Origin of the sequence: Mycobacterium simiae (assembly GCF_010727605.1) — a bacterium.
In the GTDB taxonomy this organism is placed as follows: Bacteria; Actinomycetota; Actinomycetes; order Mycobacteriales; family Mycobacteriaceae; genus Mycobacterium; species Mycobacterium simiae.
This window is the reverse complement of sequence record NZ_AP022568.1, coordinates 5,741,167-5,788,994: the sequence shown is the minus strand read 5'-3', so window position 1 is coordinate 5,788,994 and position 47,828 is coordinate 5,741,167. Positions and strand designations below refer to the sequence as shown.

At 66.9% G+C, this 47,828-nt stretch carries 48 protein-coding genes, 1 tRNA gene and 4 pseudogenes (1 of these 53 running past the window's edge); 36 read left to right on the top strand and 17 right to left on the bottom strand.

Annotated features, from left to right (window positions below):
- The first annotated feature begins 134 nt into the window (after positions 1-134).
- The 8 genes and pseudogenes from G6N33_RS28085 (at position 135) to G6N33_RS27000 (ending at position 5,908) form a co-directional block, all read left to right on the top strand.
- Positions 135-311 carry a hypothetical protein gene (locus G6N33_RS28085; protein WP_408632752.1) on the top strand — a complete coding sequence of 59 codons (177 nt, stop codon included), beginning with the start codon at positions 135-137 and terminating at the stop codon, positions 309-311.
- Between the two features lie 60 nt (positions 312-371).
- The gene (locus G6N33_RS28080; RefSeq protein WP_408632751.1) at positions 372-626 is read left to right on the top strand and encodes a KR domain-containing protein; all 255 of its coding nucleotides are present in this window, start codon (positions 372-374) and stop codon (positions 624-626) included.
- Positions 598-836 (top strand): annotated as a pseudogene (locus G6N33_RS28075) (ketoreductase domain-containing protein). Before G6N33_RS28080 ends, G6N33_RS28075 begins: the two are co-directional and overlap by 29 nt.
- The gene (locus tag G6N33_RS28070) at positions 833-1,621 is read left to right on the top strand and encodes a phosphopantetheine-binding protein (RefSeq protein ID WP_408632750.1); all 789 of its coding nucleotides are present in this window, start codon (positions 833-835) and stop codon (positions 1,619-1,621) included. Before G6N33_RS28075 ends, G6N33_RS28070 begins: the two are co-directional and overlap by 4 nt.
- Complete coding sequence (locus G6N33_RS27680) at positions 1,621-2,685, top strand: beta-ketoacyl [acyl carrier protein] synthase domain-containing protein (protein ID WP_170310416.1); 1,065 nt, start codon at positions 1,621-1,623, stop codon at positions 2,683-2,685. The genes G6N33_RS28070 and G6N33_RS27680 overlap by 1 nt, the downstream gene beginning before the upstream one ends.
- 84 nt (positions 2,686-2,769) lie before the next feature.
- Entirely contained in the window at positions 2,770-3,921 is a 1,152-nt protein-coding gene (locus tag G6N33_RS27675; RefSeq protein WP_170310415.1) for an acyltransferase domain-containing protein, read from the top strand.
- 20 nt (positions 3,922-3,941) lie between these two features.
- Positions 3,942-4,694 carry an acyl carrier protein gene (locus G6N33_RS27670; protein ID WP_163771745.1) on the top strand — a complete coding sequence of 251 codons (753 nt, stop codon included), beginning with the start codon at positions 3,942-3,944 and terminating at the stop codon, positions 4,692-4,694.
- A gap of 143 nt (positions 4,695-4,837) precedes the next feature.
- On the top strand, positions 4,838-5,908 hold the full coding sequence (locus tag G6N33_RS27000; protein ID WP_044505592.1) for a type III polyketide synthase: 1,071 nt from the start codon (positions 4,838-4,840) through the stop codon (positions 5,906-5,908).
- Here the strand turns inward: G6N33_RS27000 and G6N33_RS26995 are convergent.
- From G6N33_RS26995 to G6N33_RS26960, 8 genes and pseudogenes are all read right to left on the bottom strand, one after another.
- Positions 5,891-7,204 (bottom strand): cytochrome P450, encoded by a 1,314-nt coding sequence (locus tag G6N33_RS26995; RefSeq protein WP_044505593.1) that lies wholly within the window; start codon positions 7,202-7,204, stop codon positions 5,891-5,893. The two genes, G6N33_RS27000 and G6N33_RS26995, sit on opposite strands and share 18 nt — an antisense overlap.
- Positions 7,205-7,208: 4 nt before the next feature.
- Positions 7,209-8,994 (bottom strand): annotated as a pseudogene (locus tag G6N33_RS26990) (ABC-F family ATP-binding cassette domain-containing protein).
- A gap of 7 nt (positions 8,995-9,001) precedes the next feature.
- Positions 9,002-9,646 carry a PAS and ANTAR domain-containing protein gene (locus tag G6N33_RS26985; RefSeq protein WP_044505595.1) on the bottom strand — a complete coding sequence of 215 codons (645 nt, stop codon included), beginning with the start codon at positions 9,644-9,646 and terminating at the stop codon, positions 9,002-9,004.
- 98 nt (positions 9,647-9,744) lie between these two features.
- Positions 9,745-10,866, bottom strand: coding sequence for an enolase C-terminal domain-like protein (locus G6N33_RS26980; protein WP_044505596.1), 1,122 nt, complete (start codon positions 10,864-10,866; stop codon positions 9,745-9,747).
- 105 nt (positions 10,867-10,971) lie between these two features.
- A pseudogene (locus G6N33_RS26975) lies at positions 10,972-11,981 on the bottom strand (SDR family oxidoreductase).
- Between the two features lie 40 nt (positions 11,982-12,021).
- Complete coding sequence (locus G6N33_RS26970; protein WP_044505598.1) at positions 12,022-13,719, bottom strand: GMC family oxidoreductase; 1,698 nt, start codon at positions 13,717-13,719, stop codon at positions 12,022-12,024.
- Positions 13,719-14,465 (bottom strand): gluconate 2-dehydrogenase subunit 3 family protein, encoded by a 747-nt coding sequence (locus G6N33_RS26965; protein WP_101528583.1) that lies wholly within the window; start codon positions 14,463-14,465, stop codon positions 13,719-13,721. Before G6N33_RS26965 ends, G6N33_RS26970 begins: the two co-directional genes overlap by 1 nt.
- 12 nt (positions 14,466-14,477) lie before the next feature.
- The gene (locus G6N33_RS26960; protein ID WP_044505600.1) at positions 14,478-14,966 is read right to left on the bottom strand and encodes a hypothetical protein; all 489 of its coding nucleotides are present in this window, start codon (positions 14,964-14,966) and stop codon (positions 14,478-14,480) included.
- A gap of 441 nt (positions 14,967-15,407) precedes the next feature.
- Between G6N33_RS26960 and G6N33_RS26955 the strand changes: the two genes are divergently transcribed.
- Positions 15,408-18,374, top strand: a complete 2,967-nt coding sequence (locus G6N33_RS26955; protein WP_231382637.1) for an acyl-CoA synthetase — start codon at positions 15,408-15,410, stop codon at positions 18,372-18,374.
- Positions 18,367-18,582, top strand: coding sequence for a Trm112 family protein (locus G6N33_RS26950; RefSeq protein ID WP_044505603.1), 216 nt, complete (start codon positions 18,367-18,369; stop codon positions 18,580-18,582). The genes G6N33_RS26955 and G6N33_RS26950 overlap by 8 nt, the downstream gene beginning before the upstream one ends.
- Here the strand turns inward: G6N33_RS26950 and G6N33_RS26945 are convergent.
- The 4 genes from G6N33_RS26945 to G6N33_RS26930 all read right to left on the bottom strand — a co-directional run bounded on the left by G6N33_RS26945 (position 18,548) and on the right by G6N33_RS26930 (position 22,054).
- On the bottom strand, positions 18,548-19,171 hold the full coding sequence (locus tag G6N33_RS26945) for a TetR/AcrR family transcriptional regulator (protein WP_044505604.1): 624 nt from the start codon (positions 19,169-19,171) through the stop codon (positions 18,548-18,550). The genes G6N33_RS26950 and G6N33_RS26945 overlap by 35 nt on opposite strands.
- A gap of 1 nt (position 19,172) precedes the next feature.
- Positions 19,173-19,928, bottom strand: coding sequence for an ABC transporter permease (locus tag G6N33_RS26940; RefSeq protein ID WP_179962650.1), 756 nt, complete (start codon positions 19,926-19,928; stop codon positions 19,173-19,175).
- On the bottom strand, positions 19,925-20,701 hold the full coding sequence (locus G6N33_RS26935; RefSeq protein WP_044505606.1) for an ABC transporter ATP-binding protein: 777 nt from the start codon (positions 20,699-20,701) through the stop codon (positions 19,925-19,927). Before G6N33_RS26935 ends, G6N33_RS26940 begins: the two co-directional genes overlap by 4 nt.
- A gap of 111 nt (positions 20,702-20,812) precedes the next feature.
- Positions 20,813-22,054 (bottom strand): ammonium transporter, encoded by a 1,242-nt coding sequence (locus tag G6N33_RS26930; protein WP_044505607.1) that lies wholly within the window; start codon positions 22,052-22,054, stop codon positions 20,813-20,815.
- A gap of 78 nt (positions 22,055-22,132) precedes the next feature.
- Here G6N33_RS26930 and G6N33_RS26925 point away from each other — a divergent pair, with 78 nt between their 5' ends.
- The 14 genes from G6N33_RS26925 to xerD all read left to right on the top strand — a co-directional run bounded on the left by G6N33_RS26925 (position 22,133) and on the right by xerD (position 36,217).
- Positions 22,133-22,744, top strand: a complete 612-nt coding sequence (locus tag G6N33_RS26925) for a DNA-3-methyladenine glycosylase (protein ID WP_044505608.1) — start codon at positions 22,133-22,135, stop codon at positions 22,742-22,744.
- A gap of 11 nt (positions 22,745-22,755) precedes the next feature.
- Complete coding sequence (tyrS, locus tag G6N33_RS26920; RefSeq protein ID WP_044505609.1) at positions 22,756-24,027, top strand: tyrosine--tRNA ligase; 1,272 nt, start codon at positions 22,756-22,758, stop codon at positions 24,025-24,027.
- 346 nt (positions 24,028-24,373) lie between these two features.
- On the top strand, positions 24,374-24,730 hold the full coding sequence (locus G6N33_RS26915; protein WP_044505617.1) for a DUF732 domain-containing protein: 357 nt from the start codon (positions 24,374-24,376) through the stop codon (positions 24,728-24,730).
- A 68-nt stretch (positions 24,731-24,798) separates the two neighbouring features.
- Positions 24,799-25,650 (top strand): tetratricopeptide repeat protein, encoded by an 852-nt coding sequence (locus G6N33_RS26910; RefSeq protein ID WP_081661930.1) that lies wholly within the window; start codon positions 24,799-24,801, stop codon positions 25,648-25,650.
- On the top strand, positions 25,647-26,651 hold the full coding sequence (locus tag G6N33_RS26905; protein ID WP_044505621.1) for an HAD-IIA family hydrolase: 1,005 nt from the start codon (positions 25,647-25,649) through the stop codon (positions 26,649-26,651). Before G6N33_RS26910 ends, G6N33_RS26905 begins: the two co-directional genes overlap by 4 nt.
- A gap of 23 nt (positions 26,652-26,674) precedes the next feature.
- Entirely contained in the window at positions 26,675-26,860 is a 186-nt protein-coding gene (locus G6N33_RS26900; protein WP_044505622.1) for a hypothetical protein, read from the top strand.
- A gap of 8 nt (positions 26,861-26,868) precedes the next feature.
- The gene (locus tag G6N33_RS26895) at positions 26,869-27,678 is read left to right on the top strand and encodes a TlyA family RNA methyltransferase (RefSeq protein ID WP_044505624.1); all 810 of its coding nucleotides are present in this window, start codon (positions 26,869-26,871) and stop codon (positions 27,676-27,678) included.
- Entirely contained in the window at positions 27,675-28,610 is a 936-nt protein-coding gene (locus G6N33_RS26890) for an NAD kinase (protein WP_044505625.1), read from the top strand. The genes G6N33_RS26895 and G6N33_RS26890 overlap by 4 nt, the downstream gene beginning before the upstream one ends.
- A gap of 24 nt (positions 28,611-28,634) precedes the next feature.
- Positions 28,635-30,422, top strand: coding sequence for a DNA repair protein RecN (gene recN, locus G6N33_RS26885; RefSeq protein WP_101528581.1), 1,788 nt, complete (start codon positions 28,635-28,637; stop codon positions 30,420-30,422).
- Positions 30,423-30,603: 181 nt separating this feature from the next.
- A complete protein-coding gene (steA, locus tag G6N33_RS26880; RefSeq protein WP_044505628.1) occupies positions 30,604-31,785 on the top strand; it encodes a putative cytokinetic ring protein SteA in 1,182 nt (393 codons plus the stop codon).
- Positions 31,786-31,806: 21 nt separating this feature from the next.
- The gene (locus G6N33_RS26875) at positions 31,807-32,751 is read left to right on the top strand and encodes a copper transporter (RefSeq protein ID WP_044505631.1); all 945 of its coding nucleotides are present in this window, start codon (positions 31,807-31,809) and stop codon (positions 32,749-32,751) included.
- A 157-nt stretch (positions 32,752-32,908) separates the two neighbouring features.
- Complete coding sequence (locus G6N33_RS26870; protein WP_044505633.1) at positions 32,909-34,660, top strand: CTP synthase; 1,752 nt, start codon at positions 32,909-32,911, stop codon at positions 34,658-34,660.
- Complete coding sequence (locus tag G6N33_RS26865) at positions 34,653-35,276, top strand: NUDIX domain-containing protein (RefSeq protein WP_044505634.1); 624 nt, start codon at positions 34,653-34,655, stop codon at positions 35,274-35,276. Before G6N33_RS26870 ends, G6N33_RS26865 begins: the two co-directional genes overlap by 8 nt.
- Entirely contained in the window at positions 35,273-36,217 is a 945-nt protein-coding gene (gene xerD / locus G6N33_RS26860; RefSeq protein ID WP_044505635.1) for a site-specific tyrosine recombinase XerD, read from the top strand. Before G6N33_RS26865 ends, xerD begins: the two co-directional genes overlap by 4 nt.
- A 26-nt stretch (positions 36,218-36,243) precedes the next feature.
- On the opposite strand, the gene G6N33_RS26855 is transcribed toward xerD, so the two are convergent.
- Positions 36,244-36,996, bottom strand: coding sequence for an O-methyltransferase (locus tag G6N33_RS26855; protein ID WP_044511698.1), 753 nt, complete (start codon positions 36,994-36,996; stop codon positions 36,244-36,246).
- Between the two features lie 183 nt (positions 36,997-37,179).
- On the opposite strand from G6N33_RS26855, the gene G6N33_RS26850 reads away from it, so the two are divergent.
- From G6N33_RS26850 to G6N33_RS26795, 12 genes and pseudogenes are all read left to right on the top strand, one after another.
- A complete protein-coding gene (locus G6N33_RS26850; RefSeq protein ID WP_044505636.1) occupies positions 37,180-38,043 on the top strand; it encodes a ParA family protein in 864 nt (287 codons plus the stop codon).
- On the top strand, positions 38,040-38,855 hold the full coding sequence (locus G6N33_RS26845; protein WP_061555494.1) for a segregation/condensation protein A: 816 nt from the start codon (positions 38,040-38,042) through the stop codon (positions 38,853-38,855). The genes G6N33_RS26850 and G6N33_RS26845 overlap by 4 nt, the downstream gene beginning before the upstream one ends.
- An 18-nt stretch (positions 38,856-38,873) precedes the next feature.
- Positions 38,874-38,945, top strand: a pseudogene (locus tag G6N33_RS28065) (hypothetical protein); the annotation flags it as partial.
- Positions 38,946-39,160: 215 nt separating this feature from the next.
- A complete protein-coding gene (gene scpB / locus G6N33_RS26835; protein WP_082811627.1) occupies positions 39,161-39,790 on the top strand; it encodes an SMC-Scp complex subunit ScpB in 630 nt (209 codons plus the stop codon).
- Complete coding sequence (locus tag G6N33_RS26830; protein WP_044505640.1) at positions 39,790-40,533, top strand: pseudouridine synthase; 744 nt, start codon at positions 39,790-39,792, stop codon at positions 40,531-40,533. The genes scpB and G6N33_RS26830 overlap by 1 nt, the downstream gene beginning before the upstream one ends.
- Positions 40,530-41,216 carry a (d)CMP kinase gene (gene cmk, locus G6N33_RS26825; RefSeq protein ID WP_044505641.1) on the top strand — a complete coding sequence of 229 codons (687 nt, stop codon included), beginning with the start codon at positions 40,530-40,532 and terminating at the stop codon, positions 41,214-41,216. Before G6N33_RS26830 ends, cmk begins: the two co-directional genes overlap by 4 nt.
- A complete protein-coding gene (der, locus tag G6N33_RS26820) occupies positions 41,213-42,613 on the top strand; it encodes a ribosome biogenesis GTPase Der (protein WP_044505642.1) in 1,401 nt (466 codons plus the stop codon). The genes cmk and der overlap by 4 nt, the downstream gene beginning before the upstream one ends.
- A 300-nt stretch (positions 42,614-42,913) precedes the next feature.
- The gene (locus tag G6N33_RS26815; protein WP_044505644.1) at positions 42,914-43,708 is read left to right on the top strand and encodes an SDR family NAD(P)-dependent oxidoreductase; all 795 of its coding nucleotides are present in this window, start codon (positions 42,914-42,916) and stop codon (positions 43,706-43,708) included.
- Between the two features lie 19 nt (positions 43,709-43,727).
- Positions 43,728-44,555 (top strand): cyclase family protein, encoded by an 828-nt coding sequence (locus G6N33_RS26810; protein ID WP_044505645.1) that lies wholly within the window; start codon positions 43,728-43,730, stop codon positions 44,553-44,555.
- Positions 44,555-45,340 carry an IclR family transcriptional regulator gene (locus G6N33_RS26805; protein ID WP_044505646.1) on the top strand — a complete coding sequence of 262 codons (786 nt, stop codon included), beginning with the start codon at positions 44,555-44,557 and terminating at the stop codon, positions 45,338-45,340. The genes G6N33_RS26810 and G6N33_RS26805 overlap by 1 nt, the downstream gene beginning before the upstream one ends.
- Before the next feature lie 60 nt (positions 45,341-45,400).
- Positions 45,401-45,477: transfer RNA gene (locus G6N33_RS26800), tRNA-Pro, on the top strand.
- Positions 45,478-45,629: 152 nt separating this feature from the next.
- Complete coding sequence (locus G6N33_RS26795) at positions 45,630-46,574, top strand: IS481 family transposase (protein ID WP_163771743.1); 945 nt, start codon at positions 45,630-45,632, stop codon at positions 46,572-46,574.
- 163 nt (positions 46,575-46,737) lie between these two features.
- Here the strand turns inward: G6N33_RS26795 and G6N33_RS26790 are convergent, their stop codons facing one another.
- The 4 genes from G6N33_RS26790 to G6N33_RS26775 all read right to left on the bottom strand — a co-directional run.
- Positions 46,738-46,956, bottom strand: a complete 219-nt coding sequence (locus G6N33_RS26790) for a hypothetical protein (RefSeq protein ID WP_044505649.1) — start codon at positions 46,954-46,956, stop codon at positions 46,738-46,740.
- A 128-nt stretch (positions 46,957-47,084) separates the two neighbouring features.
- A complete protein-coding gene (locus tag G6N33_RS26785) occupies positions 47,085-47,564 on the bottom strand; it encodes a hypothetical protein (RefSeq protein WP_044505650.1) in 480 nt (159 codons plus the stop codon).
- Between the two features lie 8 nt (positions 47,565-47,572).
- A complete protein-coding gene (locus tag G6N33_RS26780) occupies positions 47,573-47,731 on the bottom strand; it encodes a hypothetical protein (RefSeq protein WP_155945842.1) in 159 nt (52 codons plus the stop codon).
- Between the two features lie 26 nt (positions 47,732-47,757).
- Positions 47,758-47,828, bottom strand: the 3' portion of a protein-coding gene (locus G6N33_RS26775) for a hypothetical protein (protein ID WP_044505651.1). The gene runs 511 nt beyond the window's last position; only the last 71 of its 582 coding nucleotides appear in the window; the start codon falls outside the window, past its right edge — the gene reads right to left on this strand; its stop codon occupies positions 47,758-47,760.

The window sequence follows — 47,828 nt, the reverse complement described above, 5'->3', positions numbered from 1 at the left end:
TTCATCGAGATGGGCAAGACGACCTGCGTGACCCCGCCACCGTCCCCGAGGGCGCAGCTACCGCGCCTTCGACCTGATGGAAGCCGGTCCGGACCATATCGCGTCGATGCTCTCGGATCTGGTCGGACTCTTCGATGCCGGTGTTAACGCCGTTGCCCGTCAAGGTGTTTGACGTGCGGTCGGCGTCGGCGGCGTATCGGTTTGTTAGTCAGGCCCGCCAGATCGGCAAGGTGGTGCTGACGTTGCCGGATGGTCCCGACGATCGCTTGTTTGCGACGTCGGGGGTGGCTTGGCTGGTGGCAGTGTGGTGATTACTGGGGTACCGGGATGGCTGGTGCGGCGGTGGCTGAGCATCTGGTGACCCGGTATGGGTGGGCCATGTGGTGTTGGTGAGTCGTCGGGGCCGAGGCGCAGGGGCCGCTGAGGTGGTGGACCGGCTGACGGTGGCGGGGGCTGAGGTGTCGGTGGTGGCCTGTGATGTGGCTGATCGCGGGCGGTGGGTGAGTTGGTTGGGGTTGTCGCCGCGGTATCCGTTGGGGTGTGTTCCATGCCGCTGGTGTGCTCTGATGATTGATTGGTTCGTTGACGCCGGAGCGGATGGATGTGGTGTTGCGGGCCAAGGTTGATGGTGCGTGGAATTTGCATGAGTTGACCCGGGATCACGATGTGTCGGCGTTTGTGTTGTTTTCGTCGATGGCTGGCATCGTTGGTTCGCCGGGGCAGGGTAACTATGCGGCGGCTAACAGTTCCTCGACGCGTTGGCGACTGCGCGGCGGGCGCAGGGTCTGCCGGGGTTGTCGGTGGCCTGGGGCTGTGGGAACAGGCCAGCGGCATGACCGGACACCTCGACGAGCGCGACAAAGCCCGCATGAGCCGAAGCGGACTGGCACCGCTATCCACCCCGCACGCGCTGCAACTGTTCGACGAAGCCATGCTGGCCGACCGCCCACTGCTGGTTGCCGCACGCATCGACCCCTCCGGGCTGGGTACACGCGGCGCCGTCCCACCCGTGCTCCGTGATCTGGTCGCCCGGCCGGGCCGTCGACTCATCACCGACGCCGGAGCCGCCGTCCCGACGTCGGGCCTGGCCACCCGGCTGCACGGGCTCAGTCCCGAGCAGCGCCACCACCAACTGGTGGAACTGGTGTGCACCAACGCCGCAACGGTTTTGGGTCGATCGAGCGCCGATCTCGAGGCGCAGCTGCCGTTCCAGGATCTCGGCTTTGATTCGCTGACCGCGGTGGAATTACGCAACCGGCTGAAAACCGCGACCGGACTCACCCTTTCGCCGAACCTGATCTTCGACTTCCCGACACCGGCGGCGCTGGCCGAACACATCGACCAGCAGCTGAGCTCCGCGACACCCGGGGCATCGGCCGCCGAGCCCGAGCGGCTGGCTCGGTTCAACGACATCGCCCGCGAGCTACAGACCCTGGTCAATCAACCCGACTGGACCCCCGACGACAAGACCCGCCTGGCCGCCCGCATCCAAGCCATCCTGGCCGAGCTGGAAAGTCCACCGCCGACCGCACCCGACGAAACGCAGCTGCTCGACGACGACATCGCCACCGCCACCGAACGCGAACTCTTCGCCATCCTCGATGACGACTACGGCCCCTGATGGCACCCACCGACGTCGCGATCATCGGCCTGGCCTGCCGGCTGCCCGGAGCCGGCAGCCCGAATGAGTTCTGGAAGGTGCTGCGGGACGGACGCGAAGAGAACCGGTTACCCGGAAACGCGGCCGAGTTTGACGCCGACTTCTTCAACCTCTCCCCGCGCGAGGCCCGCGCAATGGACCCGCGGCAGCGGCTGGCCCTCGAACTGGCCTGGGAGCTATTCGAAGACGCCTTCCTGATCCCGGAAACCATTCGTGGCGACTATGTTTCGATCCACCTCGGCGCAATGAACGACGACTACGCCGTCCTGACGCTTCGCGCGGGCGGCGACCACCTCGACCACCATTCCTTCGGTGGGCTCAGCCGCGCGATGATCGCCAACAGAATCTCTTACGCCTTCGGTTTGCAGGGCATCAGCATGGCGATCGACTCCGGGCAATCGTCGTCACTGGTCGCCGTCCACCTAGCGTGCGAGAGCCTGCGCGCCGGTGAGTCGACGCTTGCCGTCGCCGGCGGCATCCATCTCAACCTGGCCGACGAAACCGCAATGCTGGAACACGAATTCGGCGCCTTGTCGGTCTCCGGTCACACCTACGCATTCGACCGCCGCGCCGACGGGTACGTGCGGTCCGAAGGCCGGCCTGGTGCTGCTCTGCCGTTACCCAACGCCATCGAGGACGGCGACCGCATCCGCGCGGTCATCCGCGCAACTGCAGTCAACAATGCCGGGCACAGCTCGGCCGGGCAAACCGTGCCGTCGACCTCGGCACAGGTCGCGGTCATCCGTCGCGCGCTCGCACATGCCGGCCTGGGCAGCGACGATATCGACTACATCGAGGCGCACGGCACCGGCACCGAAGTCGGCGACCCGATCGAGGTCTGCGCCCTGGGCGAGATCTTCGCCGGACGACGACAGGGCCCGGTGCGCCTCGGCTCGGTGAAGACCAACATCGGCCACACGGGGGCCGCCGCCGGCATCGCCGGCCTGCTCAAGACAGTGCTCGCCCTGGACAACAGCATGATCCCGGCGAGCCTCATTACGACGGAGCCACAGCCGGCGATCTGAAAGACCATGGCCTGCAGATCAACACCACGCCGACCAGCTGGCCGGCACCGGCCGGCCGCGGCGGGCCGGGTGTCGTCATTCGGAATGGGCGGGACGAACGCGCACGTGATCCTCGAGCAGGCGCCCCCGATGCCCCCCACGCTGACGTCGGCGGCACCGCAGACACCGGTGGCCTGGGTGTTCTCGGCCCGTTCCGAGCTGGCACTGACCAACCAGGCTGCGCGGCTGGCGGCCCATCTTGACGCCGAGCCGGAATTGACGGTGCCCGACGTGGCCTGGTCGCTGGCCACCACTCGCGCGGTGCTCGAGCATCGAGCTGTGTTGGTGGGCAGCGACCGGCACGGGCTGACAACGGGTTTGGCGCGGCTGGCCGCTGGTGATTCCGATGCGGTGGCCGGACGGGCCAAACCGCTGGGCAAGACGGTGTTCGTCTTCCCCGGGCAGGGCTCCCAATGGCTGGGGATGGGGCGGCAGCTCTACGACCGGTGGCCGGTGTTCGCCGAGGCTTTCGACGCGGCCGTCGTCGCGCTGAATCGGCATACGAGCGCCGACGTGCGCGACGTCATCTGGGGGGACAGCGCGCAGTTGCTGGGCAACACCGAGTATGCGCAGCCTGCGTTGTTCTCGATCGGGGTGGCGTTGACGGCACTGTTGCGCAGCTGGGGAATCGAACCCGACCTGGTGATGGGCCATTCAGTCGGCGAGATCACCGCTGCACACGTCGCGGATGTGCTGACGCTCGAAGATGCCGCCCGGCTGGTTGCCGCCCGGGGCCGGCTGATGGCCGAGCTTGCGGCCGGCGGCGTCATGGTCGCGATCGCCGCGGGCGTGGAAGCGGTTGCCCCGTTGCTCAGCCCCGACGTCGCGATCGCGGCCGTCAATGCCGAAGATTCCGTGGTGGTTTCGGGTGCCGAGGGCCCCGTGCACGCCCTGGCCGACCGATTCGCGCAACAGGGTACCCGAGTGCACCGGCTGGCGGTGTCTCACGCGTTTCACTCGGCACTGATGGAGCCGATGATGGACGAGTTCGGTCACCTCATCGCCGGTATCACGCCCCATGAACCACGAATTACGCTGGTATCCAACATGACTGGGCAATTGGCCGAACCCGGCTACGGGTCGGCGGCATATTGGGTTGAACATGTGCGCCGTCCGGTGCGGTTCGTCGACGGCGTGCGGTTGGCGGAGTCGCTGGGAGCCGGGGTGTTCGTCGAAGTGGGGCCGGCGGCGGCCTAAGCGCCGCCATCGGGCGGTCGTTGCGCGATGAGGATGCGGCCGCGGTCGCGATGCTGACCCAAGACCGGCGCGAAGTCGAAGACATACTGGACGCGGTCGGGGAACTGTTCTGCCAAGGGACGCATGTTGTTTGGCCCGCGGTGCTCAGTGGACTGGCTGCCCGGCGCGTCGGTCTTCCGACGTATGGCTTTGCCCGGCAACGTTTCTGGCTGGACACCGACGGTGCGGCGTCGGCTCCGGTGAGCCGGGCGGCCGGCCTGGCTGAGGAGTTGCGGACACTGCCGCCCGACGAGCAACACCGGCGGCTGCTGGAGTTGGTCTGCGCACACGCGGCAACAGTGTTAGGACACTCGAGTGGCCGCGACATCGACGTCGACCGCGCCTTTCAGGACTTCGGCTTCGAATCGCTGACCGGGGTGGAACTTCGCAACCGGCTCAAATCCGCCACCGGATTGGCGTTGTCGCGCACCCTGATATTCGACTTTCCCACTCCGTCGGCGCTGGCCGCTCAGCTGCGCCAGCGACTGCTGCACGGCGAGGAGGCAATGTCTGGCACAGAGTCCGACGATGACGAGGTCTGGGCAACGCTGAGAAGGATTCCGCTGCGCGAACTTCGGCGAACGGGATTGCTGGACAAGTTGCTGGTGCTGGCCGGTGAGACCGAACCACCGCTCGCCGAGGTGGCGGTCGATGGTGACGTCATCGACTCGCTCAGCACCGATGCGTTGATCGCGCTGGCGTTGGAGTCCAACAAAACCGACGATATCGAATGACGAAATCCCCGTTGAGGGAACACGATTACGACCTTCACCACGATGTATCCGACACATGTTGAATAGCTGTATCTTTGCGGGCCTGAACCGGGCCGCATACACTTTCGTGCAGTGGGGGGAATCGTTCTGAGCAGAGGCTAGATATGAGCGTCATCGCAGGTGTGTTCGGTGCATTGCCGCCGCACCGCTACAGCCAGAGCGAGATCACCGATCAGTTCGTCCAGCTTCCGGCGCTGCAGGAACACGAAGATATCGTGCGGCGGTTGTACGCCGGTGCGAAGGTCAACAGTCGCCACCTGGCGCTGCCGCTGGAGCAATACCTGTCGCTGACCGATTTCAGCGAGACGAACGAGATCTACATCGAAAAGGCGGTCGACCTCGGCTGCGAGGCGCTAAAGGGCGCCCTCGAAGACGCCGGGCTGCAACCCCGCGACGTCGACATGATCGCCACTACCACCGTCACCGGAGTGGCGGTGCCATCACTGGACGCCCGCATCACCGGCCGCCTCGGTCTGCGCGCAGACATTCGGCGGATGCCGCTGTTCGGGCTGGGGTGCGCCGGCGGCGCGGCCGGCGTGGCCGCGCTGCACGACTACCTGCGCGGGGCCCAGGACGGCGTCGCGGCCCTGGTGTCGGTCGAGCTATGCTCGCTGACCTTCCCCACGGTCAAGCCGACCGTCTCCGGGTTGGTCGCTACCGCGATGTTCGGTGACGGGGCGGCCGCGGTGGTCGCGGTGGGGGATCGGCGCGCCGAAGGCGACGAGCAGGGCCGGGCCGGCGGTCCGGACATCGTCGATTCACGCAGCCGCCTCTACCCCGATTCGCTGCAGGTCATGGCGTGGCACGTCGGATCATCGGGTCTACAGCCGGTGCTGTCCCCGGAACTGGCCCCCATGATTGAGCGCCACCTGGCCGACGACGTCGACCAGTTCCTCAGCCGACACGGCCTGACCCGGGACGACATTGAGGCCTGGGTCAGTCACCCGGGCGGCCCGAAGGTGATCGAGGCGATCGGCAAGTCCCTCGGCCTGCGGCCCGAGGCACTGGAGTTGACCTGGCGCTCGCTGGGCGAGATCGCCAATCTCTCGTCGGCGTCGGTGCTGCACGTGCTGCGCGACACCATCGCCAAACCACCACCCGCCGGCAGCCCCGGGCTGATCGTCGCGATGGGGCCCGGCTTCTCGTCCGAACTCGTACTACTGCGCTGGCATTAAGGCGTCGACTTCGACGAAGACCCCCGGCTTGGGACTCAGCGCCGCGAGGTTGGCCGCGCGGATGCGTTGTGGGGGCAGGCGGAGCGTTGTTCGGCTGACTAGCCGGGCCAGCATCACCGTCATCTCCATCGTCGCCATCACCGACCCGATGCACCGATGCAATCCGCCGCTGAACGGAATGAACTCGTGCGGTGCGGGCTTGCGGTACTCCGCGGCCCGCGGATCCCACCGCTCCGGCCGGAATTCGTCCGGCTGCGGCCACACTTCGGGCAGCCGGTGCGTGACATAGGCGCTGAAGATCAGCAACCGGCCGGCGCGGATCCGGCCGCCGTCGAAGTCGAGGTCGCGCATCACCCTGCGGGCCGAAATCACCGCGGGTGAGTACAGCCGAAGCGTTTCCTGCACCACGCCATTGAGGTAGGTCAGGGAGGTCAGGTCGGCCGCCCAGGTGCCCGGTGACCGATCGCCCAGGACCCGACGCACTTCGTTGGCGGTCCGCTCCCACGCGCCCGGCAAGCTCAGCAGCAGGTAGATCGCCCAGGCCAGCGCCCCGCTGGTGGTTTCGTAGCCGGCGGTGATAAGCGAGATGATCGAGTCGCGAATCTCGTTGTCGCTCAGCGTATATCCCTCTTCACCCCGGCCCTCGATCAGCATGGTCAGCAGGTGATCGTCGGTCCGGGGCTGCCTGCGCGCCTGGATGATCTGACCGTCGATGAAATCGTTGAGGTGTTGCCGCGCGGCCACCGCCCGCCGCCAGCCGGGGGCTCGGAGACGTTGCTGCAGCGAAACCAGTTGGGGCAGCTGATGAGTCAGATCCAGCAACGGTTGCAGGTGCTCGCCCACAAAGTCGGAATGCTGCGCGAGTCGCGGGCCGAACAGGCTCTCGATGGTGCTGCGCCGCACCGCGCCGCGGCACTGCCGGTAGATGTCCAGCCGTTGGCCCGGTTGCCAACCGTTGATGACGAGGTCGATATTGGCGACCATGGTCCCCAGATAGTCCTGAACCTGGCGATGCCGCAGCCCCGGCGCCACCACGCTGCGGCGGCGCCGGTGATCGTCGCCGTCACTGACGATCAGCGCGGTCGGCCCGTCGACGATGGCCAGGTTTTCGAACGTCTTCGCCCAGCTGAACGCGTCGGCGTTGGCGAACACGAACTTGTTCGCCGCCGGCCCGAGGAGATACGTGTAGCCGTGGCGGCCGATCCCGGCATCGATCACCGCGCCGCGGCGCCGGTACAGCGCGAGCAGCGCTTGCCCGGGCAGGTAGCGGACCGGTCGGCGCGGCGGCGTCCTCATGGCATCATTCGACCACTTCGGAGAGCTCCAGCCACCGGGTTTCCAGCGCGGCGACCTCGTCCTCCAGGTCGCGGAGCTCGCCGGTCAACCGGGTGATGCCGACGTGGTCGGATTGGTCGTGCTCGGCGAGCTCGACGTGTTTGGCGGCGATGCGATCCGCCAGCCGGGCCAGCTGGCGGTCGACGGCGGCCAGCTCCTTTTCCGCGGCGCGGCGCTGTGCGCCGGACATCGCCTGCGGCCGCGACGGCGGCTGAGCGGAAGCCTGAGACGGCACCGGCGCGCTCGCGGACCGTCCCGCCAGCCGCAAATACTCGTCGATGCCGCCGGGCAGGTGGCGCAATCGGCCGTCGAGGATCGCGTATTGCTGATCGGTGACGCGTTCCAGCAGGTAGCGGTCGTGGGAGACCACGATCAGCGTGCCCGGCCAGGAGTCGAGCAGGTCTTCGGTCGCGGTCAGCATGTCGGTGTCGACGTCGTTGGTGGGCTCGTCGAGCAGCAGGACGTTCGGTTCGGACAGCAGCGTGAGCATCAGCTGCAGCCGCCGCCGCTGGCCGCCGGACAGCTCGCCGACCCGTGCCGAGAGCTGGCCCCGTCCGAAGCCGAGGCGTTCCAGCAGCTGGGCAGGCGTCACCTCGCGGCCCTCGACCTGGTAGCCGCCGCGCAGCCCGCTCAGCACGTCGGCAATACGGTCGCCGGTAAACGGGTCAACAAGTCGCCCTGCTGGTCGAGTACCGACAACCGCACGGTCTTGCCGCGCTTGACCCGTCCGCTATCCGGCGTGATCGTGCCCGCGATCAACCCCAGCAGCGTCGACTTACCCGCTCCGTTGGCGCCGACGATGCCGGTTCGTTCCCCCGGTGCGATGTGCCATTCGACGTCGCGCAGCACCGGGCGACCGCCGTAGCAGACCGACACATCCAGCAGGTCGATCACGTCCTTGCCGAGCCGGGCCGTCGCCAGCTTGGCCAACTCGACGGTATTGCGCAGCGGCGGCACGTCGGCGATCAACTGGTTGGCGGCATCGATGCGGAACTTCGGCTTGGAGGTCCGCGCCGGCGGCCCGCGGCGCAGCCAGGCGAGCTCCTTGCGCATCAGGTTCTGTCGTTTGGCTTCCGCCACGGCGGCCTGCCGGTCGCGCTCGACGCGCTGCAACACATAGGCCGCGTATCCGCCCTCGAACGGTTCGACGATGCCGTCGTGCACCTCCCACGTCGTGCTGGCCACTTCGTCGAGGAACCACCGGTCATGCGTCACCACCAGCAGGCCGCCGGCGTTGCGCGTCCAACGCTGTTGCAGGTGATCCGCCAGCCAGGTGATGCCCTCGATGTCGAGGTGGTTGGTGGGCTCGTCGAGGGCGACGACATCCCAGTCACCGATCAGCAATTGGGCCAGCTGCACCCGCCGGCGCTGTCCACCGCTGAGCGTGGAAACCGTTGCATGCCAATCCAGATCGGCGACAAGCCCAGCCACCACGTCGCGAATACGTGGGTCGCCGGCCCACTGATGCTCGGCCGCCTCGCCGACCAGTGTCCAGCCCACGGTGCGGGCCGGGTCCAGGGTGTCGGCCTGGCTGAGCACACTGACTCGCAACCCGCTGCGCCGGGTAACGCGACCGGCGTCGGGTTGCAGCTCACCGGTCAGCAGACGCAGCAGACTCGACTTGCCGTCGCCGTTGCGTCCGACGATGCCGATGCGAGCGCCGTCGCTGACCCCCCAACGAGATCGACTCGAACACGACCCGAGTCGGGTATTCCAGGTGAACGGCCTCGGCCCCCCAGTAGGTGCGCCACCGGGCAATTATTCGAGAGTGAGCAACGCGTGGTCGACGTGGGTCCGGGTGTCCGGCGAAGAGGTTCCGGCGACGGCCTTCAAAAATCGCACGGCCAGGTCACGAACCTTGAGGTTGGTCTCCTGGGAGCGCCAGACCAAGACGTCGAAGGCGCGCTCGGCCGAGATGCCGTAGGCAGCTATCAGCACGCCCTTAGCCTGCTCGATGGCCGCGCGGGCGTCGGCCACCGCCTCGAGGACCTGGGTGATGTCGGAGTGCAGCGAATCGGTGACGTCAACGTAAAAACCCGACGTGCCGATCAGCGCGCCGGTGTCGTCGAGCATTTCCTCGCCCGCCACGATGACGCAGCGGGTGTGGCCGGCCTTGTCCACGAGCCGGTGTCGGCTGCTGAACGGCTCGCCACTGACCACGCGGTCCAGCACCGTCGCGACGCCCTCGCGGTCGTCCGGGTGCTTGTGCTGCAGCAGGAGTTCTGTGGTGGGCTCCACCGTTCGCGGTTCATAGCCGTGCATGCGTGCAACAGCATCGGACCACTCCCAGCGCTCGCCGTCGAGAAAGAACTTGAATCTGCCGACTCGCTGCGGTTCGCCGAGGCCTAAGACCAAGTCGATGGCCCCCAGCTGAGCGGTATCGTCGTCGAAGTTCACAGTCATCGCGGGCCCCCGAAATACGTTGGTTCCACTTCGGTGATATTGCCGATATCGACGTCCGTCAACCAGACTCCTGTTGCGGCTGCGCAGGTTTTGGTGGCTCAGCTAACTCGGAACTGCTCGGCGTCCGGGCGCTTGAAGTCCAGGCCGAGTCCGGGCCGTCCCTGATCGGGCCGCAGTACCCCGCCCGCTGGGGGCAGCACGCCGTCGAAAAGCAGCTGTTCGATGCGATGGTGGTCGTGGAAGTACTCGAGATGCCGCAGGTTCGGGATCGCCGCGGCCACGTGAGCATGCAGGTTAGGGGCGCAGTGTCCGGATACCTCGACGTTGTTCGCGGCGGCAACGGCCGCGGCGCGCAGCCAGTCCGTGATGCCGCCGCAGCGGGTGACGTCGATCTGCAGACAGTCGACCGCCTCGGCGGCCAGCATCCGGTTGAAATACGCCAAGTCGTAGCCGTATTCGCCGGCGGCGACGTCCGGGCGCACCTGATCGCGCACCTGCCGCAAGCCGACGAGGTCATCGGATGACACCGGTTCTTCGAACCATGTGACATGGTGCTCGTCCATGGCGTGCGCGACCCGGATCGCCTGCTTGCGGCCGTAGCCGCCGTTGGCGTCGACATACAGTGCCACATCATGACCAATAACCTTGCGCGCGAAGGCGATCCGCCGGATATCGCGACGCGGGGCAGAGCCCGACGACTCACCGATTTTGATTTTGACCCGCGGAATCTTCCAGCCGTCCACCCAACACTCGAGTTGCGTTCGAGTCGTGTGTTCGTCGTAGGTGGTGAATCCCCCGCTGCCATAGATCGGTACCTCGGGCCGCGCCATGCCGAGCAGCCGGCAAACCGGCGTTTCCAATAGTTTGCCCTTGAGGTCCCACAGCGCCGTGTCGACCGCCGAGATCGCGCAGGCGACCAGGCCCGGACGTCCGTTGTTACGCATCGCCGTGACCATCGACTGCCACGCGGCGGTGATGTCGAGGGCACAATGCCCTGTGACGGCATGGGCGAGCGGGCCGGCGATCAGTTCGCGGGCGACGCTGCTCGCGTAGGTATAGCCGATCCCACGCCGGCCCCCCGCGGTCACCTCCGCCAATACCAGCGTCGTGGCGGTCCACGCGAACGTGCCATCGGCTTCTGGTGCGTCTGTGGGTATTTCGTACGCCTGGGCGGTGACCTGGTCGATGCAGACGTCCGAGCGGCTGGTGGTTGTGGTCATCTGAGCTCCTGCAGGTTCAACCGGGCGAGGACGGCGCTCGGCGGATCGTGGCGCTGAGAATGCGACGGCGGGGGAGCCCGACGAAACTGAGCCGTATCCAAACCATCACCATGGTCCTCGTCGGGCGGCCAGGGCGCCCAGCACACCGACGCCAAGGGCCAGCACCGCGGTGCCGCCGGCGACGCGATGGCGGGACAACCACACCTGCGGGCTCCGGCCGTGGGACCTGTCATCGAAGCCGCCGTGGGCGCCGTGATCGCTGCCGGGGCGTCGTCAACCGGTCTCCATAAGTTGTCCGGTCGTTGGCCGCTGGTGTGTTGATCGGTCTGCTGGGAGTCGTATCCCGTTTGGCCGAGGTAACGGTCCAGTAGGGGGGCGATGAACTTCTGCGCGACCAGTGTGACCGCAGTGCTGTCGCCGACCCAGTATTGTTTGCGCCCCGGATGAGCGGCGGCGTAAGCGACGGCCCGCGCGGCGAGTTCGGGTTGATAGATCGGCGGTACCGGTTGTGGAAGCCGAGGCAATCGCGACAGCACCCAAGAGAATTGCGGGGTGTTGACCGCCGGCATCTGTACCAGGGTGATCCGCACCCGGGAGCCTTCGTGCAGCAGCTCACAGCGCACGGACTCGGTAAAGCCGTTGATCGCGTGCTTGGCTCCGCAATAGGCCGACTGCAGCGGGATGGCCCGCTGGCTCAACGCGGACCCGACCTGGACGATCGCGCCGCGGTCGCGGGGCAGCATCTTTGCCAGCGCGGCCATCGTCCCGTGCACGTAGCCCAGGTAACTGACCTCGGTGACGCGCCTGAACTCGGCGGGGCTGATGTCGCGGAGAGGAGCGAAAACGGAGGTGAATGCGACGTTGATCCAGGTATCGATGGGCCCGAACGCGGCCTCGGCCTGATCCGCGGCGCCCTGGACCGCCGAAAAATCGGCGACGTCAGTCGGGATGGGCAGCGCGTTGCCGCCACCCGCCTCGACGTCGCGGGCCGCGCCGTCCAGCCCTGCCGCGCCGCGGGCGAGCAAGGTGACGTTGGCTCCGCGCTGGCCGAAAAGTGCAGCGGTGGCGCGCCCGATTCCGGCGCTGGCTCCGGTGATTACGACGTTGTGTGCCATCGGAATTGTCCTTCGCGATCACTCGCAGGAATCGGAGTCATCAAGCATCGCTGCGCATTCGAGGAGCAGGCGGCCGGGTTGTATCGATCTTCCCAGCCGCCATTCGCTCGGCCAGCCGGGATGCCAGCGCCATGATGGTCAATGCGGGGTTGGCCGAACCCTGGGTGGGACAGACCGACCCGTCGGAGATGAACAGGTTCGGTACGCCCCACACGCGGTGGTCGGCGTCGACCACCGAATTCGCTGGGTTGGTGCCCATCCGAGCGCCGCCGATCAGGTGAGCGAAGCGCTGGATGGTCAGAATGTCCTGGGCGTCGGCAGCATGCAGGATGTCCGCGATCACTTTGGTGGAGTACTTCATGTTGGCCTTATCGTTGTCGCACAGCGTGTAGTCGAACCGGGCGACGGGCAGGCCGTAAGGGTCGCGCTCGTCGGCCAGGGTGACCCGATTGTCGGGTTGCGGCAGCAGCTCGTTGAGCACCCCGACCGTCGCCCAGTGGTTGTAATCGCGCATGTACTCGCGCATGGCCCGGCCCCAAAGTCCTTCGGCGAGCACATGTTCAGCCCAGCCGATGGGCATCGGGGACACGGTCTGGATGGCGAATCCGCGGGCGAATCCCCGGGCGGGGTCGGTCTCGTAGAACTGTTCGGAGCTGACCTCCGGCGGAGGTGCCTTGTACATCCGAACCTCTTCGGGCCACCGGCCCGCGGACTGGGCCGCGCCTTGCACCATCACATAACGCCCGACCTGATCATCGTCGTTTCCCAATCCATCCGGAAACCTCGCGCAGGCCGAGTTCAGCAGCAGACGGGGGGTTTCGATCGAATATCCCGCGACGGCAACCACTTTAGCCCTCTGCAACCGTTCGGAGCCGCCGACCGTGTCGTAGTACACCACGCCCCGCGCCGAACCGTTCTCGTCGAGTTCGACACGGGCGGCCATGCAGTTTGCGCGGATCTCCGTGGCGTGCGCCAAGGCATCGGGCAGGTGCGTGACGTAGGGGCTGGCCTTCGCGTTGACCTTGCAGCCCTGCAGGCAGTAACCGCGGTAGATGCAGTGCGGCCGATTACCGAAGGTGCCGTTGACGATGCCGACGGGCCCCACCCGCATCTCGATCCCGCGCTCCAGCGCTCCGCGCCAGATCTTGGCCGCCGAGCCTGAAATAGGGTGTGGTGAAAAGGGATAACGGTGTGGGTCACCCCACGGCCAGTTCTGTCCGGCGACCGGCAGTTCGAGTTCCACCCGCTCGTAGTGGTGGCGGATGTCTTCGTAGCGGATGGGCCAGTCGGCCCCCACCCCGTCCAGCGTGTAGGTCGCGAAGTCGCTGGGATGGAATCGTGGACAGTAACCCGCGTAATGAACCATGGAGCCGCCCACACCACGTCCGGAGTTGTTCTTGCCCAGCTCGATCGGGTCCTTACCGCCGATGATTCGTTTCTGTGTCCAGTACAGCTCGTGCGCACCGGCCTCGTCGGAGACCCAGTCCTCGTCGGGGTGCCAGAATGGACCGGCCTCGAGAATCACGACGCGCCACCCGGCCCGCGCCAGCCGTTGCGCCAGCACCGAACCACCCGCCCCGGCGCCGATGACCACCAAGTCGACCTCGTCGTCGTCGGGGTAGCGGCGCATGGTCTTCTCGCCCGGCAGATCGCGGGAGTGCACGTCGAGCAGGAATCGGGAATCGTTGTCTCGCGGCGCGATTGCGCCCTTGAACAGACCACGCCAGAAGTCACTCATCACAGCTCACCGCTCTGCTCGACCCGCACCGGGTCTTCATCGGTGGCGCCGGCAGTCTCAAAGGGTTCGCGCGCGGCGGCCGGGCCGGTGGCACCGCCCAGCCTCATGAATCCACGCGGGTAGGCCGGGCCGCCGAACCCGATCTCGTTCCACGCCCACGGGTGAGAGTAGAAGCTGGACAGCACCATTCGCATGCACACCGACCATGCTCGCTTCACGTTCAGGGTGTTCCAAGTCGTGCCCGTCAGCGAGCCCTGCGAGAAGGCCTCGATGATCGCCTCGCGCGTCTGGGGGTCGGCGGCGTCGAAGGAGGCCTTGCCGTAATCCCGGGCGGCGGTCTCGTCGAGCGCCCGCAACACCATCCGGAAGGCGTCGCGGTCGTCGGGCATGTCGGCATACTGGTAGCCGTCGAGGCGACCGTCGGCGAGCTTGCTGTCGACCGACTCGGCCACCGGCACCCGCGGCTCGACATCCTGCGCTAGCACCGTGTCGCAGAACGCCCGCAGACACGGTTCCTCTGCTGCGGTGAAAAAGCGCAGCGGTCCCGGTGGCTCTAACCGTGCCAGCACCATCCTGCGGGTGGCCTCATCCCAGGTGTCGGCCGTTTGCAGCACGTCGAAATCGGGATAGCGGCCGATCATCTGGGGGGTGATGCCAGCTCGTTGTCGGGGGAGCCAGGACGGATGGGGCGGTTTGCGGTCCGCGCGCCGGTTGGGCAAATGGTCGGGGCGGCTGGTGTCGGCCATCGTCGCGCCCCGTCAGCCTCGGAACCGCTCGCGGCGCAGGATCGACGCCAGCAGCCCCATCCCCCCGACCATGCACATCAGGCCCGGTGCCGCGATGGGCGGCCCCATCGGGACGTTGTAAGACGCGTTCTTCCAACCACCCGGCTTGCGCGCCACGCCGCGGGCATGCAGATACTCACCCATCAGGCCGTTCGCGGTGTAAATGCCGGCGGTGATCGGCAACCAGCTCTTGGCCCAGCGCCGGGAGAACACCCCGCCGACGCCCGCGACGACCACCGGCGGGGTCACCACGATGGGGCTCCACATCCATTTGTTGCCAAAGCTGGCCTTGTAATGCTCGAAGTAGATCTCCGCCGTTGTGATGAGCGCGGCTACCGCGGTCAGGCCGGACAACGACCGTTCGAATCGGCCGTGCGCGACGTCGTAGAGCGCCCGTTCGGTCAGGTTTTCGGCCTTGGCGGTCGCCCTGGAACCGGGTTCGCGCTTGCTGACCAGCAACATCGAATCTCCTCCCTGGCTGTGTGTCCCATCCCCAGGCCGCGCGGCCAGCTTTGGGGCACAGGCGGCGGGCCCTCAAAGCAGAAGGTCGCGGTCGACATATCCATGCGCGCGCCACCTCCGGCCGCAGCACGGCCCGGTACCCGGCGCTCGACGGTGTGCTGCACAGACGCGTCGGCAGGGCTGCCACGACTTTGGCATTGGCAACGCGCCCAGCTGTGTATTTCAACCGAGGTGGCCACGACGACGAACGCAGACGCGTCGCGACCGATACGCATTTGCGTTCGTACCCGGTTCCGGCGTCGCTAATCGTCGAGCGTCACGGCGGGCGGCGGAACCACCCGCTTGAGCAAACTGCCTGACCAGAACCGTCAACCGCCGCCGTGTGCCATGATTGCCAAGCTGTCGAGAGAGTGGGGAGCAGCGGTGGAGCTGAACTTGTCGATGATCACGCGGCCGGTGGAACGGCTGGTCGCGACGGCACAGAACGGCCTGGAGGTCTTGCGGCTAGGCGGCCTCGAGACCGGCAGCGTTCCGTCGCCGTCCCAGATCGTCGAAAGCGTGCCGATGTACAAGCTGCGGCGCTACTTCCCCCCGGACAATCGTCCCGGGCAGCGCCCGGTCGGCCCGCCGGTGCTGATGGTGCACCCGATGATGATGTCGGCCGACATGTGGGACGTCACTCGCGACGAGGGTGCCGTCGGCATCCTGCATTCGCACGGCCTGGACTGCTGGGTCATCGACTTCGGATCCCCCGACAAGGTCGAGGGCGGCATGCGCCGCAACCTCACCGACCACATCGTCGCGCTGAGCCAGGCCATTGACACCGTGCGGGAAACCACCGGCAGCGACATCCATCTGGTCGGCTACTCCCAGGGCGGCATGTGGTGCTATCAGGTCGCCGCCTACCGGCGGTCGAAGAGTTTGGCCAGCATCGTGACCTTCGGCTCGCCGGTGGACACCCTGGCCGCCCTGCCGATGGGCATCCCGGCAAACTTCGCCCCGCCGGTCGCCAACTTCATGGCCGATCACGTCTTTAGCCGGCTGGCCATCCCCGGCTGGATGGCCCGTGCCGGCTTCCAGATGCTCGATCCGCTCAAGACCGCCAAGGCCCGGGTCGACTTCGTGCGCCAGCTGCACGACCGTGAGGCGCTGCTGCCTCGCGAACAGCAGCGCAGGTTCCTGGAGCGGGAAGGGTGGATCGCCTGGTCCGGCCCGGCAATCTCCGAACTCCTCAAACAGTTCATCGCGCACAACCGCATGATGACCGGCGGCTTCGCCGTCAATGGGCAGCTGGTCACGCTGACCGACATCAGCTGCCCGGTACTGGCTTTCGTCGGCGAGGTCGACGATATCGGCCAGCCGGCGTCGGTGCGGGGGATCCGGCGGGCGGCGCCCGACGCCGAGGTGTACGAGGCCCGGATCCGCACCGGGCATTTCGGTCTCGTCGTGGGAACCAAAGCGGCGGAGCAGAGTTGGCCCACCGTCGCGGCGTGGGTGGAATGGCTGTCCACCGGTGGTGACAAGCCGTCGGGTATCGACCTGATGGCCGATCAGCCCGAGGAGCACACCGATAGCGGCGTCGCACTCAGTTCGCGGCTCACCCACGGCATCGGCGAAGCGTCGGAGGCGGCCATCGAGTTGGTGCGCGGCGCAACCGGTGCGGTGGTCGCCGCCAACAAGTCGATGCGGACCCTGGCCGTGGAGACTGCACGCACGTTGCCCCGGCTGGCCCGGCTGGGTCAGATCAACGACCACACCCGAATCTCGTTGGGCCGCATCATCACTGAGCAGGCGCAGAGCGCGCCGCGCGGCGAGTTCCTGCTGTTCGATGGTCGGGTGCACACCTACGAGGCCGTCGACCGACGCATCAACAATGTGGTACGCGGCCTGATTCAGGTCGGGGTCCGCCAGGGCGACCGCGTCGGCGTGCTGATGGAGACCAGGCCCAGCGCCCTGGTCGCCATCGCCGCGTTGTCGCGGCTCGGGGCCGTTGCCGTGGTGATGCACCCGGAGACCGATCTGGCGGCGTCGGTGCGGCTGGGGCGGGTCACCGAGATCATGACCGACCCCACCAATCTGGAGGCGTTGCGCGAGTGGTCGGGCCAGGTGCTGGTGCTGGGTGGCGGCGAGACTCGCGATCTGCATCTGCCCGAGGACGGGAACGTCATCGACATGGAGCAGATCGACCCGGACGCGGTCGAGCTGCCCGCCTGGTACCGGCCCAACCCGGGACTGGCCCGCGACTTGGCATTCATCGCGTTCAGCTCCGCCGGCGGCGAGCTGGTCGCCAAGCAGATCACCAATTACCGCTGGGCCGTCTCGGCGTTCGGTACGGCGTCGACGGCCTCCCTCGACCGCCGTGACACCGTGTACTGCCTGACGCCCTTGCACCACGAGTCGGCGTTGTTGGTCGCCCTCGGGGGCGCCGTCGTCGGCGGGACGCGGATCGCGCTGACGCGCGGGCTGCGGCCGGACCGCTTCGTCCACGAGGTGCGCCAGTACGGGGTCACCGTCGTCTCCTACACCTGGGCCATGCTGCGCGACATCGTCGACGATCCGGCATTCGTGTTGCACGGCAACCATCCGGTGCGGCTGTTCATCGGCTCGGGGATGCCGACTGGATTGTGGGAGCGCGTCGTCGAGGCGTTCGCACCCGCGCACGTGGTCGAGTTCTTCGCCACGACGGATGGTCAGGCAGTGTTGGCCAACGTGTCCGGCGTCAAGGTCGGCAGCAAGGGCCGGCCGCTGCCCGGTGCCGGGCGTGTCGAGCTGGGCGCCTACGACGCCGAACACGACCTGATCCTGGAAGACGAACGCGGCTTCGTGCAGGTCGCCGACGTCAATCAGGTGGGCGTGCTGCTGGCGGCGTCGCGCGGGCCCATCGATCCGACGGCGTCGGTCAAACGCGGGGTCTTCGCGCCCGCCGACACCTGGATCTCCACCGAGTACCTGTTCCGCCGCGACGAGGACGGGGACTACTGGTTGCTGGGGCGGCGCGGCTCGGTGGTGCACACCACGCGCGGGGTGGTCTACCCCGAGCAGGTGACCGACGCCCTCGGCATGGTCAACGGCGTCGACCTCGCCGTCACCTACAACGTCCCGTTCAAAAACATGGAGGTGGCGGTGTCGGCGGTGACGTTGCTGCCCGGTGCCAGCATCACGGCCGCGGATCTCACCGTGGCCTTCGCCGACCTGCCCATCGGGCTGGGGCCCGACATCGTGTGCGTGGCGCCGGAGATGACGCTGAGCGCCACCTATCGCCCGACGGTCAGTGCGCTGCGCGCCGCCGGGATCCCCAAGTCGGGGCGCAATGCCTGGTACTTCGATACCGCCACCGAACAGTACCGCCGGTTGACTCCGGCGGTGCGGGCCGAACTGAGTACGGTGTATCAAGGAAACGATGATTGACCAGAACCTGCTGAACATACTGGTGTGTCCGCAGGACCGGGGCCCGCTGCTGCTCTCCGATGACGAGCTGCTCTACAACCCGCGACTGCGCCGCGCCTACCGCATCGAGGACGGCATCCCGGTCCTGTTGATCGACGAGGCGCGCGATGTCGACGACGACGAGCACGCCCGTCTCATCCAGCGCAGCCGTCCGGCAGCTCCCCGGTGAGGTAGCGCTGCAGCGTCGGCGCGATGGTCGCGGCGACCTGCTCGGCCGGCAGCGACGCGAACGGCTCGATCTCCATAATGTAGCGGGTCATCACCACGCCCATGAGTTGCGATGCGACGAACTGGACGCGGATTCGCCCCGTTCCGGGCGGATTGTCAACCCGCGGACCGACTTCGGCGACGATAACGTCTTGCAGAAACGTGCGCACCAGGCTCACCTCAGCCCCGGACAGCAGCGACCGCAGGGTGGCGATCAAACCCGAACCCAGCTCGGAGTCCCAGATCGGCAACAGCAACCGAGGCAGCCGATGGCCGAGTTCGGTCACCGGTGTTTCCCGCAGCGGCATCAACACCGTCATCGGGTCGATCGGCAGGTGGATCGCGGCAGCGAACAGCTGCTGCTTGGTGCCGAAGTAGTGATGCACCAGGGCGGCATCGACGCCCGCCGCGGCGGCCACGGCCCGGATCGACGTTCGGTCAATCCCGTTGCGGGCAAAGAGTTCTCGCGCGCTGGACAGGATGCGTTCGCGGGTGTCGGAGCTTCCCGCCGGCCGGCCGGGCCGCCGGCGGCCGGTGTTGGCGGCCGTCACGCTATGGGGTCCGGCGCCGCAGTGTCGCCGCGGCCAGGCACAGCGCCGCAAAGGCGGAACCCGCCACGACGATCATGTCGCGTACGGCGACACCGGTCAGCTCGGTGTGTGAGTTGACCTGTTGCAGTGCTTCCAGTGCGTAACTGGCCGGCATGACGTTGCTGATCCATTGCAACCAGTCTGGCATCGCCGCGCGCGGGACGATGATGCCGGCCAGCAGCAGCTGCGGCACCATCACCAACGGGATGAACTGGACAGCCTGAAACTCCGTGCGCGCGAAGGCACTACACAGCAAGCCCAGCCCGACGCCCAACACCGCGTTGACGATCGCGATGAGGAACACCCACACCCAGCTGCCCGCGGTGTCGAAGCCGAGGAACCAGAACGACACGATGCACGCCAGGGTGGCCTGCGTGGCCGCGGCGATCGAGAACGCGGTGCCGTAACCGATCAGCAGATCGAGCCGGCGCAGGGGAGTGGTCAGGATGCGTTCCAGGGTGCCCGACGCCCGTTCGCGCTGCATCGTGATCGCGGTGATGATGAACATCACGAACAGCGGAAACAGGCCGAGCAGGATCAGACATGCGCTGTTGAACGGTGACGGTGTGCCGGGAAGATGCCGTGCATTGTGAAACATGAAGTACATCAACGTGATAACCAGGATCGGAACCACGAGGATCATGGCGACGCTGCGGTGATCGGAAATCAGCTGGCGTAGGATCCGCGATGTGGTCGCGGTGTAGCCGTTGCGGCTCATCCAGCTGTGGGACCCGCGTTCTGCATGATGTTGCGCTTGATGATGGACAGAAATGCGTCCTCCAGTGACGTGCATCCGGTGTCCTCTCTGAGTTGGGCGGGCGTGGTGTGTGCGACCAGGGCGCCTTCGCGCATCAGCAACAGGTCTTTGCAGTGCTCGGCCTCGTCCATCACGTGACTGGAGACCAGCAGGGTCGTCCCCCCGCGGGCGAGGTCGGTGAACTGCTCCCAAAGGTCCGCCCGCAGCACCGGATCCAGTCCGACCGTGGGCTCGTCGAGCACCAGCAGCTCCGGTTCGCAGACCAGCGCGCAGGACAACGAGACCCTGGTGCGCTGGCCCCCGGACAGGTTGGCGCAGATGGCGGTCCGGTGATCGCTGAGTCCGACGCGCTCGATCGCCGCGTCGGCGGCGTCACCGTCGAAGCCGTACAGCGACGCGAAATAGCGAACGTTGTCGATGATTCGCAGGTCGTTGTAGATGGTTGGATCCTGCGGCAGATACCCGATGCGGCGGCGCAGCGCCGCGCAGCCCGCGGGCTTGCCGAGCACGGTGACCGTGCCCGAGCTGATGATCTGGGTGCCGACGATGCAGCGGATCAGCGTGGTCTTACCGCAGCCGGAAGGGCCGAGTATGCCGGTGATGCTGCCCTTCGCGATCTGCACGGAGAAGTCGTGCAGGGCCGGGCGGTTGCCCCGAATCACCCGAAGGTGGTCGATGTCGACGGCCGGTTCGGTACCGCCCACAGGTAATTCATCATGAGATGAAATCATCATGTGATGAATATCCGCCGGGAGCGCGAACCTGTCAAGAGTCTGGGCTCGCGAGATTGTCACTAGCAACGGACTTACTCGCGAAACGCGTCGGTAGTTACAGCCTCGCGCTGCTTATTGATGCCCCTGTACGCCTTCGGCGTACGCGGTCTCGGCGTGCTGAGTGAAGTCGACGCCGGCGATCTCGTCCTCGGGGCTGACCCGGAAGCCCATGAAGCGGTCGATCATCTTCGCCAGGCCGTAGGACACGCCGAACGCATAGGCCGCGACGACGACGATCGCGAGCGACTGCTTGCCCAGTTGGGCCAGGCCGCCGCCGTAGAGCAGGCCCTGCGGTCCCGCCGTCATGACAGCCGTGGCCAGCAGCCCGATCAAGAACACCCCGACGACGCCTCCGACGAAGTGCACACCGACGACGTCGAGCGAATCGTCGTAGTTGAATCGGAATTTCGCGGCCACCGCGAAGGAGCACACGACGCCGGCGGCCAGCCCGACCACCGTGGCGCCGAAGGTATTGACGGTGCCGCACGACGGGGTGATCGCGACCAGCCCAGCCACCACGCCGGACGCTGCACCGAACGTCGTGGGTTTGCCGTCGCGGATCCGTTCGACTGCTAACCAGCCCAGCATGCCGAGGCAGCCGGCGACGAGGGTGTTCAAGAAGATCGCCGCGGCAGTTCCGTTGGCGGCCAACGCGGATCCGGCGTTGAAGCCGAACCAGCCGAACCAGAGCAGGCCGACGCCGAGCAAGACGAGCGGCAGATTGTGCGGGCGCATGGCGTCCTTCTTGAAACCAATCCGAGGTCCCAGCACCAGCGCCAGGGCCAGCGCCGAGGAGCCGGAGACGATCTCGACGACTAAGCCGCCCGCATAGTCGAGCACTCCTAGCCTCGCCAGCCAGCCGTCGGGCCCCCACACCCAGTGCGCGACAACCGAATACACAACGATCGCCCAGAGCGGCACAAACACCATCCAGGCGGCGAACTTGGCGCGGTCCGCGATCGCGCCGCTGACCAGGGCGGCCGTGATAATCGCGAAGGTCAACTGGAAGGTCGCATACAGCAGCTCCGGCACCGCGCCATGGGTGGTGCTCGGCGTGATGCCCAGCAGCCCGATGTGATCCAACCCGCCGAGCAGGCCACCCGTCCCACCATCGGTGAAGGCGACCGTGTAACCGAGGAGCAGCCAAGCCACCGTGACCAACGGGATCGAGATGAAACTCATCATGATCATGTTGAGCACGCCGGTCGTACGGACCATGCCGCCGTAGAAGATGGCCAGGCCCGGGGTCATCAAGAGGACCAATGCGGTACTAGCCAGCAGCCACGCGGTGGCGGCGGGGTCGATCGATTGCATGGTTGGGCGCCTCCTTGCGTCCGGGGGTCGCGCGACACCGGGATATTGCCACGCCGGAGTAGCCGGTAGGTTCGCTGGGTGTCCGCAGGCCAGCTCGTCGTCGACCCGGTCGAAGCAGCGCACCGACTGCTGGGAGCCACCCTCACCGGGCGCGGTGTCAGCGGGGTCGTCGTCGAGGTCGAAGCCTACGGCGGGGTGCCCGACGGCCCGTGGCCGGACGCGGCGGCGCACTCCTACCGCGGCCGCAGCGGCCGCAACGCGGTGATGTTCGGGCCGCCCGGCCGGCTGTACACCTACCGCAGCCATGGCATCCATGTGTGCGCCAACGTCTCGTGCGGGCCCGACGGGACCGCCGCCGCGGTGCTGCTGCGCGCGGCGGTCATCACCGAGGGTGTCGAGGTCGCCCAGGCCAGGCGTGGCCCGGCGGTGCGTACCATCGCGTTGGCCCGGGGCCCCGGAAATCTCTGCTCCGCCCTCGGAATTGCCATGTCCGACAATGGAATTGATCTGTTCGACGCCGACAGCCCGATTCGCCTGACCTTGAATGCCGCCGATGGCGCGGTCGCGGGTCCGCGGGTCGGTGTCAGTCAGGCCGCGGATCGGCCGTGGCGACTGTGGCTTGCCGGCCGGCCGGAAGTCTCGGCGTACCGGCGAAGTCCGCGGGCACCCGCGCCCGGCGCCAGCGACTAGCCTCTTACCCCATGATCCTCGACGAGCTGGGCTGGCGCGGGCTGATCGCGCAGTCCACCGACCTCGACGCCCTGGCCGCCGAAGTGCGGCGCGGGCCGATCACGGTGTACGCCGGTTTCGACCCCACCGCGCCCAGCCTGCACGCGGGCCATCTGGTGCCGCTGCTGGCGTTGCGCCGCTTCCAGCGGGCCGGCCATCGTCCGATCGTGTTGGCCGGCGGGGCCACCGGCATGATCGGCGACCCGCGTGAGGTCGGGGAGCGCAGCCTCAACGAGGCCGACATCGTCGCCGAGTGGACGGAGCGGATTCGCGGTCAGCTGGAGCGCTTCGTGGATTTCTCGACGGACGGGGACTCACCGACCGACGCTCTCGTCGTCAACAACCTCGACTGGACGGGCCCGATGTCGGCGATCGAGTTCCTGCGCGACCTCGGCAAGCACTTCTCGGTCAACGTGATGCTCGATCGCGACACCATCCGGCGGCGGCTCGAGGGCGACGGAATCTCCTACACCGAGTTCAGCTACATGCTGCTGCAGGCCAACGATTACGTCGAACTGCACCAGCGGCACAACTGCACGCTGCAGATCGGTGGTTCGGATCAGTGGGGCAACATCATCGCCGGGGTACGCCTGGTGCGTCAGAAGCTGGGCGCGTCGGTGCACGCGCTCACGGTGCCGCTGGTCACCTCGGCCGACGGCACTAAGTTCGGCAAATCCACCGGCGGCGGGAACCTGTGGCTAGATCCCCAGCTGACCAGCCCGTATGCCTGGTATCAGTACTTCGTCAACACCGCTGACGCCGACGTGATCCGCTACCTGCGCTGGTTCACCTTCCTTTCCGCCGAGGAGCTCGCCGAATTGGAGCAGGCCACCGTCGAGCGTCCGCAACAACGCGCCGCCCAGCGGCGTCTGGCAACCGAACTCACCGTCCTGGTGCACGGTGAACAGGCCACCGCGGCCGTCGAACACGCCAGCCGGGCGTTGTTCGGTCAGGGTGAATTGGGCCGCCTCGACGAGGCGACGCTGGCCGCGGCGCTGCGCGAAACGTCGGTCGCCGAGCTCAAACCGGGCGGCCCCGACGGGATCGTCGACTTGCTAGTGGCCACCGGACTGTCGGCCAGCAAAGGCGCGGCCCGACGCACCATCGGCGAGGGCGGCGTGTCGGTCAACAACGTTCGGGTGGACAGTGACGAATGGACGCCGCAAGCCTCGGATTTCCTGCACGGCCGGTGGCTGGTTTTGCGGCGTGGCAAGCGCAACATCGCCGGAATCGAGAAGGTCTAGACGGGTTTCAGCGGGGACCTCGTCATCGGTGGGGAAGCCGATTTGTCGAGTAGGGGAAGCCTCGTGAAGGAGCGACGAGATCCCCGCTGTGCCAATAAGTTTTGCGGCTTCCGAGGCGCGCCGCCATCCCACAACCGGATGAACTCTGGGTGGATTCGGTTGTCCTCCATTCGGCGGACAACGCGGTCAAATCGCCCGCACGGCACGGGGCGTGGCATATTGCCCGCGCTGGTGTCAAGAACCTCGGAGCAAAACGCGTTGGTGTGCAAACCTTTACCGGGCCGTGCCCCGAACGTGACACTGGGTGGCCACTGTAGTCACAGTGATTTCGCGCACCCACCGAGCCGTGCCCGCCGCGGGACAGGCCAAGGCCTTCGGATTCGTCGTATTGACCGCGAGCTTGATCACCGCCGCCGCGACGGTGGCGGCGCCCATCCGTGCCGACATGGCCGGCAACCGCTTTTTGTCGGCGCTGACGAATGCCGGCATTGCGGTCACTCAGCCGGCCACGGCTGTCGCCGCGGGTCAGTCGGTCTGTCCGATGCTGCTGGAGCCGGGCCAGTCGTTCGACTCGGTGGTCTCGGAGATGGCCTCCGGGAGCGGCATGACCGAGAAGAACGCCGGCATCTTCACCATCGTCGCGATCGCGACGTTTTGTCCTGCGATGATCGCGCCGCTGATACCGGACCGGTTCAAGGCGTAGCGGGATCGCCACCTGGATGCCCGTATCCTTTCGGGGGAGTCCGGGAGCAATCGAGGTGAACGACACGAGTGGGCGACGACAGGCAGCGCCACAACGGCGAACGACGCCCGCGACCGGCGTCTGGGGGTGCACCGAGACGTGGGCCACGCACGCCGCGCGAGGGTAATTGGTCAGGGCCGGGCCGGGCGCGGTCGGCGCAACCGCAGTCCGGCGGCGAGACCGATCGGCCGGACGGCCGGGCCGACAGCGGGCCGGCGATACCTCCCGGTGTCGATGCCAAGCAGTTGGCCCCCGAAATCCGCGGCGAACTGAGCACGTTGGACCGTGCTACCGCCGAGGCGGTAGCACGCCACCTCGTCGCGGCGGGCGAGCTGATGGACGAGGACCCCGAAGCCGCGCTCAACCACGCGCGCGCCGCCCGGGCCCGGTCCAGCCGGATCGCCGCCATCCGCGAAGCCGTCGGCATCGCGGCCTACCGGTACGGCGATTGGGCACAGGCGCTGTCGGAGTTGCGGGCCGCCCGCCGCATGGGCAGCAAGTCGTCGTTGCTCGCGCTGATCGCGGATTGCGAACGCGGACTTGGCCGTCCGGAGCGGGCGATCGAACTGGCCCGGGGCGACGAGGCGGCGCAGCTGACCGGTGACGACGCCGACGAACTGCGCATCGTGGTCGCGGGTGCACGCTCGGATCTGGGGCAGCTCGAGCAAGCGCTGACCGTGTTATCGACACCGCAACTGGACCCGAGCCGCACCGGCGCGACGGCCGCCCGGCTGTTTTACGCCTACGCCGACACGTTGCTGGCGCTCGGCCGAGCGGACGAAGCGTTGCAATGGTTTTTGCGTTCGGCGGCCGCCGACGTCGACGGCGTCACCGACGCCGAGGACCGGGTGGCCGAGCTGGGCACGAGCGAAGAGCAATGAAAAGTCTTGCGCAGGAACATGATTGCCTGTTGATCGACTTGGACGGGACGGTGTTTCGCGGCCACCGTCCCACCGACGGTGCGGTGCAGACTCTGGATGAACTGCGCGTGCGCAAACTGTTTGTCACCAACAACGCCTCCCGCAGCGCCGACGAAGTGGCGGCGCATCTGCGCGATCTCGGCTTTACCGCTGCCGCCGACGACGTCGTCACCAGCGCCCAGAGCGCCGCGCGGCTGCTTTCTGTTGAACTGACGCCGAATTCGCCGGTGCTGATCGTGGGCACCGACTCCTTGGCCAACGAGATCGCCGCGGTCGGCCTGCGCCCGGTGCGACGGTTCGAGGACAACCCCGTCGCCGTCGTCCAGGGCCTTTCGATGACGATCGGCTGGGCCGAACTCGCCGAGGCCGCGCTGGCCATCCGCGCGGGCGCGTTATGGGTGGCGGCCAACGTCGATCCGACGCTGCCCACCGAACGCGGCCTACTGCCCGGCAACGGATCGCTGGTGGCCGCGCTGCGGGCGGCCACCGGCGCCGAACCCAGAGTGGCCGGAAAACCCGCCCCGACGCTGCTCACCGATGCGGTCGGTCGCGGTGACTACCGCGCGCCGCTGGTGATCGGCGATCGGTTGGACACCGACATCGAGGGCGCCAACGCCGCTCGACTGCCCAGCCTGATGGTGCTGACCGGCGTGAACAGCGCGCGCGACGCCGTGTACGCCATACCCGAGCAGCGCCCCACCTACATCGGTCACGACCTGCGGGCATTGCACCAGGACCGCGCGGTGCTGGCGGTTGGGCCGCAGCGGGGCTGGACCGTGGAGGTCGGCGACGGCGACATCACGGTACGCAGCGACGAGCCGGCGGACGGAGACAGTCTGTCCATCGTGCGCGCGGTCGCCAACGCGCTATGGGCTGCCCCGGCGCGGCCGGCCCGCATCCGGCCCGGTGACGACCGGGCCCGCGACGCGCTCGAGCGCTGGTCTCTCGTGCATGAGGGCTGACCGGTGACTACCGTAGAACCGCAATGAATATCGATCCTGATCAGATTCGCGCCGACATCGACAACCTGTTGGCGCAGTTGCCCGAGCTGGCCGATGCGCAACACCGGGAAAACGGGCCGTCCCTCGCAGAGCTGGAAGACATCGCCCGGCGCCTGTCCGAGGCGCACGATGTGCTGCTGCAGGCGCTGGAGTCGGCGGAGAAGGGCTGAGTGCAGGCATGGCGCGGCGCGCCCGTGTTGACGCCGAGCTGGTCCGGCGCGGTTTGGCGCGATCCCGCCAGCAGGCAGCCGAGTTGATCGGCGCCGGGAAGGTCAGCATCGACGGCATGCCGGCGGTCAAGCCGGCCACCGCCGTGCCGGTCACCGCGGCGCTGACCGTCACCGACGACGGCGAGCGCCGCTGGGTGTCGCGCGGTGCCCACAAACTTCTCGGCGCCCTGGATGCCTTCAACATCCCGGTCGCAGACCGGCGCTGCCTGGACGCCGGTGCATCGACCGGCGGTTTCACTGAGGTGCTGTTGGATCGCGGCGCGGCCGAGGTCGTGGCCGTCGACGTGGGATACGGCCAGTTGGCCTGGTCGCTGCGCTCGGATCCGCGGGTCATGGTGGTAGAGCGGACCAATGTCCGCGACCTGTCGCCGGAGGCGATCGGCGGGCGTGTCGACCTGATCGTCGCCGACCTGTCGTTTATCTCGTTGTCGACCGTGTTGCCCGCGCTGGCTGGTTGCGCGTGGCCGGGCGCGGATATCGTTCCCATGGTGAAGCCGCAGTTTGAAGTCGGGAAGGGCCAGGTGGGCGCTGGCGGGGTCGTGCACGACGCCGCGTTGCGCGCCGACGCGGTGCTGGCTGTCGCCGGGGGGGTGGGCGAGCTGGGTTGGCACACGGTCGACGTGACGGCCAGTCCGCTGCCGGGACCGTCGGGCAACGTCGAATATTTCCTGTGGCTGCGCGCCGAAACCGATCGGGGGTTGTCCGCCGACGGATTAGTCGACGCGGTGCGGCGCGCGGTGAGTGAGGGCCCACAATGACCCCCGAACGGACCCCCGAACGGACCATTCTGCTGGTCGTGCACACCGGACGCGACGAAGCCACCGAGACCGCGCGCCGGGTACAGAAAGTGTTGAGCGACAACGCTATTGGGCTTCGACTTTTGTCGGCCGAGGCCGTCCACCGGGGGCCGCTGAAGTTTGTGCCCGAAGACATGCGGGCGATGGGCGTCGAGATCGAGGTTGTCGACGCCGAGGCGGATGCCGCCGAGGGCTGCGAGCTGGTCCTCGTCCTCGGCGGCGATGGCACCTTTCTGCGCGCGGCCGAACTTGCCCGCAACGCCGACATTCCGGTGCTGGGCGTGAACCTGGGCCGCATCGGTTTTCTCGCCGAGGCCGAAGCGGAGGCCATCGACACCGTGCTGGAACACGTGGTCGCGCGGGATTACCGGGTCGAGGAGCGCCTCACTCTGGATATCGCGGTACGCCACCGCGGGCGCGTCATCGACCACGGTTGGGCGCTCAACGAAGCCAGCCTGGAAAAGGGGCCGCGGCTGGGCGTGCTGGGCGTGGTTGTCGAGATTGAAGGACGACCGGTGTCGACGTTCGGGTGCGACGGAATCCTGGTCTCGACGCCGACCGGATCGACCGCCTACGCGTTCTCCGCCGGCGGTCCAGTGCTGTGGCCGGACCTGGAGGCAATCCTGGTGGTGCCCAATAACGCGCACGCGTTGTTCGGCCGCCCGATGGTGACCAGCCCGGATGCCACGATCGCGATCGAAATCGAGGCGAACGGCAACGATGCCCTGGTGTTCTGCGACGGTCGCCGGGAAATGCTGCTGCCCGCCGGCGGACGGCTCGAGGTGAAACGCTGTGACACGGCAGTGAAATGGGCCCGCTTGGACAGTGCGCCGTTCACCGACCGCTTGGTACGCAAGTTCCGGTTGCCCGTCACCGGTTGGCGTGGAAAGTAACGGCGCTGCAGCGGGGCTGACGCGATGCTGACCGAAATCCGAATCGAGTCGCTGGGTGCGATCGACGCTGCGGTCGGCGAGTTCGACCGCGGCCTGACCGTGCTGACCGGCGAGACCGGCACCGGCAAGACCATGGTGGTAACCGGTTTGCACCTGCTCGGCGGCGCTCGTGCCGATCCCAACCGGGTGCGGTCCGGCGCCGACCGCGCGGTCGTCGAAGGTCGTTTCACCACAGCCGATCTCGACGACGCAGCGGTCGCCCAGCTGGACGAGCTGTTGGCGGCCTCGGGTGGGGAGCGCGATGAGGATGGCAGCGTGATCGCGCTGCGCTCGGTCAGCCGGGACGGTCCGTCGCGGGCGTACCTGGGCGGACGTAGCGTGCCCGCTAAGTCGTTGGGCGACTTCACCGCCGAACTTCTCACCCTGCATGGGCAGAACGACCAGCTGCGGCTGATGCGGCCCGAGGAGCAACGCGGCGCGCTGGACCGCTTCGCGCAGGCGGGTCCGGCACTGGAGCGCTACCGCAAGCTGCGCGACGCCTGGCTGTCGGCCCGGCGCGACCTGTTGGACCGTCGCGGTCGGATGCGCGAATTGGCGCTCGAAGCCGACCGACTTACGTTTGCGCTCAACGAGATCGACGCGGTTGACCCACAACCCGGCGAAGACGAGGCCCTCATCGCCGATATCGTGCGCCTTTCCGAGCTGGACACCCTCCGCGAGGCGGCGGCCGCCGCCCGGGCGGGGCTCTCCAGCGACGACGTGTCGGGCGGCACCGCCGCCGACAGCCTCGGAAGGGCAAGGGCAGCACTGCAATCCACTGACGACACCACGCTGCAGGCGCTGGCCGAACAGATCGGGCAGGCCTTGACCATCGTCGTCGACGCCGCCCAGGAACTCGGCGGCTACCTGGACGAGTTGCCCGTCGACGCGAGCGCGCTGGAGTCCAAGCTGGCCCGGCAGGCTGAGCTGCGCACGCTGACCCGCAAGTACGCCGCCGATATCGACGGTGTGCTGCGCTGGGCGGCCGAATCCCGTGACCGGCTGGCGCAGCTCGACGTGTCCGAGGAAGGCCTGGCCGCGCTGGAGCGCCGGGTCGACGAGCTCGCCGGTGAATTGGCCGAAGCCGCAATCGATCTCAGCAAGTGCCGGCGCAAGGCCGCCAAACGGCTGGCCAAGGAGGTGACCGCGGAGCTGTCCGGGTTGGCGATGGCCGATGCGGAGTTCACCATCGAGGTGCGTCCCGATATCGCCTCGGACAGGGAGGCCCAAGACGACTCGGTCGGCCTCTCGGTGTCCCTCGGAAACTCTGGGGGGCAAGGCGGGCCGACGCTGGTCCGGGCCGGCAGCGATGGCATCGACGAAATCGAGTTCGGCTTCGCCGCCCACCGCGGCATGACCGTGCTGCCGCTGGCGAAGAGCGCCTCCGGTGGTGAGCTCTCTCGGGTGATGCTGGCGCTGGAAGTGGTGCTGGCCTCCTCGCGCAAGATTTCACATGGCACCACGATGGTGTTCGACGAGGTCGACGCCGGCGTGGGGGGCCGGGCCGCGGTGCAGATCGGACGGCGGCTGGCGCGGCTGGCGCGCACCCATCAGGTCATCGTGGTCACGCATCTGCCCCAGGTCGCGGCGTACGCCGACGTGCATCTGGTGGTGCATGCCGCCGGCCCGCGCGGGACCAGTGTGGTGCGCCGGGTGAAGGACGACGAGCGAGTCGCCGAGCTGGCGCGGATGCTGGCCGGCCTGGGCGAATCCGACAGCGGTCGCGCTCACGCGCGGGAGCTGCTCGACGCGGCCCAGAAGGACGAGATCTAAGTTCGGGCGCCAACCGAGCGTCGAGTGGTTGTGGCGGAGCGGGCGGCCGCGGCCCGACACGTCGACGTTTGAGACGGGATCGGAACTCGCCTGTTACTGATGTGACTCTAGATAACTTATGGGGCGGATGTTACGGCGCGCCTCCCCGCCTCGGCCGGCCATGACGGCCAGAATCGCCCCCATGAAGATGTCAGGGCTGCTTACTCGGAACGCTTCCCGGCCGGGCCTCACCGGCACCGCGCGGGTAGACCGGAACATCGACCGCTTGCTGCGCCGGGTCTGCCCCGGTGACATCGTGGTGCTCGACGTCTTGGATCTGGATCGCATCACGGCGGAAGCGCTGGTGGAAGCCGACATCGCCGCCGTCGTCAACGCCTCGCCATCGGTGTCGGGCCGCTACCCGAACATGGGGCCGGAGGTGTTGGTCAACAACGGTGTGGTGCTGATCGACGAGACCGGACCCGACATCTTCAAGAAGGTCAAGGACGGCTCCAAGATTCGCCTCTACGAGGGCGGGATCTACGCCGGTGACCGTCGGCTGAGCCGCGGCACTGAGCGCACCGACCACGACATCGCCGATTTGATGCGCGAAGCCAAGAGCGGCCTGGCCGCACACCTGGAGGCGTTCGCGGGTAACACGATTGAGTTCATCAAGAGCGAGAGCCCGCTACTGATCGACGGTATCGGGATTCCGGACATCGACCTCGACCTGCGCCGCCGGCATGTGGTGATCGTCGCCGACGAGGACAGCGCCGCCGACGATCTGCGTTCACTCAAGCCGTTCATCAAGGAGTACCAGCCGGTGCTCATCGGCGTGGGCAGCGGCGCGGACGTGCTGCGCAAGGCGGGCTACCGTCCGCAGCTCATCGTCGGCGACCCGGAGCAGATCAGCACCGAAGCCCTCAAGTGCGGCGCGCACGTGGTGTTGCCGGCCGACGCCGACGGCCACGCCCCGGGCTTGGAACGCATCCAAGACCTCGGGGTCGGGGCGATGACGTTCCCGGCGGCCGGATCGGCGGTCGATCTGGCCCTGCTGCTGGCCGACCACCACGGCGCGGCGCTGCTCGTGACAGCCGGCCACACCGCCAACATCGAGACGTTCTTCGACCGGACGCGCACCCAGAGCAACCCCTCGACGTTCCTGACCCGGCTGCGCGTCGGGGAGAAGGTGGTCGACGCCAAAGCCGTCGCCACCCTGTACCGCAACCACATCTCGGGGGGCGCTATCGCGCTGCTGGCGCTGACCATGCTCATCGCGGTCATCGTCGCGCTATGGGTGTCACGCACCGACGGTCTGGTGCTGCATTGGATCACCGACTACTGGAACCACTTCTCGCTTTGGATCCAGCACCTGATCACCTAGTCATCGCGGGGAGATGCGCTCATGATCTCGTTACGTCAACATGCCTTCTCGCTGGCCGCAGTCTTCCTCGCGCTGGCCATCGGCGTGGTGCTGGGATCCGGTTTCCTGTCCGACACCCTGCTTTCCAGCCTGCGTGCTGAAAAGCGGGACCTCTACTCGCAGATCAATGGGCTCAACGACGAGAAGAACGTGCTGAACGAAAAGCTCAGCGCCGCAAACAATTTCGATAACCAGATGGTTGGGCGGATTGTGCACGACGCGTTGGCCGGCAAATCGGTCGTCGTCTTCCGGACCCCGGACGCCAAGGACGACGACGTGGCGGCGGTGTCGAAGATGATCGGCCAGGCCGGTGCCACCGTGACGGGCACCGTGTCGTTGACGCAGGAGTTCGTCGACGCCAACTCCGCGGAGAAGCTGCGCACCGTGGTGAACTCGTCGGTGCTCCCGGCGGGCCAGCAGCTGAGCACCAAGCTCGTCGACCAAGGGTCGCAGGCCGGTGACCTGTTGGGCATCTCGCTGCTGATCAACGCCAACCCCGCGGTTCCCCCGGTCGACGACGTGCAGCGCGACACCGTGCTGGCCGCATTGCGCGACACCGGGTTCGTCACCTATCAGCCCAGCGATCACATGGCAGCGGCGAACGCCGCCCTGATCGTCACCGGCGGGTCGCTGCCTCAGGACGCCGGCAACCAGGGCGCCAGCGTGGCGCGCTTCTCGGCGGCGCTGGCGCCACACGGCTCGGGCACGCTGCTGGCGGGGCGCGACGGATCGGCGACCGGCGGCGCGGCCGTCGCGGTCGCCCGCGCCGATGCCGGGATCAATTCCGCGATCAGCACCGTCGACGACGTCGACGTGGCGCCCGGGCGCATTACGGCCGTGCTCGGCCTGCATGACCTGCTCAATGGCGGGCATGTCGGGCAGTACGGCACCGGACATGGCGCCTCCTCGCTCACCGTGGCGCAATAGCGGTTCGCAGTAACTCCCGAGTAACCCCTGCGGCCACCGGGCGTGTTCACCGCGGCGCGGTGTTGTGGGTGTTAGGGTGGGTTTCCGTGGGTCGGCAGGCCCAATTCGTTAATAGCAACACAACTCGACGCCCTGCCCGTCTTCACGGAGGCCGCCTGTGCGCAAGCACCCGCAAACCGCCACCAAGCACCTCTTCGTCAGCGGTGGGGTCGCTTCCTCCCTCGGCAAGGGACTGACCGCCAGTAGCCTCGGTCAGCTGTTGACCGCCCGCGGGTTGCACGTGACGATGCAGAAGCTCGATCCGTATCTGAATGTGGATCCGGGCACCATGAATCCCTTCCAGCATGGTGAGGTTTTCGTCACCGAGGACGGTGCCGAGACCGACCTCGACGTGGGCCACTACGAACGGTTTCTGGACCGCGACTTGTCGGGTTCGGCGAATGTCACTACCGGCCAAGTGTATTCGACCGTGATCGCCAAGGAGCGGCGCGGCGAATACCTCGGCGACACCGTTCAGGTCATCCCGCACATCACCGACGAGATCAAGAGCCGGATCTTGGCGATGGCCCAGCCCGACCCGGACGGTCACCGCCCGGACGTCGTCATCACCGAGATCGGCGGAACGGTCGGCGACATCGAATCGCAGCCCTTCCTGGAGGCGGCCCGCCAGGTGCGTCACGATCTGGGCCGGGAGAACGTCTTTTTCCTGCACGTGTCGCTGGTGCCGTACCTGGCCCCGTCCGGCGAACTCAAGACCAAGCCGACCCAGCACTCCGTGGCGGCACTGCGCAGTATCGGTATTACGCCCGATGCGCTGATCCTGCGCTGCGACCGCGACGTGCCCGAAGCGCTGAAGAACAAGATCGCGCTGATGTGCGACGTCGACATCGACGGGGTTATCTCGACTCCCGATGCGAAGTCGATCTACGACATCCCCAAGGTGCTGCACCGCGAGGAACTGGACGCATACGTGGTGCGCCGCCTCAACCTGCCGTTTCGCGACGTCGACTGGACCGAATGGGACGACCTGCTGCGCCGTGTGCACGAGCCGCACGAAACCGTGCGAATTGCCCTGGTGGGCAAATACGTTGACTTGTCCGACGCCTACCTTTCGGTGACCGAGGCGTTGCGCGCCGGCGGGTTCAAACACCATGCCCGGGTCGAAATGGTGTGGGTGCCCTCCGACGACTGCGAGAGCACCGCCGGAGCGGTCTCGGCGCTGAGCGATGTGCACGGCGTGCTGATCCCCGGCGGATTCGGCATCCGGGGCATCGAGGGCAAGATCGGCGCCATCCGGCATGCTCGGGCGCGCGGGTTGCCGGTGCTCGGCCTGTGCCTGGGGCTGCAATGCATCGTGATCGAAGCCGCCCGGTCGGTTGGTATCACCCAGGCCAACTCCGCGGAGTTCGAGCCGGGCACGCCGGATCCCGTGATCTCCACGATGGCCGATCAGGAACAGATCGTGGCCGGCGAGGCGGACCTCGGCGGCACCATGCGATTGGGCGCCTATCCTGCGGTGCTCGAGCCGGATTCGATTGTGGCGCAGGCTTATGGAACCACGCAGGTGTCCGAGCGGCACCGGCATCGCTACGAGGTGAACAACGCCTACCGGGACCGCATCGCGGAAAGCGGCTTGCGGTTCTCCGGGACCTCCCCGGATGGTCACCTGGTGGAGTTCGTCGAATATCCGTCGGAGGTCCACCCGTTCGTCGTCGGTACCCAGGCGCACCCCGAACTGAAGAGCCGGCCCACCCGGCCGCACCCACTGTTCGTGGCTTTCGTCGGCGCGGCCATCGACTACAAGAAGGGTGAGCTGCTTCCGGTGGAAATCCCCGAGCACTCGTCCAACGGCAACCAGCATCGAGACAGTGCCGAGCGGTCGATCCCCGAACCCGCCACCCGTGGCTGACCACGTTTTCGAGACGGAATCATCCGAAACGCTCTACACCGGAGCAATTTTCGCGCTGCGCCGGGACCAGGTGCGCATGCCCGGCGGTAACGTCGCCGCACGCGAAGTCATCGAGCACTATGGTGCGGTGGCCGTCGTGGCGATGAATGACGAGCAGCAGGTCGCATTGGTCTACCAGTATCGGCACACGTTCGGGCGGCGCCTGTGGGAGTTGCCCGCGGGACTGCTGGACATCGCGGGGGAGGCGCCGCACCTTTCGGCGGCGCGCGAACTCGAGGAGGAAGTCGGCCTGCGGGCCGACACCTGGCACGTACTCGTCGACCTCAGCACCGCGCCCGGCTACAGCGACGAATCGGTGCGGGTCTACCTGGCGACCGGGCTCGCCGAGGTCGGCCGGCCCGAGGCGCACGACGAGGAAGCCGATATGACGATGCGCTGGGTGCCCCTCGACGAGGCAGCTCGCTTGGTCCTGGGCGGTGAGATCGTGAATTCTATTGCCGCAGCTGGTATTTTGGCCGCCCACGCTGTCTCGGCGGGTTTGGCAGCGGCGCGCCCGGTGGACGACCCGTGGCCCGACAAACCTGCGGCATTCGCCGCCCGTAAGGCCGCGCGATGACGACCGCGCTCACCCTCGAAACCCAACTGCAGGGCTACCTCGACCATCTGACGATCGAGCGAGGGGTGGCGGCCAACACGCTCAGCTCCTACCGGCGCGATTTGCGCCGGTATTCAAAACACCTGTCCGACCGGGGGATTCACGATCTGGCCAAGGTCGGCGAAGACGACGTCAGCGAGTTTCTGGTGGCCTTGCGCCGCGGCGACCCGGAATCCGGGGCCGCGGGTTTGTCCGCGGTGTCGGCGGCGCGGGCGTTGATCGCGGTGCGCGGCCTGCATCGGTTCGCCGCGGCCGAGGGCCTGGCCGAGCTCGACGTGGCGCGCTCCGTGCGGCCGCCGACGCCGGGCCGGCGGCTGCCCAAGAGCCTGAGCATTGACGAGGTGCTGGCGCTACTGGAGGGCGCCGGCGGGGACAGCCCGTCGGATGGTCCGCTGACGCTGCGGAACCGGGCGCTGCTGGAGTTGCTGTACTCCACGGGGGCGCGCATCTCCGAGGCCGTTGGGCTCGATGTCGACGACGTCGACACCCAGGCCAGGTCGGTGTTGTTGCGCGGCAAGGGCGGTAAGCAGCGGCTGGTTCCGATCGGGCGTCCGGCGGTGCAGGCGCTGGATGCCTACCTGGTACGCGGGCGGCCGGATCTGGCGCGCCGGGGCCGCGGTACGGCGGCCATTTTCCTCAACGCCCGGGGCGGACGGTTGTCCCGGCAGAGCGCGTGGCAGGTGTTGCAGGACGCGGCCGAGCGGGCCGGAATCACCTCCGGGGTGTCGCCGCACATGCTGCGGCACTCCTTTGCCACCCATCTGCTCGAGGGCGGCGCGGACGTGCGCGTCGTGCAGGAGTTGCTCGGGCATGCTTCGGTGACGACCACGCAGATCTACACCCTGGTGACGGTGCATGCGCTGCGCGAGGTGTGGGCCGGCGCCCACCCGCGCGCCCAGTAGCGTGTCGTGCGAAGTCGATCGCGCGTTCAGCCCAGGTAGGACGACTCCAGCACCAGATCCGACACCAGGGACTGGTATTCCAGGTGGGTCTTGTGCTCGACGGTATTCCAGTGCTTGCCCTGCTCGCGGCGCATGTACTCGCGGTACTTCGGGGCACCGGGCACCCGGACGTTGTCGGCCACCACGACCGAACCCGGGTGCAGCCAGCCCCGGTCCATGATGCTTTCTAGGTCGTTCAGGTAGGCGTCCTTGTCGTGATCAAGGAAGACGAAATCGAGTGTGCCAGAGCTGAATCCGTGCTCTTGGGCCAGCGTGTCCAGGGTCCTCCCGCCGTCGCCGATGGTGCCGACGACGCATGTCACCCGGTCGGCGACGCCGGCGTGTGCCCAGATCCGACGGGCATTGGCGGCGTTGGCCTCGGCGAGTTCGACGGAGTACACCCGCGCGGTGGGGGCCGCTCGGGTGATACGCAGCGCGCCGTATCCGCAGTAGGTGCCCAACTCCAGCGCCAGGGCAGGGTTGGCCCGTTGCACGGCGGCGTCGAGCAGCAGGCCCTTCTCGTCGCCGACGTTGATCAGCAAGGACTTTTCATAGGCGAACTTGTCGATGGTGGCGAGCACATCGTCAACGTCACCGGCGCGAGCATTGCCAAGGACGTAGTCGACCGCCGCGGCTTCGCGTCCGTCGCCGATCTGACCGGTAGTGGTGATGTTGCGGTTCCCGACGGCCATCCGCCAGACCGACCATCGCAGCAGGGGCAGCCGTCGTTTGAGGTCCATAGCCACCCACGATAGACCCGCCCGAATGGTGCTGGTGTGACTGAAGTTAACCATGAATGCTGTCGCGAGCTTTAGCAGCGACTTCTGCACATATTCCCTGGTTATGTCGTCTGCGGGTCGCCCGGTTTACGGGCGCAAAGCCGTTAGACTTTCGGCGATGTTCACCTCCGCCACACCCCGGGCATGACCGACCAGCCTGACGGCAGCGTCGAGATCGGTCTCACTGGGCGCCCACCCCGGGCGATCCCGGAGCCCGAGCCGCGCACGGCACACGGCCCGGCAAAAGTGGTGGCGATGTGCAACCAGAAGGGCGGTGTCGGCAAGACCACGTCGACGATCAATCTGGGGGCTGCGCTCGCCGAGTACGGCCGCCGGGTGCTGCTGGTGGATATGGACCCACAGGGCGCGCTGTCCGCGGGCCTCGGTGTTCCGCACTACGACCTGGAAAAGACCATTCACAACGTCCTGGTCGAGCCGCGGGTGTCGATCGACGACGTGCTGCTGTCCACTCGGGTCAAGTACCTGGATCTGGTGCCCAGCAACATCGACCTGTCGGCCGCCGAGATCCAACTGGTCAACGAGGTCGGCCGAGAGCAAACCCTAGGCCGGGCGTTGCACCCGGTATTGGACCGCTACGACTACGTCTTGATCGACTGCCAGCCGTCCCTGGGCCTGCTCACCGTCAACGGATTGGCCTGCGCGGATGGCGTGGTCATCCCGACCGAATGCGAGTTCTTCTCGTTGCGCGGCCTGGCGCTGCTAACCGACACCGTCGACAAGGTGCGCGACCGGCTCAACCCCAAGCTCGAGATCAGCGGCATCCTGCTGACCCGGTACGACCCTCGCACCGTCAATGCCCGCGAGGTCATGAGCCGGGTGGTGGAGCGGTTCGGTGACCTGGTATTCGACACCGTGATCACCCGTACCGTGCGGTTCCCGGAGACCAGCGTGGCCGGTGAGCCGATCACTACCTGGGCGCCGAAGTCGACGGGCGCCATCGCCTATCGAGCCCTGGCCCGCGAGTTCATCGACCGATTCGGCGCGTGACCGACACGGCGAATGGTGAGGCGCCACAGCAGAACGGCTTTCAAGTCCGCCTGACCAACTTCGAGGGGCCGTTCGACCTGCTGTTGCAGCTGATTTTCGCGCATCGACTCGACGTGACCGAGGTGGCGCTGCATCAGGTCACTGACGATTTCATCGCGTACACGCGTGAGATCGGTGCGCAGCTGGACCTGGAGGAGACCACCGCGTTTCTGGTGGTGGCCGCGACCCTGTTGGACCTCAAGGCGGCGCGGTTGCTGCCGGCCGGACAGGTCGACGACGAAGAGGATTTGGCGCTGCTCGAGGTGCGCGACCTGCTATTTGCCCGGTTACTGCAATACCGCGCGTTCAAGCACGTCGCGGAGATGTTCGCTGAGTTGGAGGCCGCCGCCCTGCGCAGTTACCCGCGGGCGGTCTCGCTCGAGGAGCGGTTCACCCAACTGCTGCCGGAGGTGATGCTCGGTGTCGACGCCGAGCGATTCGCCCAGATCGCCGCGGTCGCCTTCACACCGCGGCCGGTGCCGACGGTGTCCACGGGTCATCTGCACGAGCTGCAGGTTTCGGTGCCTGAGCAAGCCCGGCAATTGTTATCGATGCTCGAGGCACGGGGCAGCGGGCAGTGGGCGACGTTTTCCGAGCTGGTGGCCGACTGCGAGAAGCCGATGGAGGTCGTGGGACGGTTCCTGGCGCTGCTCGAACTGTATCGGTCTCGGGCGGTAGCATTCGACCAGTCGGAGCCGCTTGGTGTGCTCCAGATCGCGTGGACCGGCGAGCGTCCGACCACCGAAGCCCTGGCAGAAGTGCGGGACGAATGATGAGCACCGCCGGCGACGATGCAGAGCGCAGCGATGAGGAGGAGCGGCGCTTGGACACCGCCGGCGACGATGCAGAGCGCAGCGATGAGGAGGAGCGGCGCTTGGACACCGCCGGCGACGATGCAGAGCGCAGCGATGAGGAGGAGCGGCGCTTGGACACCGCCGGCGACGATGCAGAGCGCAGCGATGAGGAGGAGCGGCGCTTGAGCACCGCAGACGAAGCCACCGACGTTGATTTCGTGAACCCAGACGAAGCTGACGTCGATCTCGATATCGGGATCCCCGACATCGCTGAAGCGGCGCCGATGGATCCCGAGGAACTCGAATCTGTGTTGGAAGCGCTGCTGTTGGTGGTCGACACGCCGGTCAGCGACGAGGCGCTGGCCGCGGTCACCCAGCAACCCGTCTACCGGATCGCCGCCAAACTGCAGGCGATGTCGGAGCAACTGGCCGAACGCGACAGCGGCATCGACCTGCGCAAGACCGGCGAGGGTTGGCGGATGTACACCCGCGCCCGATTCGCGCCGTATGTCGAGAAACTCCTGTTGGACGGGGCGCGCTCGAAATTGACCCGGGCCGCGCTGGAAACGTTGGCCGTGGTGGCCTACCGCCAGCCGGTGACCCGCGCGCGGGTCAGCGCGGTGCGTGGTGTCAACGTCGATGCCGTCATGCGCACCCTGCTGGCGCGGGGCCTCATCACCGAGGCTGGCGTCGACGAGGACAGCGGTGCGGCCACCTTCGCCACCACCGAGTTGTTTTTGGAGCGTTTGGGATTGACGTCGTTGGCCGACCTGCCGGACATCGCACCGCTGCTGCCCGACGTGGACACGATCGAGGACTTAAGCGAATCCCTGGACAGTGAGCCACGTTTCATCAAACTCGCCGGCGGTGCGACGCCCGAGCAGTCGCTGACCTTCGATGTGGACCAGGATTGATGGTCGAAGATCAAGGCATCCGGCTGCAAAAAGTGTTGTCCCAGGCCGGAATCGCGTCGCGCAGGTCCGCCGAGAAGTTGATCCTCGACGGCCGTGTGGAGGTGGACGGGCGGGTCGTGACCGAGCTGGGCACGCGGGTCGACCCCGACGCCTCGGTGATCCGCGTCGACGGCGCCCGTATCGTCGTCGACGATTCACAGGTATATCTCGCGCTGAACAAGCCGCGCGGGATGCATTCCACGATGTCCGACGATCGCGGCCGGCCGTGCATTGGTGATCTGATCGAGCGCAAGGTGCGGGGCAACAAGAAGCTTTTCCACGTGGGCCGGCTAGATGCTGACACCGAGGGACTGATCCTGCTGACCAACGACGGCGAGCTAGCGCACCGACTGATGCATCCGTCGCACGAAGTGCCGAAAACCTATCTGGCCACCGTCACTGGGACAGTGCCCCGGGGGGTGGGCAAGAAGCTGCGGGCCGGTATCGACCTCGAGGATGGTCCCGCGCGCGTCGACGACTTCGCGGTCGTGGATGCGATACCAGGAAAGACGTTGGTGCGCTTGACATTACATGAAGGACGTAATCGCATTGTGCGCCGCATGCTGGCGGCGGTGGGTTTCCCGGTGGAGGCGCTGGTCCGTACCGATATCGGTTCGGTATCGCTGGGCAAGCAGCGGCCCGGCAGCATTCGCGCATTACGCCAGGACGAAGTGGGGCAGCTGTACAAAGCGGTGGGACTGTGAGCAGCGGTGTCGCGGTGGCGATCGACGGTCCCGCGGGGACCGGAAAGTCATCGGTGTCAAAAGGTTTGGCGCAGGCGCTGCGAGCCCGCTACCTCGATACCGGGGGCATGTACCGGACGGTGACGTTGGCGGTCTTACGCGCCGGGGTTGACCCCGCTGATGCCGACTCGGTCGCCCGGGTCGCGGAGACGGTGCAGATGTCGGTGGATCACCATCCCGGCGGCGATAATTATTTCCTTGATGGAGAGGATGTTTCGGCCGAGATCCGCGGCGATCGGGTGACCGGCGCGGTGTCGGCGGTGTCGGCGGTTCCCGCCGTGCGCACCCGCCTGGTCGCGCTGCAACGGGAGATGGCGCAAGGCCCGGACACTGTCGTCGTTGAGGGTCGCGATATCGGAACCGTGGTTTTGCCCGACGCGCCGGTGAAGATCTATTTGACCGCGTCGGCCGAAACCCGCGCGCGGCGCCGCAACGACCAAAACGTGGCGGCGGGCCTCGCCGACGATTACGTCGGCGTGCTGGCCGACGTGCGCCGCCGCGATCACCTGGATTCCACCCGGGCGGTATCGCCGCTGCGGCCGGCGACCGACGCGGTGATCGTAGACACCAGCGACATGACCGAGGCCGAGGTCATCGACCATCTGCTGGAGTTGGTCAGACAACGAAGCGAGGCAGTGCGGTGACGCAGGACGGCACCTGGTCCGACGAAAGCGACTGGGACTCAGTCGGTTTTGACTCCGAGGACTTTGAAGAGCTCGGCCCGGCGCCGGTGGTGGCGATTGTCGGCCGGCCGAACGTGGGCAAATCGACGCTGGTCAACCGGGTCTTGGGGCGCCGCGAAGCGGTGGTTCAGGACGTTCCGGGGGTGACCCGCGATCGAGTTTCCTACGACGCGCTGTGGACGGGCCGGCGGTTTGTCGTGCAAGACACCGGAGGCTGGGAGCCCGACGCCAAGGGCCTGCAACAGTTGGTGGCCGAGCAGGCGTCGGTGGCGATGCGAACCGCCGACGCGATCATTCTGGTCGTCGACGCCACGGTTGGGGCTACCGCCGCCGACGAGGCCGCCGCCCGAATACTGCTGCGGTCGGGCAAGCCGGTTTTCTTGGCGGCCAACAAGGTTGACAGCGAGAAGGTCGAGTCGGACGCGGCGGCGTTGTGGTCGCTGGGTCTCGGCGAACCGCATGCGGTCAGCGCGATGCATGGGCGCGGTGTGGCGGACCTGCTCGACGAGGTGCTGGCGTCGCTGCCCGAGGTCTCCGAAGCGGCACCGGCGCCCGGCGGTCCACGGCGGGTTGCCCTGGTCGGCAAGCCCAATGTCGGCAAGAGCTCGCTGCTGAACAAGCTGGCCGGTGATCAACGCTCGGTGGTGCACGACGTGGCCGGCACCACGGTCGACCCGGTGGACTCGCTGATCGAATTGGGCGGCAAAGTCTGGCGTTTCGTCGACACCGCGGGCTTGCGCCGCAAGGTCGGGCAGGCCAGCGGTCACGAGTTCTATGCCTCGGTACGCACGCATTCGGCCATCGACTCCGCCGAGGTGGTGATCGTGCTGATCGACGCCTCGCAGCCGCTGACCGAGCAGGATCAGCGGGTGCTCTCGATGGTGATCGAGGCGGGACGGGCCCTGGTGCTGGCCTTCAACAAGTGGGATCTTGTCGACGAGGACCGCCGCGAATTGCTCGACCGCGAGATTGATCTCGACCTGGTGCAGCTGCAGTGGGCACCGCGGGTCAACATCTCCGCCAAGACGGGCCGGGCGGTGCAGAAGTTGGTGCCCGCGATGGAAACCTCGCTCGCCTCCTGGGACACGCGGATCCCGACCGGTCCGCTGAACTCCTGGCTCAAGGAGGTCGTCGCGGCCACGCCACCACCGGTGCGCGGAGGTAAGCAGCCCCGCATTCTGTTCGCCACCCAGGCCACCGCGCGACCGCCGACCTTCGTGCTGTTCACCACCGGCTTCCTGGAAGCCGGCTACCGGCGTTTTCTGGAACGGCGGCTGCGCGAGGCGTTCGGTTTCGAGGGCAGCCCGATCCGGATCAACGTGCGGGTCCGCGAGAAGCGATCCGCCAAGCGCCGCTAAGCGTTTCCGGCGTTTCCGGCGTTTCCGGCGTGGAGCGTGCTTTCGCGGCGTTGACGCCGTTGAGTGAGCGTTTTCGCCGTTGAGTGGGAGTTCGCGGCGTTGAGTCTGCCTCCTGGGCGCCAATCGGGCGATTTTCCCGCCGGCTACGCAGACTGAACGCCCACATTGCACGCAGACGGCGCAGCTCAACAGCAATTCCCGCGATACGAGCAGTATCTACTACATAGTGGAAGGGCGCGTTGACATTCGCGCTGACTTGTCCGTAGATTCTCTCGTATAGCGGGGTTATACACCCGCATCATGGGAATCGGAGGACGCGTGGGCTCGGCGCGGTTCAGCGTGCAGGACAAGTCGATCGTGATCACCGGCGCGACCGGCGCCTTGGGCAGCGCGGCGACCCGAGCGCTGGCCGACGAAGGGGCGCGGCTGACCCTGGCCGGCGGCAATACCGATCGCCTGGCCGACCTCGTCGACGAGACGGGTCGTCGCGATGTGGCGGTGGTGACCCGCCGTCCCGAGACCCCGGCCGATGCCCAGGCCATTGTGGAGGCCGCCGTGGCGCAGCACGGCAGGCTCGACGGCGTCCTGGTCGCCTCGGGCATGAATCACGTCGCGCCGATCACCGAGATGGCCGTCGAGGACTTCGACGCCGTGATGAAGGCGAACGCGCGCGGCGCCTGGCTGATCTGTCAGGCGGCCGGTCGGGTGCTGCTGCGCCAGCGCGAGGGTGGCAGCGTCGTACTGGTGTCCTCGGTACGGGGCACCCTCGGGCATCCGGCCGGCTACAGCGCGTACTGCCCGTCGAAGGCGGCAACCGATCTGTTGGCCAAATCTCTGGCCGCCGAGTGGGGGCGGCACGGGATCCGGGTGAATACTTTGGCGCCCACAGTGTTCCGCTCCCAGCTGACCGAGTGGATGTACGCCGACGACGGCAAGGGACGCGAAGCCCGTGAGGCGATGTTTGCCCGAATCCCATTGCGCCGCTTCGCGGAGCCGGAAGACTTCGTCGGCGCGCTGATCTATCTACTCAGCGATGCGTCGAGTTTCTTCACCGGACAGGTGATGTACCTGGACGGCGGCTACACCGCATGCTGACGAACCGGAGGGACCCGTCATGACCGTCACCTGGCCGCTGGGCGAAGCCGAGTCGAGGCTGGAGTTCTACGACCTCTCGCACCCGTGGGGGCACGGCGTGCCGGCCTGGCCGTACTTCGAGGACGTCAAGATCGAACGCCTGCACACCATGGCCAGAAGCCGCGTTCTGACCCAGAAGGTCACCACCGTAATGCATTCCGGCACGCACATCGATGCGCCCGGGCACGTGATCGAAGGCACGCCGCTGCTGCACGAGATTCCGCTCAGCGCATTCTTCGGCACCGGTGTGGTGGTGTCGATCCCCAAGCAGAAGTGGGAGGTCGTCACCGCCGAGGATCTGGAGAACGCCACGCCGCAGATCCGGCCCGGCGACATCGTCATCGTCAACACCGGCTGGCACCACAAGTACGCCGACAGCGCGGAGTACTACGCCTACGCGCCGGGCTTCTACAAGGAGGCCGGCGAATGGTTCGCGGCCAGGGGCGTCAAGGCGGTCGGCACCGACACCCAGGCGCTCGACCACCCGCTGGCCACCGCGATCGCCCCGCACGGCCCAGCCGAACGCACCGGTGGTCTATTGCCCTGGGCGGTCAAGGAATACGAGGAGCAGACCGGGCACCACGTGCTCGACGACTTCCCGGAGTGGGAGCCGTGCCACCGCGCGATCCTGTCCAAGGGCATCTACGGATTCGAGAACGTGGGCGGCGAGCTGGACAAGGTCACCGGTAAGCGCGTCACCTTCGCCGCATTCCCGTGGCGCTGGGTCGGCGGCGACGGCGGCATCGTGCGGTTGGTGGCAATCGTCGATCCGACCGGTAGTTACCGTCTCGAAACGGGGGCGGCGTGATGAGCGTCGTCGCGGACGACGCCCGCAGCGGCGGAATCCAGGTCATCGCCCGCGCGGCCGAGATGCTGCGGCTGTTGCAGGCGCATCCCAGTGGGCTGAGCCAGGCCGAGATCGGGGAGCGGCTGGGTATGGCGCGGTCGACGGTCAGCCGCATCCTCAGCGCGTTGGACGACGAAGGCCTGGTGGCATCACGCGCGGTGCGGGGTCGCTATCGGCTCGGTCCGGAGATTGCCCGGATGGCCAGCACCGTCCGGCGAGGGGTGGTGGTCGATGTGCACCCGTTCCTGGAGGAGCTGTGCCGGGAGCTGGAGGAGACGGTCGACCTGTCGGTCCTGGACGGGGATCGCGCGACGTTTGTCGACCAGGTCGTCTCGCCGCACCGATTGCGAGCGATCAGCGCGATCGGCGAGTCGTTCCCGCTGCACTGCTGTGCCAACGGCAAGGCGCTGCTGGCCAGCCTGTCGCCCGCGGAGCGGGGCCACGCCCTGCCTAGCCGGCTCGCCAAGCTCACCGCCAACACCATCACGACGCCCGCGGCGTTGCGTAAGGAGCTGGACCGCATCGCAGCCGAGGGCATTGCCTACGACCGCGAAGAGCAGAGCGAGGGTATCTGCGCGGTGGGCGCGGTACTGACCGGCGTGAGCGCGGAGAAAGTGGCGGTCAGCGTGCCGGTTCCCGCGCAGCGGTTCTACCGTCGCGAAGCGAAGCTCGCCGCGGCGTTGCGGACGTGGATCGCGACCGTCGAGGCCTGGTTCCGAGAGACACGCAGCTCAGCGAGCCACTGACGGCTCCGCGGTCTGGCTGCGGTAGGCTTTCGACCTGCTGCCGGTGGACCCATCGGCGCACGGGCTGTGGCGCAGTTTGGTAGCGCACTTGACTGGGGGTCAAGTGGTCGCAGGTTCAAATCCTGTCAGCCCGACCAGGATGATTCCTGTTCAGAGGCGATTTTCGGCAGATTGGAAGCCGCCTCGATTGCGCTCAAATAGGTCTGGATAGCAACGCGGATAGCAACACGGCATCTAAAACTGACGGACATCGTTGACAGTCCGGGTCTCCGATCATTAGGAGACCTGCATGAGCGAAGCGCTGCTGCCCCGAGAAGGCCGTCGCCGGCTGGCGATCATCCAGCACGCCGAGGAAGTGACCGGCAACGTAGCGATGACGTGCCGTTACTACGGGATTAGTCGGCCGACCTTCTACACCTGGTTGCGGCGCTACCGCGAGCTAGGCATCGAGGGGTTGCGGGATCTGTCCCGGCGACCGCGCCATAGCCCCAACGCCACCCATGTCGACGTCGTCGGCAAGATCCTCTACCTGCGCCAGCACTACCATTTCGGGCCGGGCAAGATCGCGATGTACCTCAAGCGCTACCACGACGTCGAGGTATCCCAGTCCGGCGTCTGGCGCATCCTCAAGCGCCTGGACCTCAACCGCCTGCCGGCCTCGCAGCGCTACAAACGGCTCGACAAACGATGGCAACGCTACGAAAAGCAGCTCCCCGGCCACCAGGTCCAAATCGACGTCAAATTCGTTGAGCCACTGAAGACCGCGGCCAGGCCCGCCACCGGCCGACGCACCAAGTACTACCAATTCACTGCCATCGACGACTGCACCCGGCTACGGGTATTGCGTATCTACCCACGCTGCGACCAGAAAACCGCGATCCAATTCGTTGACTACGTACTCGAGCGCCTGCCCTTCCCCGTGCAGGTCGTCCAGACCGACAACGGCGCCGAATTCCAATCCGCCTTCCACTACCACGTTCTCGACAAAGGGATTGGCCACCGCTACATCAAACCTCGCACGCCACGGCTCAACGGCAAAGTGGAGCGCTCCCACCGCATCGACGCCGAAGAGTTCTACGCCCTGCTCGACGGCGTCGTCATCGACGACGCCAAAGTCTTCAACAACAAACTCAGGGAATGGGAGGACTACTACAACTACCATCGCCCTCACGGCGGCCTCGGCGGCCAAACACCCTACGAACGACTACGCCAGAAAACCCAGACCCGGCCGTAACCGATGACCGTCAGTCGCACACGCGCAATGTTCTGATTGACGTCGAACTGGGCCGACGGGGTCTGCTCTACGAGAGGCTTTTCGACCTCGCCGAGGCGTTGCAAGTGCCTGCAGCACAGCTCCTAGGTGGCCCTGTCTGAGTCGGCACGCAGAGCCTCGTTCTTCACTCGAATCCGCCAGGCGGCACAAACTGCGCTAACTCCGGGTGCTCTTGCAGTAGTTCAATCGCTGCCAGCGCCTGGGCCAGATCGGCTTCGAGCTGCGGCAGTCGCTGAAAAACTAGTTCCATCGGTGGCCAGAGAGGCATCTCAGGGTCCTGCATTGCCAATCGCCGTTCGACGATCAATGCCTCGATCTGAAATCGAGCCACGGTCTTCGTCATTGCACCTGCTCCTTCCCCCACCTGCTAAAACGTCAGGAGGCGTGTTGTTACTCCCGAATGTTGCTGCTGCAGTGCTGGATTCGAAGATGAAACCGTGGGTGCAGAGGCGAGGTTGGGGGAGTTATCGATCAAGCCCTGCAGCTGCTGTCTAGCTCCGCATGGGCGTCACCGAGTCTTTTTGCGCTTTCTGCAAATTCGACACCGAATTGTCTGTCGGATGGCGTTGAGCCCGCCGAGATGGTTGATTCCGCCTGGCTCTGTGCGACCCAACGCTTCCATTGCTCGAACATGTCCCTGTTGATCGCCACGATGGTATCCGCCTCGGACCGTATAGCCGGTGTGGCGATGCGGTCCGCGTAGGACTGCAATCCGTTAATCATATTTTGGTAGGCGGCTTCGGTTTTGGTGTTGTTGGCGTCGGATTCCTGCGCCGCTGCCCGCGCTGAGCCGAGCTGTGACTCGTAGTAGGTCCACATGGCGCGCGCCGTTGCGCAGTCGGCTGCCCTGCCGCCGGGCGGCATGAGCAGCAGCCAGGTCGAAACGGCAATGGTGATCGCGAAAGCGGCTATTGCGACCAATCGCAGAGCCGGGCGGACGGAGTGGGTCATGGCTGCGCTCAATGCGGAGCTGTCATGACGGGAACAGTTGGTGTCGGCAATGTGCCATTCACGATTGGAATCGAGCCACCGCAGCCGTCGGGCAGGTAGAAGGTCTTGCCGGGATACATCGCGGACGTGTTCATGATCTCCGCGAGCGAGACCGGTTTCCACGGCATAGCCATCGGGTAGCCGGTGATACCGCCTAGCTGCCGGTGCCCTGCAGAACCTTGGTGGTCTGCATTTCGTAGGTGTTTTCGATCCAGCGGGCTTGAT

Bases quoted from the DNA above. Each gene is read 5' to 3' on its own strand.
- G6N33_RS28085 (WP_408632752.1), top strand. From the start codon at position 135: ATGCCGGTGTTAACGCCGTTGCCCGTCAAGGTGTTTGACGTGCGGTCG.
- G6N33_RS28070 (WP_408632750.1), top strand. From the start codon at position 833: ATGACCGGACACCTCGACGAGCGCGACAAAGCCCGCATGAGCCGAAGC.
- G6N33_RS27680 (WP_170310416.1), top strand. From the start codon at position 1,621: ATGGCACCCACCGACGTCGCGATCATCGGCCTGGCCTGCCGGCTGCCC.
- G6N33_RS27675 (WP_170310415.1), top strand. From the start codon at position 2,770: ATGGGCGGGACGAACGCGCACGTGATCCTCGAGCAGGCGCCCCCGATG.
- G6N33_RS27000 (WP_044505592.1), top strand. From the start codon at position 4,838: ATGAGCGTCATCGCAGGTGTGTTCGGTGCATTGCCGCCGCACCGCTAC.
- G6N33_RS26995 (WP_044505593.1), bottom strand. From the start codon at position 7,204: ATGAGGACGCCGCCGCGCCGACCGGTCCGCTACCTGCCCGGGCAAGCG.
- G6N33_RS26985 (WP_044505595.1), bottom strand. From the start codon at position 9,646: ATGACTGTGAACTTCGACGACGATACCGCTCAGCTGGGGGCCATCGAC.
- G6N33_RS26980 (WP_044505596.1), bottom strand. From the start codon at position 10,866: ATGACCACAACCACCAGCCGCTCGGACGTCTGCATCGACCAGGTCACC.
- G6N33_RS26970 (WP_044505598.1), bottom strand. From the start codon at position 13,719: ATGAGTGACTTCTGGCGTGGTCTGTTCAAGGGCGCAATCGCGCCGCGA.
- G6N33_RS26965 (WP_101528583.1), bottom strand. From the start codon at position 14,465: ATGGCCGACACCAGCCGCCCCGACCATTTGCCCAACCGGCGCGCGGAC.
- G6N33_RS26960 (WP_044505600.1), bottom strand. From the start codon at position 14,966: ATGTTGCTGGTCAGCAAGCGCGAACCCGGTTCCAGGGCGACCGCCAAG.
- G6N33_RS26955 (WP_231382637.1), top strand. From the start codon at position 15,408: ATGATCACGCGGCCGGTGGAACGGCTGGTCGCGACGGCACAGAACGGC.
- G6N33_RS26950 (WP_044505603.1), top strand. From the start codon at position 18,367: ATGATTGACCAGAACCTGCTGAACATACTGGTGTGTCCGCAGGACCGG.
- G6N33_RS26940 (WP_179962650.1), bottom strand. From the start codon at position 19,928: ATGAGCCGCAACGGCTACACCGCGACCACATCGCGGATCCTACGCCAG.
- G6N33_RS26935 (WP_044505606.1), bottom strand. From the start codon at position 20,701: ATGATGATTTCATCTCATGATGAATTACCTGTGGGCGGTACCGAACCG.
- G6N33_RS26930 (WP_044505607.1), bottom strand. From the start codon at position 22,054: ATGCAATCGATCGACCCCGCCGCCACCGCGTGGCTGCTGGCTAGTACC.
- tyrS (WP_044505609.1), top strand. From the start codon at position 22,756: ATGATCCTCGACGAGCTGGGCTGGCGCGGGCTGATCGCGCAGTCCACC.
- G6N33_RS26905 (WP_044505621.1), top strand. From the start codon at position 25,647: ATGAAAAGTCTTGCGCAGGAACATGATTGCCTGTTGATCGACTTGGAC.
- G6N33_RS26900 (WP_044505622.1), top strand. From the start codon at position 26,675: ATGAATATCGATCCTGATCAGATTCGCGCCGACATCGACAACCTGTTG.
- G6N33_RS26895 (WP_044505624.1), top strand. From the start codon at position 26,869: ATGGCGCGGCGCGCCCGTGTTGACGCCGAGCTGGTCCGGCGCGGTTTG.
- G6N33_RS26890 (WP_044505625.1), top strand. From the start codon at position 27,675: ATGACCCCCGAACGGACCCCCGAACGGACCATTCTGCTGGTCGTGCAC.
- recN (WP_101528581.1), top strand. From the start codon at position 28,635: ATGCTGACCGAAATCCGAATCGAGTCGCTGGGTGCGATCGACGCTGCG.
- steA (WP_044505628.1), top strand. From the start codon at position 30,604: ATGAAGATGTCAGGGCTGCTTACTCGGAACGCTTCCCGGCCGGGCCTC.
- G6N33_RS26875 (WP_044505631.1), top strand. From the start codon at position 31,807: ATGATCTCGTTACGTCAACATGCCTTCTCGCTGGCCGCAGTCTTCCTC.
- xerD (WP_044505635.1), top strand. From the start codon at position 35,273: ATGACGACCGCGCTCACCCTCGAAACCCAACTGCAGGGCTACCTCGAC.
- G6N33_RS26855 (WP_044511698.1), bottom strand. From the start codon at position 36,996: ATGGACCTCAAACGACGGCTGCCCCTGCTGCGATGGTCGGTCTGGCGG.
- G6N33_RS26850 (WP_044505636.1), top strand. From the start codon at position 37,180: ATGACCGACCAGCCTGACGGCAGCGTCGAGATCGGTCTCACTGGGCGC.
- scpB (WP_082811627.1), top strand. From the start codon at position 39,161: ATGGATCCCGAGGAACTCGAATCTGTGTTGGAAGCGCTGCTGTTGGTG.
- G6N33_RS26830 (WP_044505640.1), top strand. From the start codon at position 39,790: ATGGTCGAAGATCAAGGCATCCGGCTGCAAAAAGTGTTGTCCCAGGCC.
- G6N33_RS26815 (WP_044505644.1), top strand. From the start codon at position 42,914: ATGGGAATCGGAGGACGCGTGGGCTCGGCGCGGTTCAGCGTGCAGGAC.
- G6N33_RS26810 (WP_044505645.1), top strand. From the start codon at position 43,728: ATGACCGTCACCTGGCCGCTGGGCGAAGCCGAGTCGAGGCTGGAGTTC.
- G6N33_RS26805 (WP_044505646.1), top strand. From the start codon at position 44,555: ATGAGCGTCGTCGCGGACGACGCCCGCAGCGGCGGAATCCAGGTCATC.
- G6N33_RS26795 (WP_163771743.1), top strand. From the start codon at position 45,630: ATGAGCGAAGCGCTGCTGCCCCGAGAAGGCCGTCGCCGGCTGGCGATC.
- G6N33_RS26790 (WP_044505649.1), bottom strand. From the start codon at position 46,956: ATGACGAAGACCGTGGCTCGATTTCAGATCGAGGCATTGATCGTCGAA.
- G6N33_RS26785 (WP_044505650.1), bottom strand. From the start codon at position 47,564: ATGACCCACTCCGTCCGCCCGGCTCTGCGATTGGTCGCAATAGCCGCT.
- G6N33_RS26780 (WP_155945842.1), bottom strand. From the start codon at position 47,731: ATGCCGTGGAAACCGGTCTCGCTCGCGGAGATCATGAACACGTCCGCG.